This is a genomic window from Actinomadura sediminis, assembly GCF_042675525.1.
GTDB classification, from domain to species: Bacteria; Actinomycetota; Actinomycetes; order Streptosporangiales; family Streptosporangiaceae; genus Spirillospora; species Spirillospora sediminis.
In genome coordinates this window covers 1-56354 of the sequence record NZ_JBHTJA010000024.1, presented here as the reverse complement: position 1 = coordinate 56354, position 56354 = coordinate 1, and the positions used below count along the sequence as shown (strand labels likewise).

Annotated in this window: 52 protein-coding genes and 1 pseudogene (1 of these 53 running past the window's edge); 37 read left to right on the top strand and 16 right to left on the bottom strand. The window is 73.6% G+C overall.

The window, feature by feature from the left end:
- The 8 genes from ACFQ11_RS14990 to tsaD all read left to right on the top strand — a co-directional run.
- Nucleotides 1–1012 carry the 3' portion of an NAD(P)H-hydrate dehydratase gene (locus ACFQ11_RS14990; RefSeq protein ID WP_378298914.1) on the top strand. 464 nt of this gene lie to the left of the window's left edge, so 1012 of the gene's 1476 nt are visible here — the last part of the coding sequence; the start codon falls outside the window, past its left edge; the stop codon is at nt 1010–1012.
- Nucleotides 1013–1067: 55 nt separating this feature from the next.
- Nucleotides 1068–2192 (top strand): alanine racemase, encoded by a 1125-nt coding sequence (gene alr, locus ACFQ11_RS14985; protein ID WP_378298913.1) that lies wholly within the window; start codon nt 1068–1070, stop codon nt 2190–2192.
- Nucleotides 2193–2203: 11 nt separating this feature from the next.
- Nucleotides 2204–3289 (top strand): alpha/beta fold hydrolase, encoded by a 1086-nt coding sequence (locus ACFQ11_RS14980; protein ID WP_378298912.1) that lies wholly within the window; start codon nt 2204–2206, stop codon nt 3287–3289.
- A gap of 50 nt (nt 3290–3339) precedes the next feature.
- Nucleotides 3340–3768: a tRNA (adenosine(37)-N6)-threonylcarbamoyltransferase complex ATPase subunit type 1 TsaE gene (gene tsaE, locus ACFQ11_RS14975; protein WP_378298930.1), complete on the top strand. Its 429-nt coding sequence runs from the start codon at nt 3340–3342 to the stop codon at nt 3766–3768.
- A gap of 131 nt (nt 3769–3899) precedes the next feature.
- A complete protein-coding gene (locus ACFQ11_RS14970; protein WP_378298911.1) occupies nt 3900–5291 on the top strand; it encodes a hypothetical protein in 1392 nt (463 codons plus the stop codon).
- Nucleotides 5292–5332: 41 nt separating this feature from the next.
- Nucleotides 5333–6007, top strand: coding sequence for a tRNA (adenosine(37)-N6)-threonylcarbamoyltransferase complex dimerization subunit type 1 TsaB (gene tsaB / locus ACFQ11_RS14965; RefSeq protein ID WP_378298910.1), 675 nt, complete (start codon nt 5333–5335; stop codon nt 6005–6007).
- Nucleotides 6004–6519 carry a ribosomal protein S18-alanine N-acetyltransferase gene (rimI, locus tag ACFQ11_RS14960; RefSeq protein ID WP_378298909.1) on the top strand — a complete coding sequence of 172 codons (516 nt, stop codon included), beginning with the start codon at nt 6004–6006 and terminating at the stop codon, nt 6517–6519. The genes tsaB and rimI overlap by 4 nt, the downstream gene beginning before the upstream one ends.
- Nucleotides 6516–7553 carry a tRNA (adenosine(37)-N6)-threonylcarbamoyltransferase complex transferase subunit TsaD gene (gene tsaD / locus ACFQ11_RS14955; RefSeq protein WP_378298908.1) on the top strand — a complete coding sequence of 346 codons (1038 nt, stop codon included), beginning with the start codon at nt 6516–6518 and terminating at the stop codon, nt 7551–7553. The genes rimI and tsaD overlap by 4 nt, the downstream gene beginning before the upstream one ends.
- Nucleotides 7554–7569: 16 nt before the next feature.
- Here the strand turns inward: tsaD and ACFQ11_RS14950 are convergent, their stop codons facing one another.
- From ACFQ11_RS14950 to ACFQ11_RS14940, 3 genes are all read right to left on the bottom strand, one after another.
- On the bottom strand, nt 7570–8547 hold the full coding sequence (locus ACFQ11_RS14950) for an aminoglycoside phosphotransferase family protein (RefSeq protein WP_378298907.1): 978 nt from the start codon (nt 8545–8547) through the stop codon (nt 7570–7572).
- A gap of 269 nt (nt 8548–8816) precedes the next feature.
- A complete protein-coding gene (locus tag ACFQ11_RS14945; protein WP_378298906.1) occupies nt 8817–10433 on the bottom strand; it encodes a hypothetical protein in 1617 nt (538 codons plus the stop codon).
- A gap of 617 nt (nt 10434–11050) precedes the next feature.
- Nucleotides 11051–12298: a class I SAM-dependent methyltransferase gene (locus tag ACFQ11_RS14940; protein WP_378298905.1), complete on the bottom strand. Its 1248-nt coding sequence runs from the start codon at nt 12296–12298 to the stop codon at nt 11051–11053.
- A 256-nt stretch (nt 12299–12554) separates the two neighbouring features.
- Between ACFQ11_RS14940 and groES the strand changes: the two genes are divergently transcribed.
- The 4 genes from groES to ACFQ11_RS14920 all read left to right on the top strand — a co-directional run bounded on the left by groES (nt 12555) and on the right by ACFQ11_RS14920 (nt 16161).
- Nucleotides 12555–12863 (top strand): co-chaperone GroES, encoded by a 309-nt coding sequence (gene groES, locus ACFQ11_RS14935; RefSeq protein ID WP_191329558.1) that lies wholly within the window; start codon nt 12555–12557, stop codon nt 12861–12863.
- An 82-nt stretch (nt 12864–12945) separates the two neighbouring features.
- Entirely contained in the window at nt 12946–14571 is a 1626-nt protein-coding gene (gene groL / locus ACFQ11_RS14930) for a chaperonin GroEL (RefSeq protein ID WP_378298904.1), read from the top strand.
- 169 nt (nt 14572–14740) lie between these two features.
- Nucleotides 14741–15415: a sigma-70 family RNA polymerase sigma factor gene (locus ACFQ11_RS14925; protein WP_378298903.1), complete on the top strand. Its 675-nt coding sequence runs from the start codon at nt 14741–14743 to the stop codon at nt 15413–15415.
- The gene (locus tag ACFQ11_RS14920) at nt 15412–16161 is read left to right on the top strand and encodes a hypothetical protein (RefSeq protein ID WP_378298902.1); all 750 of its coding nucleotides are present in this window, start codon (nt 15412–15414) and stop codon (nt 16159–16161) included. Before ACFQ11_RS14925 ends, ACFQ11_RS14920 begins: the two co-directional genes overlap by 4 nt.
- Before the next feature lie 41 nt (nt 16162–16202).
- Here the strand turns inward: ACFQ11_RS14920 and ACFQ11_RS14915 are convergent, their stop codons facing one another.
- Nucleotides 16203–16589, bottom strand: a complete 387-nt coding sequence (locus ACFQ11_RS14915; protein ID WP_378298901.1) for a DUF5319 domain-containing protein — start codon at nt 16587–16589, stop codon at nt 16203–16205.
- A gap of 242 nt (nt 16590–16831) precedes the next feature.
- On the opposite strand from ACFQ11_RS14915, the gene guaB reads away from it, so the two are divergent.
- The 3 genes from guaB to glpD all read left to right on the top strand — a co-directional run bounded on the left by guaB (nt 16832) and on the right by glpD (nt 21544).
- On the top strand, nt 16832–18328 hold the full coding sequence (guaB, locus tag ACFQ11_RS14910; protein ID WP_378298900.1) for an IMP dehydrogenase: 1497 nt from the start codon (nt 16832–16834) through the stop codon (nt 18326–18328).
- A gap of 122 nt (nt 18329–18450) precedes the next feature.
- A complete protein-coding gene (locus tag ACFQ11_RS14905) occupies nt 18451–19563 on the top strand; it encodes a GuaB3 family IMP dehydrogenase-related protein (protein WP_378298929.1) in 1113 nt (370 codons plus the stop codon).
- Nucleotides 19564–19804: 241 nt separating this feature from the next.
- Nucleotides 19805–21544: a glycerol-3-phosphate dehydrogenase gene (gene glpD, locus ACFQ11_RS14900; protein ID WP_378298899.1), complete on the top strand. Its 1740-nt coding sequence runs from the start codon at nt 19805–19807 to the stop codon at nt 21542–21544.
- Nucleotides 21545–21552: 8 nt separating this feature from the next.
- Here glpD and ACFQ11_RS14895 read toward each other — a convergent pair whose 3' ends face one another.
- On the bottom strand, nt 21553–22308 hold the full coding sequence (locus ACFQ11_RS14895; RefSeq protein WP_378298898.1) for a TetR/AcrR family transcriptional regulator: 756 nt from the start codon (nt 22306–22308) through the stop codon (nt 21553–21555).
- A gap of 186 nt (nt 22309–22494) precedes the next feature.
- Between ACFQ11_RS14895 and ACFQ11_RS14890 the strand changes: the two genes are divergently transcribed.
- The 3 genes from ACFQ11_RS14890 (at nt 22495) to ACFQ11_RS14880 (ending at nt 26665) form a co-directional block, all read left to right on the top strand.
- Nucleotides 22495–24075 (top strand): succinic semialdehyde dehydrogenase, encoded by a 1581-nt coding sequence (locus ACFQ11_RS14890; protein ID WP_378298897.1) that lies wholly within the window; start codon nt 22495–22497, stop codon nt 24073–24075.
- An 8-nt stretch (nt 24076–24083) separates the two neighbouring features.
- Nucleotides 24084–25835 carry an FAD-dependent oxidoreductase gene (locus ACFQ11_RS14885; RefSeq protein ID WP_378298896.1) on the top strand — a complete coding sequence of 584 codons (1752 nt, stop codon included), beginning with the start codon at nt 24084–24086 and terminating at the stop codon, nt 25833–25835.
- 89 nt (nt 25836–25924) lie between these two features.
- Nucleotides 25925–26665, top strand: a complete 741-nt coding sequence (locus ACFQ11_RS14880; protein WP_378298895.1) for a DNA alkylation repair protein — start codon at nt 25925–25927, stop codon at nt 26663–26665.
- Here ACFQ11_RS14880 and ACFQ11_RS14875 read toward each other — a convergent pair.
- Nucleotides 26653–27639 carry a zinc metalloprotease gene (locus tag ACFQ11_RS14875; RefSeq protein ID WP_378298894.1) on the bottom strand — a complete coding sequence of 329 codons (987 nt, stop codon included), beginning with the start codon at nt 27637–27639 and terminating at the stop codon, nt 26653–26655. The two genes, ACFQ11_RS14880 and ACFQ11_RS14875, sit on opposite strands and share 13 nt — an antisense overlap.
- Before the next feature lie 273 nt (nt 27640–27912).
- Between ACFQ11_RS14875 and guaA the strand changes: the two genes are divergently transcribed.
- Nucleotides 27913–29481, top strand: a complete 1569-nt coding sequence (gene guaA / locus ACFQ11_RS14870) for a glutamine-hydrolyzing GMP synthase (protein ID WP_378298893.1) — start codon at nt 27913–27915, stop codon at nt 29479–29481.
- A 13-nt stretch (nt 29482–29494) separates the two neighbouring features.
- Here the strand turns inward: guaA and ACFQ11_RS14865 are convergent, their stop codons facing one another.
- The 3 genes from ACFQ11_RS14865 to ACFQ11_RS14855 form a co-directional block, all read right to left on the bottom strand.
- Nucleotides 29495–30532, bottom strand: a complete 1038-nt coding sequence (locus ACFQ11_RS14865; protein WP_378298892.1) for a hypothetical protein — start codon at nt 30530–30532, stop codon at nt 29495–29497.
- A gap of 153 nt (nt 30533–30685) precedes the next feature.
- Nucleotides 30686–31228, bottom strand: a complete 543-nt coding sequence (locus tag ACFQ11_RS14860; RefSeq protein ID WP_378298891.1) for a carboxymuconolactone decarboxylase family protein — start codon at nt 31226–31228, stop codon at nt 30686–30688.
- A 139-nt stretch (nt 31229–31367) separates the two neighbouring features.
- Nucleotides 31368–31922 (bottom strand): peroxiredoxin, encoded by a 555-nt coding sequence (locus tag ACFQ11_RS14855; RefSeq protein ID WP_378298890.1) that lies wholly within the window; start codon nt 31920–31922, stop codon nt 31368–31370.
- A gap of 848 nt (nt 31923–32770) precedes the next feature.
- Between ACFQ11_RS14855 and ACFQ11_RS14850 the strand changes: the two genes are divergently transcribed.
- The 8 genes from ACFQ11_RS14850 (at nt 32771) to ACFQ11_RS14815 (ending at nt 40866) form a co-directional block, all read left to right on the top strand.
- A complete protein-coding gene (locus ACFQ11_RS14850; RefSeq protein WP_378298889.1) occupies nt 32771–34057 on the top strand; it encodes a helix-turn-helix domain-containing protein in 1287 nt (428 codons plus the stop codon).
- 56 nt (nt 34058–34113) lie between these two features.
- Complete coding sequence (locus tag ACFQ11_RS14845; RefSeq protein WP_378298888.1) at nt 34114–34740, top strand: toll/interleukin-1 receptor domain-containing protein; 627 nt, start codon at nt 34114–34116, stop codon at nt 34738–34740.
- A complete protein-coding gene (locus tag ACFQ11_RS14840) occupies nt 34737–36956 on the top strand; it encodes a hypothetical protein (RefSeq protein WP_378298887.1) in 2220 nt (739 codons plus the stop codon). Before ACFQ11_RS14845 ends, ACFQ11_RS14840 begins: the two co-directional genes overlap by 4 nt.
- Nucleotides 36956–37669 carry a hypothetical protein gene (locus ACFQ11_RS14835; protein ID WP_378298886.1) on the top strand — a complete coding sequence of 238 codons (714 nt, stop codon included), beginning with the start codon at nt 36956–36958 and terminating at the stop codon, nt 37667–37669. The genes ACFQ11_RS14840 and ACFQ11_RS14835 overlap by 1 nt, the downstream gene beginning before the upstream one ends.
- A gap of 148 nt (nt 37670–37817) precedes the next feature.
- A complete protein-coding gene (locus ACFQ11_RS14830) occupies nt 37818–38330 on the top strand; it encodes a SigE family RNA polymerase sigma factor (RefSeq protein WP_378298885.1) in 513 nt (170 codons plus the stop codon).
- Nucleotides 38327–39385, top strand: coding sequence for a hypothetical protein (locus tag ACFQ11_RS14825; protein ID WP_378298884.1), 1059 nt, complete (start codon nt 38327–38329; stop codon nt 39383–39385). The genes ACFQ11_RS14830 and ACFQ11_RS14825 overlap by 4 nt, the downstream gene beginning before the upstream one ends.
- Before the next feature lie 127 nt (nt 39386–39512).
- Complete coding sequence (locus ACFQ11_RS14820) at nt 39513–39896, top strand: ArsR/SmtB family transcription factor (protein ID WP_378298883.1); 384 nt, start codon at nt 39513–39515, stop codon at nt 39894–39896.
- Nucleotides 39841–40866 (top strand): TIGR03086 family metal-binding protein, encoded by a 1026-nt coding sequence (locus ACFQ11_RS14815; protein ID WP_378298882.1) that lies wholly within the window; start codon nt 39841–39843, stop codon nt 40864–40866. The genes ACFQ11_RS14820 and ACFQ11_RS14815 overlap by 56 nt, the downstream gene beginning before the upstream one ends.
- 10 nt (nt 40867–40876) lie before the next feature.
- On the opposite strand, the gene ACFQ11_RS14810 is transcribed toward ACFQ11_RS14815, so the two are convergent.
- Nucleotides 40877–41794: an RNA polymerase sigma-70 factor gene (locus tag ACFQ11_RS14810; protein ID WP_378298881.1), complete on the bottom strand. Its 918-nt coding sequence runs from the start codon at nt 41792–41794 to the stop codon at nt 40877–40879.
- A 197-nt stretch (nt 41795–41991) separates the two neighbouring features.
- Here ACFQ11_RS14810 and ACFQ11_RS14805 point away from each other — a divergent pair, with 197 nt between their 5' ends.
- The 10 genes and pseudogenes from ACFQ11_RS14805 to ACFQ11_RS14760 all read left to right on the top strand — a co-directional run bounded on the left by ACFQ11_RS14805 (nt 41992) and on the right by ACFQ11_RS14760 (nt 50471).
- A complete protein-coding gene (locus tag ACFQ11_RS14805; protein WP_378298880.1) occupies nt 41992–42477 on the top strand; it encodes a carboxymuconolactone decarboxylase family protein in 486 nt (161 codons plus the stop codon).
- 113 nt (nt 42478–42590) lie between these two features.
- A pseudogene (locus ACFQ11_RS14800) lies at nt 42591–42902 on the top strand (protein kinase domain-containing protein); the annotation flags it as partial.
- A gap of 22 nt (nt 42903–42924) precedes the next feature.
- A complete protein-coding gene (locus tag ACFQ11_RS14795; protein WP_378298928.1) occupies nt 42925–44538 on the top strand; it encodes a WD40 repeat domain-containing serine/threonine protein kinase in 1614 nt (537 codons plus the stop codon).
- A gap of 377 nt (nt 44539–44915) precedes the next feature.
- Nucleotides 44916–45155: a hypothetical protein gene (locus tag ACFQ11_RS14790; protein WP_378298879.1), complete on the top strand. Its 240-nt coding sequence runs from the start codon at nt 44916–44918 to the stop codon at nt 45153–45155.
- Between the two features lie 80 nt (nt 45156–45235).
- A complete protein-coding gene (deoC, locus tag ACFQ11_RS14785) occupies nt 45236–46165 on the top strand; it encodes a deoxyribose-phosphate aldolase (RefSeq protein WP_378298878.1) in 930 nt (309 codons plus the stop codon).
- Between the two features lie 2 nt (nt 46166–46167).
- Entirely contained in the window at nt 46168–47598 is a 1431-nt protein-coding gene (locus ACFQ11_RS14780; RefSeq protein ID WP_378298877.1) for an aldehyde dehydrogenase family protein, read from the top strand.
- The gene (locus ACFQ11_RS14775) at nt 47591–48445 is read left to right on the top strand and encodes an aldehyde dehydrogenase family protein (RefSeq protein WP_378298876.1); all 855 of its coding nucleotides are present in this window, start codon (nt 47591–47593) and stop codon (nt 48443–48445) included. Before ACFQ11_RS14780 ends, ACFQ11_RS14775 begins: the two co-directional genes overlap by 8 nt.
- 74 nt (nt 48446–48519) lie before the next feature.
- Nucleotides 48520–49338, top strand: a complete 819-nt coding sequence (locus ACFQ11_RS14770) for a hypothetical protein (protein ID WP_378298875.1) — start codon at nt 48520–48522, stop codon at nt 49336–49338.
- A 3-nt stretch (nt 49339–49341) separates the two neighbouring features.
- Nucleotides 49342–49587, top strand: coding sequence for a DUF2630 family protein (locus ACFQ11_RS14765; protein ID WP_378298874.1), 246 nt, complete (start codon nt 49342–49344; stop codon nt 49585–49587).
- Nucleotides 49584–50471 (top strand): LLM class flavin-dependent oxidoreductase, encoded by an 888-nt coding sequence (locus tag ACFQ11_RS14760; protein WP_378298873.1) that lies wholly within the window; start codon nt 49584–49586, stop codon nt 50469–50471. Before ACFQ11_RS14765 ends, ACFQ11_RS14760 begins: the two co-directional genes overlap by 4 nt.
- 211 nt (nt 50472–50682) lie before the next feature.
- Here the strand turns inward: ACFQ11_RS14760 and argS are convergent, their stop codons facing one another.
- From argS to ACFQ11_RS14730, 6 genes are all read right to left on the bottom strand, one after another.
- A complete protein-coding gene (gene argS, locus ACFQ11_RS14755; protein ID WP_378298872.1) occupies nt 50683–52428 on the bottom strand; it encodes an arginine--tRNA ligase in 1746 nt (581 codons plus the stop codon).
- Nucleotides 52429–52508: 80 nt separating this feature from the next.
- Nucleotides 52509–53741, bottom strand: coding sequence for a phosphate acyltransferase PlsX (gene plsX / locus ACFQ11_RS14750; protein ID WP_378298871.1), 1233 nt, complete (start codon nt 53739–53741; stop codon nt 52509–52511).
- Nucleotides 53742–53902: 161 nt separating this feature from the next.
- On the bottom strand, nt 53903–54310 hold the full coding sequence (locus ACFQ11_RS14745) for a hypothetical protein (RefSeq protein ID WP_378298927.1): 408 nt from the start codon (nt 54308–54310) through the stop codon (nt 53903–53905).
- A gap of 90 nt (nt 54311–54400) precedes the next feature.
- Nucleotides 54401–54760, bottom strand: a complete 360-nt coding sequence (locus ACFQ11_RS14740) for a hypothetical protein (protein WP_378298870.1) — start codon at nt 54758–54760, stop codon at nt 54401–54403.
- On the bottom strand, nt 54757–55635 hold the full coding sequence (locus ACFQ11_RS14735) for an alpha/beta fold hydrolase (RefSeq protein WP_378298869.1): 879 nt from the start codon (nt 55633–55635) through the stop codon (nt 54757–54759). Before ACFQ11_RS14735 ends, ACFQ11_RS14740 begins: the two co-directional genes overlap by 4 nt.
- The coding region (locus ACFQ11_RS14730; RefSeq protein ID WP_378298868.1) for a DUF998 domain-containing protein at nt 55632–56354 on the bottom strand (723 nt) is incomplete at its 5' end. The genes ACFQ11_RS14735 and ACFQ11_RS14730, both read right to left, overlap by 4 nt.

The following is a 56354-nucleotide window of genomic DNA, read 5'->3' as shown; positions in this document are numbered from 1 at the left end:
CGGGGTGGACGCGAGCACGGGACGGGTCGAGGGCGCGGCCGTGCACGCGGACGTGACGGTCACGTTCGGCACCTACAAGCCGGGGCTGCTGATCGACCCCGGCGCGGAGCACTGCGGGGTCGTCGAGCTGGTCGACATCGGCCTCGGCGACGACCTGCCCGACCCGGACGTCGTCGCGGCGCGGCCCGCGGACGTCCAGCCGCCGGAGCCGGGCGCCGAGTCCGACAAGTACCGCCGCGGCGTCGTGGGCGTGCTGGCGGGCGGGGACGCGTTCACGGGCGCGGCGGTGCTGTGCGCGGGCGGCGCGGTGCGCGGCGGCGCGGGCATGGTGCGGTTCGCGTCGGTGGCGCATCCGGTGGAGCTGGTGCGGCGGCGGTGGCCGGAGGCGGTCACGACCGTGCTGGCGCCGGGGACGCCGGGCGACAAGGCCCTGGAGCAGATCGGACGGGTGCAGGCGTGGGTCGTCGGCCCGGGGCTCGGCACCGGGGCGGCCGCCGAGTCGCTGGTGACGGCCGTGCTGGCGACCGAGCTGCCGGTCCTCGTCGACGCGGACGGCCTGACGATCGTCGCGCGGCGCCGCGCGCTGCTGCGCCGTCCCGCCCCGACCGTGCTGACCCCGCACGCGGGCGAGCTGGCCCGGCTGCTCGGGGCGGGGCGGGACGCCGTGGAGGCGCGCCGGCTGGAACACGTGCGGCGCGCGGCGCACGAACTGGGCGCGACCGTCCTGCTGAAGGGGTCGACGACGCTCGTCGCCGAGCAGGACCGCCCGGTGCGGGTGAATCCGACGGGGACGCCTCGCCTCGCGACCGCCGGGACGGGCGACGTCCTGTCGGGGCTCATCGGGGCGCTGCTGGCGGGCGGGATGTCGGCGCTGGACGCGGCGGCGGGCGGCGCCTACCTGCACGGACTCGCCGGGCGCCTGGCGTCCGCGGGGCCGGACGGCCGGGAGGCGCCGATCACTCCGCAGGACGTCGTCGAGGCGCTCCCGGCGGCTTTCCGCACGCTCGCGTAGCGACTCACCGTGATCGTGCCCGGTCATGGCCGGGATGGCGGCACACTGGGTAACCATGAGGGTTCCTGCGGAGGCGCGCGTCGACCTGGACGCCATCGGCCACAACATCGGGGTGCTGCGCGAGCGTGCGGGCGGTGCCGAGGTCATGGCGATGGTGAAGGCCGAGGCGTACGGGCACGGGCTCGTGGAGGCGGCCGGCGCGGCGCTCGCCGGCGGCGCGGGGTGGCTGGGCGTCGCGAAGCTCGCCGAGGCGCTGCGGCTGCGGGAGGCGGGGGTGGCGGCGCGCACGCTGGCGTGCGTGCTGGTTCCCGGCGAGCCGTTCGCCGACGCGGTGGCCCGCGACGTCGATCTCACCGTGGGCTCGCCCGGGCTGGTGGCGGAGATCGCCGCGGCTGCCGGACGGGCGGGACGTCCCGCGCGCGTCCATCTGAAGGCCGACACGGGCATGACGCGCGGCGGGGCCGCCGGGGACGACTGGGCCGCGCTGGTGGACGCCGCGCTGAAGGCCGAGGCCGACGGGCTGGTGCGGGTCGTCGGGATCATGTCGCACCTGGCGTGCGCGGACGAGCCGGGCCACCCGTCGATCGCGCGGCAGGTCGCGGCGTTCACCGACATGGCGGCGTTCGCGGAGAAGGCGGGGGCGCGGCCGGAGGTGCGGCACCTGTCGAACTCGGCGGCGACGCTGACGCTGCCCGAGGCCCGGTTCGACCTCGTCCGTCCGGGGATCGCGACGTACGGGCTGACGCCGGTGCCGCGGGTCGGGGCGTTCGGGCTGCGGCCCGCGATGACGCTGGTCGCGGACGCCGCGCTGGTGAAGCGCGTCCCGGCGGGCAGCGGGGTGTCGTACGGGCACACCTACGTGACGGACCGGGAGACGAACGTCGCGGTCGTCCCGGTGGGGTACGGGGACGGCGTCCCCCGGCACGGGTCGAACCTGCTGGAGGTGCTCGCGGGCGGGCGGCGGCGGCGGATCGCCGGGCGCGTGTGCATGGACCAGTTCGTCATCGACCTCGGCGACGACGCGCTGGCGGCGGGGGACGAGGTCGTCCTGTTCGGCCCCGGCGAGCGGGGCGAGCCCACCGCGCAGGAGTGGGCGGACGCCCTGGGGACGATCTCGTATGAGATCGTCACCCGGATCGGATCACGCGTGCCGCGGGCGTACCGCGGCGGCGGGGCGTAGGGAAGGCGCGGATGGAGAGCAGGACCAGGCGCAGGGTCGGCATCGCGGGCGCGGTGGCGGGCGCGGCGGCCGGTGCGGGCGCGGCGGCGGTGGGGCTGCGGCATCTCGCCGTCGGCCGCAAGCGGCTGCGGCCGGACCCGGACGCGGGCGAGCAGTTCGGCGAGCTGCGCGGCCGGGAGCTGGTCGTGGCGGGCGACGACGGGCTCGCGCTGCACGTCGAGGTGGAGGGCCCGGACGACGCGGACCTTACGGTCGTGTTCTGCCACGGCTTCGCCCTCAACCAGGATTCGTGGCACTACCAGCGCCGTGACCTGCGCGGACGCGTCCGGATGGTGTTCTGGGACCAGCGCAGCCACGGACGGTCCGGGCGGAGCGTGCCGACCCGCGCGACGATCGACCGGACGGGCGCCGACCTGGAGGCGGTGCTGGCCGCGACGGTCGGGCCGGACGATCCGGTGGTGCTCGTCGGGCACTCGATGGGCGGCATGACGATCATGGCGCTGGCGGAGCGGCGGCCGGAGCTGTTCGCGCGGCAGGTCGCGGGCGTCGCGCTGGTCAACACCTCGTGCGGGAACATGGCGGAGCTGACGCTGGGCCTGCCGATGGTGGTGGCGAAGGCCGTCCGGCCGCTGGCGCCGGGCGCGCTGCGTGGCCTCGGGCGGCGGGCGGCGCTGGTGGAACGCGCCCGCGGGCTGGGCGCCGACCTGGCGTTCGTCGTGACCCGCAAGGTGGCGTTCGCGGACCGGCGCGTCAGCCCGAGCGTGGTCGCGTTCCTCGACGACATGATCCGGGACACGCCGATCGACGTGATCGCGGAGTTCTACCCGTCGTTGATCGGCCACGACAAGTCGGCGGCGCTGGACGTCCTGGCGAAGGTTCCGGCGCTGGTGCTGGTGGGCGGCCGCGACAAGCTGACCCCGGCCGCGCACGGCCGGAGCATCGCCGCGGCGCTGCCGGACGCGGAGCTGGTCGAGGTGGAGCAGGCCGGGCACGTGCTGCCGCTGGAGTACCCGGGCGTGGTGACCGGGGGGCTGCGGCGGCTGCTCGGACGGGTCCGTCCGGAGAGCGGAGACACGGAGGAGGAGCGCACGGCGTGAGCGGACGGGATGTGAGCGGGCGGACGGTGACCGTCCCGACTTCGGCGGACATGCACCGGCTGGGCGTCCGGCTGGGCGGCCTGCTGGGGCCCGGGGACCTGCTGGTCCTGTCGGGCGACCTCGGCGCGGGCAAGACGACGCTGACGCAGGGGATCGGGGAGGGCCTGAAGGTCCGCGGGCCGATCACCTCGCCGACGTTCGTGATCGCGCGGGTCCATCCGTCGCTCGTCGACGGGCCCCCGCTGGTGCACGTGGACGCCTACCGGCTGGGCGGTTTCGCGGAGCTGGACGATCTCGACCTGGACGCGTCCGTCGCGGAATCGGTGACGGTCGTGGAATGGGGAGAAGGGCTCGCGGAGGGGCTCGCCGAGGAGCGCCTGGAAATGATCATTTCGCGCGGCGACGGCACCGATGAGACGCGCGAAGTAAGGATCGTCGGGGTCGGTCATCGCTGGTCCGACCTGGAGCGGGACCTCTGAACCGGCAAACCTGAAAAGTCTTCACTTTTTGCCCGGATTAGCTGGTTCACTTTACGGCCACATGTCGTACTCTTTGCCGGAACAACCTCACTACGCGACAAATCGATTTCCTCATGCGGGAGTGGGATCCGGTGAGTGGTAGCCAGCGCAGCGGTGATGACCGCGACAGCTACCGCGGTCCGGGCGGTGGCCCGAGCGACGGGTACCGCGCGGACGGCGGCGGGTACGGCATGGGCGGTTCCGGCGAACGGGCCGCCCGTCCCGGCACGCGCGGATACCCCGAGGACCCCCTCACCTCTCCGGCCGGACCCCCGACCGCCGGGTACCCCACGGCCGAGGGCGGCGGTGCCGAGACCGGCCGCTACCCGGCCGGCGGCCACGCCACGGGCGGCTACCCGACCGGCGGCTACTCCACGGGCGGGTACTCGACGGGCGGCTACGCCACCGGCGGGTACTCGACGGGCGGGTACTCCCGGCAGAGCGGCTCCGGCCAGTACTCGTCCGGCGAGCAGTACTCGTCCGCGCAGTACCCGTACGGCGGGCGGGAGCCGGGCGGCGGCCCGCAGGGCGGCGGCCACGGCCAGGACCCCGGGCGCACGCCGCCCGGCGGAAGCGGCGCGTACGGCCCGGAATCGGGCCGGTACTCCACCGGCGGCCACCGGCGGGCGGGCGGCTCCGGCGGCCACGAGACGGGCTCCGGCGGCCACGAGACCGGCTCCGGACGGCACGCCGGGTCCCGGCGTCCGGACGGCGGCGAGTACGCGCGCGGCCCGCGGGAGTCGTCGGGGCGCGGCGGATACCGCTCGGGGACCGGCAGCCATCGCATCGTGCGCGAGGAGCGCGGCGGCCGCCGCTGGGGGATCGTCCTCGCCGGGGCCTGCGCGGGCATCGCGGCGTGCGTGCTCGCCGTGTTCGTCATCCTGTCCGGGGGCGGGACGGACGGCACGGACGGCACCGGGCGGATCGTCGGCAGCGGCGCGTCCGAGAGCGCGTCGGCCGGGACGCCCGAGTTCGCGGGCGTGCCGGACTCGTGCACGATCATCGGGTCCGACCTCATCGCGAAGCTCGCGCCGGACGCCGAACGCAACGAGGCCGACAACTACCAGGGCAACGACCGGCAGACGCAGTGCGTGTGGGGCGTCTACACCGGCGACCAGAAGCGGCAGCTCACCGTGGAGCTGCGCGCGATCGAGGCCGCGGGCGGGCAGACCGCGACGGCGGCGGCCCAGCGGACGTACGCGGCCGAGCGCGAGGCCGACGAGGCGGGCGAGGCGCTGCTCGAGGGACAGAAGCTCACCGACAAGCGGCGGCTGGACGACGTCGGCGACGAGGGCTACGTCGTCTACAGCGTCGACGGCCAGCACGGGACGAGCGAGGCGATCGCGAACGTCCGGTTCGTCAACGTGCTCGTCACGATCCACTACGGGGGATCGGCGGGCGACGACCCGCTGAGCTACGACGCGGCGGGCGACGGCGCGGTCGAGGTGGTCGAGGCGGTCCTGGCGAAACTCCGGGAGTCCTGACGAGTCCCGGGGGCGCGCGGCCTGCACTACCCTTGTAATCCGTGCTGGTCTTGGCTTTCGACACCGCGACCGCCGCGGTCACCGTGGCGCTGTACGAGTGGGTTCCGGGCGAGGGCGCCGCGTGCCGCGCCGCGTCCGAGCCATCGAGCGGGGCCGCCGACCGGCGCAAGCACACCGAGCTGCTCACCCCGTCGATCGCGCGGGTGATGGCGGACGCGGGCGCGGCGCCGGACGACCTGAGCGCGATCGCCGTCGGGGTCGGCCCCGGCCCCTACACGGGCCTGCGGGTCGGGCTCGTCACGGCGCGCGCCATGGGCGAGGCCCTCAAGGTCCCCGTGCACGGCGTCTGCACACTGGACGTGCTCGCCTGGGAGACCGGACGCGACGAGCCGTTCGTCGTCGCCACGGATGCGCGCCGCAAGGAGCTGTACTGGGCGCGCTACAACTCGGCTCGCGCGCGCGCCACGGAACCCACGGTCGGGCCCCCGGCGGAGGTGGAGGCCGAAGGGCTTCCGGTCGTCGGCGAGGGGGCCGCGCTGTACTTCGGGGACGCCGCGCACGGGCCGATGCTGCCGAGCGCGACGGCGCTCGCGGAGCTGGCCGTCGCCCGGCTGTCCGGCCGCAAGGGCCCGGACCTGCTGCCGCCCGAGCCGCTCTACCTGCGCAGGCCCGACGCGAAGGAGCCGGGCCCGCGCAAGAAGGTGACGCCGGTATGACCGCCCCGGACGGGGCCGCGGAGAAGATCGCCCTGCGGGACATGACGGTCGCCGACCTGCCGGCCGTCCACCGGCTGGAGCAGGTCCTGTTCCCCGACGACGCGTGGACCGAGCGAATGCTGCGCGAGGAGCTGGCGGGGCAGCCGCGCACCCGCCGGTACGTGGTCGCCGAGACGTCCGGCGGCGAGGTCGTCGGCTACGCGGGCCTGGCGAGCGCGGGCGGGCAGGCGGACGTCCAGACGATCGGCGTCGCGCCCGGCCGGCGCGGCGCGGGGATCGGCGCGCTGCTGCTCACCGAGCTGATCGACGAGGCGGTGCGGCGCGGCAGCGAGGGCCTGTTCCTGGAGGTGCGGGTCGACAACGCTCCGGCCCGCCGGCTCTATGAGCGGTTCGGATTCGAGCAGATCGGCATCCGCGAGCGCTACTACCAGCCCGCGGACGTGGACGCGGCGGTGATGTTCCGCAGGCTGCGGGAGCGTCCGCCCGTGGGCTTCACCAGGGAGGACACGTGATCGGGGACTCCGAGCCGCTGGTGCTCGGCATCGAGACGTCGTGCGACGAGACCGGCGTCGGCATCGTCCGGGGGCGCACGCTGCTGGCGGACGCGATCGCGTCCAGCGTCGAGCAGCACGCCCGGTTCGGCGGCGTCGTGCCGGAGGTCGCGTCGCGCGCGCACCTGGAGGCGATGGGCCCGACGGTCGAGCGGGCGCTCGCCGACGCGGGCGTCACGTTCGCCGACGTCGACGCGTTCGCCGTCACCGCCGGGCCGGGGCTGCCGGGCGCGCTGATGGTCGGGGTCGCGGCGGCGAAGGCGTACGCGCTGTCGCTCGGCAAGCCGCTGTACGGGGTGAACCACCTGGCCGCGCACGTGTGCGTCGACCAGCTCGAACACGGTCCGCTGCCCAAGCCGTGCGTGGCGCTGCTGGTGTCGGGCGGGCACTCGTCGATCCTGCTGGTGCCGGACGTCGCGTCGGACGTCCGGTCGCTCGGCAGCACCGTGGACGACGCGGCCGGCGAGGCGTTCGACAAGGTCGCGCGGGTCCTCGACCTGGGCTTCCCGGGCGGGCCGGTGATCGACAAGATGGCCCGGGAGGGCGACCCGGCGGCGATCGCGTTCCCGCGCGGCAAGTACAACGACGGCACCTACGACTTCTCGTTCTCCGGGCTGAAGACGGCCGTGGCGCGCTGGGTGGAGGCGCGGCAGCGGAGCGGCGAGCCGGTGCCGGTCGCGGACGTTGCGGCGTCGTTCCAGGAGGCCGTGGTGGACGTGCTCGTCCACAAGGCGCTCAAGGTCTGCAAGGACAACGACGCCCGCGACCTGCTGATCGGCGGCGGCGTCGCGGCGAACTCGCGGCTGCGGGCGCTCGCCGCGGAGCGGTGCGAGAAGGCGGGCGTGCGGCTGCGGGTGCCGCGCCCGAAGCTGTGCACCGACAACGGCGCGATGGTCGCGGCGCTCGGCTCGGAGCTGGTGTCGGCCGGTCTCGCGCCGTCCGAGCTGGCGCTCCCGGCCGACTCCAGCCTCCCGATCGAGTCCGTGACGCTGTGACGGGCGGGGCCGCGGGTCAGCCGCGCAGTTCGGCGAGCAGCGCGGCCAGGTAGTCCTCCAGGAGCGGGACGGTCGCCTCGTCGATCGTCCGGTCGCCGTCCTCGGGCAGCAGCTCCAGCACGCACCGGACGTCCCAGTACGGGTCGTGCGCGTGCCCGCCGGACACCATGTCGAACGTCGACCGGAACCGGTCGGCGACGGACCGGCCGTACCGGACGGCGAGGCCGCGCCGCATGTGCGCGACGTCGACCGCGACGGGCCCGGACGACGCGTCGGACCAGTCGACGACGCCGGTGAGCCGCCCGTAGGACCACAGCGTGTTGTCGGCGTGGTAGTCGCGGTGGATGAACCGGGCGGGCGCCTCGGGGGCGGGCCCGGCCGCCGCCTCGAACGCGCGCTCCCACAGTTCGGGGCGCAGCGCGTGCTCGGGCGGGACCCGCACGTCGAGCCGGTTGCGCGGGATGTACGGCGGCATCGTCCCGGCGCCGTTCAGCCCGTGCACCAGCCGGAGCGCGGCGGCGAGCTGGATCAGGTACTCGGGCAGGTCGTCGGGGGACGGGCGCGGCGGGTGGCCGGGCAGCCGGGTGATCAGCAGGGCGGGGACGTCGCAGTGCGCGCCGGCCGGGTCGGCGGCGACGAGCGAGGGGGTGGCGACTTCGGCGCCGGCGAGCAGGGCGAGCGCGGCGATCTCGCGCTCGGGGGAGAACTCGGTCTCGCCGAACGTCCGCCGTGCCGGGCCGCCCGCGTCCGCACGGGAGTCGCCGCCCGGCGCGTCCCGGACCGTCCAGCGGCGCAGCACCAGCCGGTGCGCGCTGCCGGAGCGGCTCTCCACCAGCAGCGCGTGGTTGGCGTGCGCGGTGCCGCCGGGGAGGGGGCGCACCATCCGGACCTCGGCGCCCTTCCCGAGGCACTGCTCGACCCAGCGCAGGGTCGCGTCGCCGGGCGGGGCGCCGAGCGGTTGGCTGAGAGCCTGAGTATGGGTCACGTGATCCATGAAAACGGATTCCGAACGGTATTGGGAGTGATTTTGCGAAGACGGAACGTAACAAACAGCACGTCATCGCCGTCCCCTCGGGCTGACCTTTCGGGCATCAAGCCGATTTGGCGGACGAACTTCGCAGATTCCGGTCGGTATCCACCCGTTTCCGAACAGTGTTCGGCGTTGCGTGGCGGGCGGGCGGGCCGGCCCGGGACGCGAAACGGGTGGGACCGCCCGGACGGCCCCACCCGCGATCTCCGATCGAACGCCCCGCCGGCTCCGGGTCAGTCCTTGCCGTCCCGGCGCGGCCGCAGCAGCGCCTCGGCCAGCGCCAGCATCGTCTCCTCCAGCGTCGACAACCGCTTCAGCACGTCCTCGTGCACCGCGCCGACCTGCTTCGACACGTCGTCGTGCACGCTCTCGACCTTCCGGCCCACCTCGTCCTCGACGTGCGAGAACCGCTTGGTGAACTCGGCCTGCACCGCCTCGGCGCGGCGGCCCACCTCGTGGTGCACGCCCTCCATCCGCCGGACGAAGTCGTCCTGGACGCCGCCGACCTGCCGGGCCACGTCCTCCTGCAGGTTGCCGACCTGCTTGGCGACGTCCTCGTGGATGCCGCCGACCTGCCGGGTGACGTCGTCGTGCACGCCGCTGACCTGGCGTGACACCTCGTGGTGCACCGACTCCACCTGCTTCGTCACGTCGATGTGCACCGACTCCACGCGGCGCGACACGATGTCGACCTGCGTGGTGAACTCCTCGAGCGCCCCGTCGACCTTCTTCGAGACCTCCTCGTGGATGCCCTCGATCCGCTTGCGGACGTCGTCGTGCACGTCCTCGAACCGGCGGCCGAACTCCTCCATCCGGCGGGCGACGTCGCTGTAGGCGGTCTCGGCGATCTCCGTCATCGTCGCCTTCACCTCGTCGCGGTCGGGACGGGCCCGCAGCTCCTCGACGAGCGGGTCCACGGCGTCGGCGAGGTGCTTCTCCAGCGCGTCGAACCGGTCGCCGTGGTCGGGCGCCGGGCGCTGCACCAGCTCGGTCAGCATCCGGTGCACGTCGGTGATCTCCAGCGCGTCGGGGAGCCGGGCGATGCGCTCGCCCACGCCGTCGATCCGCCCCTCCAGGTTCTCGAACCGGCCGTCGACGCCCTCCAGCTTGCCCGACAGGCCCTCGAGCCGCCCGTCCACGCCGTCCAGCCGGCCGTCCAGCCCGTCCAGCCGCCCGCCGACGCCCTCGACCCGCCCGCTGACCGCCTCCAGGCCCTGCTCCATCCGCTCGGCCATCTCGCCGAGCGACTGGTCGACGCGCGCTGTGACGCCGTTGATCGAGTGCTCCAGGCGCTCGGAGCGGTGCCCCAGCTCCGCGAGCGACTTGTCGAGCCGGTTGAACCGGACGGACGCGGCCTCCATGCTGCCCTGCAGCTTGTCGAGCCGCTTGGTCATCTCGTCCATCCGCTGCGACGCCTGCTGCGTGACGTCGGTGATGTGCTGCGCGGAGTCGAGGATCGCCTGGAGGCGGTTCAGGCCCTCGTCGACGTGCTCGGCGACGACGCCGACGTCGGCCCACAGCGCGGGGAGCTCGGCGACCGGCTTGACCTTCTCGCCGACGGACTCGATGTGCAGGGCGAGGCCCTCGGCCCATTCGGGGGGCTTGCCCGCGAGGTCGTCGACCTGCCCGCGGACGCTCTCGATCTGCCCGGTCAGCCCGGTGAGCTCCCGCTCCCGGACCTCCCGCAGCAGCCACTCCATCCCTTCCAGCCGCTGGCGTATCTCATCCAGGACCTGACCCTGTGAGCGCTGTTCGTAGACGTGGTCCTGCGCCGCACGGGCGAGCAACTCCCGCATCCGATCCGAGACCGGTTGACCCCCTGTCTGCAGGAAGTTGTGATTCGTTTCCACCGGAGCTCCTTCGTGTGCCGATGCGATGAAAAGGCGCACGGCAATGAATCGTGAAGTCGCCACTCTAGTGCGTGTAGAGCGCCGCTATAACGGGTAGTAGAGAACGTTGCGAGTTCCGTGGAATGCACGCGTTACCCGACTGGTGAACAAAGTCGGAGTTCAAGATCATTGACGGTAATTCCCGGTTCGTTGCCGATCACGGCGATTGCGGGGGTACGCCCCGTCATGACCGGCGGTGCGGGCGGGCCCGCGACGGGGCGCCGTGTCCGTACATCTCGCCCAACATCGGCAGTTCCCGAGTCACCCGCGGACGCCCGCGGCCGGGCCCGCGCGCCCCGCGCACCGGCCGTCGCCGCCGCCGCGGAGCCCATTCGAAACCTTCGCCTCTCCCGTTCCTGAACAACCCTTGGTGTTTCCCCGGCCGTTGATCTGTCCGCGCCGATTCGGCGGCCCCGCCGGCGCCTTGCCGCGCGTCCCGCGGTCCCCTGGGGAAGGCAATGCCGGAAAGCGCCGATGATTTGCGCCGCCATGGTGCGTTCCCGGGGCGCGCTTGGACCGCCCGGCGCCCCTGGAAGATCTTTGGAATCGATTCCCGGCCGCCGCCCTGTCCGGGCGGGTCAGCGCCCTTCCGGCCCGGTTGACGGCCCGGTGGACGGCCCGGCCAGCGGACGGACGAGCAGCGCCACCGGGTTCCGCCCGACCCGCGTCACCACGACCGTCAGCTCGGCCGCGCCCCGCCGCCGGCGCCCGCCGAACCCCAGGTCGCGTCGCAGCTTGTCCACGTCCACGGCCGACCCGCGCTTCTTGACCGTCAGCACCCCGACGTCCCGCCGCCGCAGCTCCGCGCGCAGCCGCTTCACCGAGAACGGCAGCACGTCCTCGATCTCGTACCCGGACGCGAACGGCGTCGCGTGCGCCTCGTCCGACGTCACGTACGCGATGCGCGGATCGGCGAGCCCGCCCCCGACCCGGTCCGCGACCTCCGCCACCAGGTGCGCCCGGACGACCGCGCCGTCCGGCTCGTACAGGTAGCGGCCCCACGCGCGGACGTCCGGGTCGCCGAGCCCCCGCGGCGCCAGCGAGCCCGCCACCGCGCCGTCCCCGGCCAGCAGCGTCGCGCGCCGCGGGACGTCGCCCGCGAGCCCGCCGAGCCACAGCGCGGCCTCCTTCACGTCGCCGCCCACCGAGATCCACTCGGCCTCGGCGCCGTCCGGGACGGCCTCGTGCGGGACCCCCGGCGCGACCTTCACGCACGCGCCGCCCGTCCGTCCGGCCAGGTCGAGGACGGCGTCCAGCGGCGGCTCGTACGCGCGCGGGTCGAACACCCGGCCGCGCGCCGTCCGGCGGCCGGGGTCGGCGAACACGGCGGCGAACCCCGCCGGGTCCTGCTCGACCGCGTCGCCCACCCGGACGGACGCGCGATCGGCGACGCCGAGCGTGTCCACGTTCGCCTGCGCGACCTCCGCCGTCAGGGCGTCGAGCTCCACCCCGTCCCCGATCAGGCCGGCGCGCGCACGGGCGACCAGATCGGCCCCGATGCCGCAGCCCAGTTCCAGCACGCGCCCGCCCGCCAGCCGGTCCGCGAACCGTCCGGCCCGGTACGCCGCCACGCTCGCCCTCGTCGACTGTTCGAGCCCGGCCTCGGTGAAGTACATCCGCTCGGCGTCCGCACCGAACTTGACCTTCGCTCGTTCGCGCAGGCGGGCCTGCGTCAACGCCGCGGCCACCAGCTCGGGATCGTGCGCCTCCCGCAGCCGCGCCGCCGTCGCGAGCAGCCCGTCCCCGCCGACGTCCGCGCCGGTCGCCGCCGCGAGAACGTCCTGGCCGGAGGGGGTCCGCAGACGGCGGAACGAGACGGAGTCCATAGGGTGAAGTTAGCGCTCCGTGAACGCCGCGGAACCGTTGCGGGACGGTCGCCGCGGACGTACGCGTTCGTGTTGACGAGCCACCGGGCACGGCATAGTTTCATGTCTGGCACTCTCCACGCTAGAGTGCCAACACAGCGACAAGGTCGGTCTGGCACCCGCGACGGCAGGCCGGTCCAGGGTCGCCTCTCTCTGTCACAGTTGCCGGTCGGCCGACCATGGCCGGCCGAGGACCTATCGAAGGGGAGGTCAGATCGTGACGACCGCCACCAAGGTCACTCTCAAGCCGCTCGAGGACCGCATCGTCGTCCAGCCGCTCGAGGCCGAGACCACCACCGCGTCGGGCCTGGTGATTCCCGACACCGCCAAGGAGAAGCCCCAGGAGGGCACCGTCGTGGCCGTCGGCCCGGGCCGCGTCGACGACAAGGGCGAGCGCGTCCCCGTCGACGTCAAGGTCGGCGAGGTCGTGCTGTACAGCAAGTACGGCGGCACCGAGGTCAAGTACAACAACGAGGAGTACCTCGTGCTCTCGGCCCGCGACGTGCTCGCGGTCATCGAGAAGTAATCAGCGAGACGTGATGCGCCCGCCCCGGTCCGCGCCGACTTCGGCGGGGCCGGGGCGGACCGCGTGAAAGAGGAGAATCCGCATGGCGAAGATCCTGGAGTTCAACGAGGACGCTCGCCGGGCTCTTGAGCGCGGCGTCAACGCACTCGCTGACGCCGTCAAGGTGACGATCGGCCCGCGCGGCCGCAACGTCGTCATCGACAAGAAGTTCGGCGCGCCGACGATCACCAACGACGGCGTCACCATCGCCCGCGAGGTGGAGCTGGAGGACCCCTACGAGAACCTGGGGGCCCAGCTCGCCAAGGAAGTGGCGACCAAGACCAACGACATCGCGGGCGACGGCACCACCACGGCGACCGTCCTCGCGCAGGCGCTGGTCCGGGAGGGCACCCGCAACGTCGCCGCCGGCGCGTCGCCGCTCGCCCTCAAGCGCGGCATGGACGCCGCCGCCCAGTTCGTCTCCGACCAGCTCCTGAAGGCGTCCCGCGAGGTCGCCACCAAGGAGGAGATCGCGCACGTCGCGACCATCTCCGCGCAGGACCCGCAGATCGGCGAGCTGATCGCCGAGGCGTTCGACAAGGTCGGCAAGGACGGCGTCATCACCGTCGAGGAGGCCCACACCATGGGCCTCGAGCTGGAGTTCACCGAAGGGCTCCAGTTCGACAAGGGCTACCTGTCCCCGCACATGGTCACCGACCCCGAGCGCATGGAGGCCGTCCTCGAGGACGCCTACGTGCTCATCGTGGACGGCAAGATCTCCAACGTGCAGGAGTTCCTGCCGCTGGCGGAGAAGGTCGCCCAGACCAAGAAGCCGCTGCTGGTCGTGGCCGAGGACGTCGAGGGCGAGGCCCTCGCGCTGCTCGTCGCCAACAAGATCCGCGGCACCTTCACGTCCGTCGCCGTCAAGGCGCCGGGCTTCGGCGACCGCCGCAAGGCGATGCTGGGCGACATGGCCACCCTGACCGGCGGCCAGGTCGTGTCCGAGGCCCTCGGCCTCAAGCTCGACTCGATCGACATCGACGACCTGGGCCGGGCGCGCCGCATCACCGTCACCAAGGACAACACCACCATCGTCGACGGTGAGGGGTCCGCGGACGACATCAACGCGCGCGTCAACCAGATCAAGGTCGAGATCGAGAACAGCGACTCCGACTGGGACCGCGAGAAGCTGCAGGAGCGGCTGGCCAAGCTGGCCGGCGGCGTCTGCGTGCTGCGCGTCGGCGCCGCCACCGAGGTGGAGCTGAAGGAGAAGAAGCACCGTCTCGAGGACGCCATCTCCTCCAGCCGCGCCGGCATCGAGGAGGGCATGGTCTCCGGCGGCGGCAGCGCGCTCGTGCACGTCGCCAAGGAGGGCTTCGACGCCCTCGGCCTGTCCGGCGACGAGGCCGTCGGCGCCGAGGCGCTGCGCCGCGCGCTCGACGAGCCGCTGCGGTGGATCGCCGAGAACGCGGGCCAGGAGGGCTACGTCGTCGTCTCCAAGGTGCGCGACCTCCAGTCGGGTCACGGCTACAACGCCGCCACCGGCGAGTACGGCGACCTCGTCGCCCAGGGCGTCATCGACCCGGTGAAGGTCACCCGTTCGGCCGTCACCAACGCCGCCTCCATCGCGGGCATGCTGCTCACGACCGAGGCGCTCGTGGTCGACAAGCCGGAGGAGGAAGAGGAGTCCGCCGGCGGGCACGGCCACGGTCACGGCCACGGCCACTGATCGACGGCACCGGCGAAAGCGCATGTCGGAAGGCGTGTAGCACACCGTCGAAGGGCCCCCGTCCGTACGGACGGGGGCCCTTTCGCGCACCCCCCGGCGCAGAACTGTGACCATTCCGTTGTACGAGACTGTGGCGACACGCCCGGCGGCGCTGGGCATCATGCTTGACGTGACCGAGGGAAGCCACGCCCGGACCATGGCCGCGAGCGCAGCCGAGCTCTCCGGGGGACCGCCGCCCCCGCCCCGCGACACCGGCCGCGGAAGGCGGCGGACGGCGAAGCCCGACGACGGTGATCTCAAAGAACTGACCGCACGCGCGGTGCAGGGCGACCCCGGCGCGATCGAAGTGCTGATCGCCGAGGTCCGGCCCATGATCGTCCGGTACTGCCGGGCGCGGCTCGGCCGCGTCTCCGGGCAGTACCACATCGCCGACGACGTGGCGCAGGAGGTGTGCATCGCCGTCCTGTCGGCACTGCCCCGCTACCGGGACATGGGCCGCCCCTTCGCGTCGTTCGTCTTCGGCATCGCCGCGCACAAGATCGCGGACGCGCTGCGCAGCGCCGTCCGCGCGGCCGTCCCCACCGAGGATCTGCCGGACGGCCCGGACGACCGGCCCGGGCCCGAGGAGACGGTGGTGCGGCACATCGAGGCGCAGCGCGCCCGCGACCTGCTGACTCGGCTGCCCGAGCAGCAGCGCGAGCTGGTGCTGCTGCGCGTCGTGGCGGGTCTGTCGGCCGAGGAGACCGGTAATGTACTGGGCATGTCCGCGGGGGCGGTACGGGTCGCGCAGCACCGGGCGCTGGCCCGGCTTCGGGCGATGGCCAGAGAGGAGTCGATCGCTTGACGGAGCGGAGCCCCGGCGCCCCGGATCCGGCCGAGCCCGCACGCCCCCACGACTTCCCCGCGGCGGGGGGCGGGCCATCGGCCCCCGCCGACCTGAACGCGGTGCGCCGTACCGACGCCATCATCGACGCCATCGCGGCCCGGCGCGTTGCCGGCTCCGCTGACCGCGCCGCCCCGCCCGATGACGCCGACCCGGCCGTCCGGCTGCTGTCCGCGCTGGTCAGCGACGTCGACGACCCGGCCCCGCCCGTCCCGGCGGGCCCCGGCCCGCGCCGTCGCGGGCCCCGCACCATCGTCGCGCTCGCCGACGCGGGCGCCGTCCTCGCCAGCACCGGCGTCGCCGCGGCCGGCAGCGGGGTGACCGACCGGTCGTCCGCGGCCGCGCCCACGACGCCCGGCCCCGCGGGAACGGCCGAACCGCCGCGCGACGCCGAGGACGACTCGGTGGCCGCCACCCACGTGCGGCCCGCGCCGTCCGCCCCGCCGGCGCCGCGCCCGTCCGAGCGCGTCCGTCCCACCACGGCGGCGCCCGCGGCGACCCCGGACCCCGAGCGGCGGGTCCCCGATCCGGTCGAGCGCGAGTTCAAGGAGCGGCTGGAGCGGTTCCTCGAGTCCCGCCAGGAACAGGACGCGCGGCCGTCCTCGCCGGTGTCCCGCGAGGACGACGGCGACGGCGCCGAACCGCCCACGCTGCGCGAACTGCGCGACCAGGCCCGCGACCGCTGGAACCGCCTCACCCGCGACTAGGCGGGACGGCACCGGTAGCCGTCCCCGATCGTCCGGCGGCGTCAGTCGTCGCGGCCTTCTTCGCTGTCGATGACGCCGTCGACGTAGCCGCGGGCGTACTCCCACGAGACGTAGTCGACCGGGTCGGGGGACATGGCCGGTTCGTGGACGCGGGGGAGGCCCTCGTCGAGGAGGTGGCGCAGGTTGCCGTGCAGGAGGTCCCAGTCGATGTAGTGGGCCTTGCCGCAGTCGCCGCAGTCGACGGTGAGCCCGCGGACGCCCAGGGGTTCGAGGAGGGCGCGGAAGACCTCGAGGTCGGCCAGGTCGGCCAGGACGTCCTCGCGCTCGGTCACGCTGAGCGGTGCGGCGTCCTCGCCCGGGTCGCCGAGCGACGCCGCCGGGTCGTCCGGGTCTCCGGCGAACGGGTCGAGCGGAGCGTCGTCGTGCACACTCCCACGCTACTGCCAGTGGCCCGGTGAGGTGCACCCCCCGGGTGCGCGGTGCGTCGAAACGATCGGCGGGCGGGCGGTACGCGGGGAATGTCGGGGCGGGACGCGGTTGTTGGTCGGTGTCATCAACCCCACTCGGGGACCGTCCCGAACCGCCCCTCGCGGCGCGGGCGCACGCCCTACCATGGGTACAGGGTCGCCGTGACCTGGCCGGACACCGCCACCAGCTACGAAAGGTCGTCATGAACCCCGCCGCCGAGCCCGACAAATTCCTCCCGCAGGGCCTCACGTTCGACGACGTCCTGCTGCTCCCCGGGTACTCCGACCTGCAGCCGGGCGAGGCCGACACGACGACGCGGCTGACCCGCGACGTCTCGCTGCGGATCCCGCTGCTGTCGGCGGCGATGGACACGGTGACCGAGGCCCGGACGGCGGTCGCGATGGCGCGGCAGGGCGGCATCGGGGTCCTGCACCGGAACATGTCGATCGAGGAGCAGGCCGAGCAGGCCGACCGGGTGAAGCGGTCCGAGGCCGGGATGATCACCAAGCCGGTGACGTGCCTGCCCGACGCCACGCTGGCCGACGTGGAGGCGCTGTGCGCCCGCTACCGGATCTCCGGGGTGCCGGTGACGGACGTGCGGGGCGTGCTGGTCGGCATCGTCACCAACCGGGACATGCGGTTCGAGTCCGACCCGTCGCGTCCGGTGCGCGAGGTCATGACGCCGATGCCGCTGGTCACCGCGCCGGTGAACGTGTCGCGGGACGAGGCGTTCGCGCTGCTGGCGGGCAACAAGGTCGAGAAGCTGCCGCTGGTCGACGGGGACAACCGGCTCAAGGGCCTGATCACCACCAAGGACTTCACCAAGAGCGAGCAGTACCCGAACTCGACCAAGGACGCGGACGGACGGCTGCTGGTGGCGGCGGCCGTGGGGGTGGGCGAGGACGCGGTGCGGCGGGCGCGGGCGCTCGTCGAGGCGGGCACGGACGTGATCATCGTCGACACCGCGCACGGGCACTCCAAGGGCGTCGCGGACACGATCGCGGCGATCAAGGACGGGTCGCGGGTGCAGATCATCGGCGGGAACGTCGCGACCTACGCGGGCGCGAAGCTGCTGGTGGAAGCCGGGGTGGACGCCGTCAAGGTGGGCGTCGGGCCGGGCTCGATCTGCACGACGCGGATCATCGCGGGCGTCGGCGTCCCGCAGCTCACGGCGATCTTCGAGGCGGCGCGGGCGGCGAAGGAGGCGGGCGTCCCGGTGATCGGGGACGGCGGCATCCAGTACTCCGGCGACATCGCGAAGGCGATCGTCGCGGGCGCCGACACGGTGATGCTCGGCAGCCTGCTGGCGGGCATCGAGGAGTCGCCGGGCGAGCTGATCTTCGTGCACGGCAAGCAGTACAAGTCGTACCGGGGCATGGGCTCGCTGGGCGCCATGCGCAACCGGGAGCGGGGCGCCTCGTTCTCGAAGGACCGGTACGCGCAGGCCGACGTGAACAGCGAGGAGAAGCTGATCCCGGAGGGCGTCGAGGGGCAGGTGCCGTACCGGGGGCCGCTCGCGAACGTCGCGCACCAGCTCATCGGCGGGCTGCACCAGTCGATGTGGTACGCCGGGACCCGGACGATCCCCGAGCTGCAGGAACGCGGGCAGCTCATGCGGATCAGCCCGGCGGGACTGCGCGAGAGCCACCCGCACGACATCCAGATGACGGTCGAGGCGCCGAACTACCAGGGACGCTGACCCCACGGGGGCGTCCTGGCGCCGTCCTGGGCTGACGTAAGCTCTTGCGGGGCTTGTTTCCGCAGCGCGCGGGAACGCCGTGGACGTCCCGTGACCAGAGGAAGGGCGCAGTGGCCGCAGACGTGGAGATCGGCGCCGGCAAGAGCGGCCGGCGGGCGTACGCCTTCGACGACATCGGCATCGTGCCGTCCCGCCGGACGCGCGACCCGGAGGAGGTCAGCGTCGCCTGGCAGATCGACGCCTACCGGTTCGAGATGCCGCTGGTCGTGGCACCGATGGACAGCGTGGTCAGCCCGGCGACCGCGATCGCGGTGGGACGGCTCGGCGGGCTCGCCGTGCTCGACCTCGAGGGGCTGTGGACGCGGTACGAGAACCCGGAGCCGCTGCTCGCCGAGATCGCGTCGCTGGACGACGCCCGCGCCACCCGGCGGCTCCAGGACATCTACAACGAGCCGATCAAGGCGGAGCTGATCGGCCGCCGGATCGAGCAGGTCCGGGAGGCGGGGGTGACGGTCGCGGCGCGGCTGTCACCGCAGCGCACCGCGCAGTTCCACAAGACGGTGATCGACGCGGGCGTCGACCTGTTCGTCATCCGCGGCACCACGGTGTCGGCGGAGCACGTGTCGGGACGCGCGGAGCCGCTGAACCTCAAGCAGTTCATCTACGACCTGGACGTCCCGGTCATCGTGGGCGGCTGCTCCACGTACACGGCGGCGCTGCACCTGATGCGGACGGGCGCCGCGGGCGTCCTCGTGGGGTTCGGCGGCGGCTCGGGGCACACGACCCGGACGGTGCTGGGCGTCGCGGTCCCGATGGCGACGGCCGTCGCGGACGTGGCGGCGGCGCGGCGCGACTACCTGGACGAGTCGGGCGGCCGGTACGTGCACGTGATCGCGGACGGCGGCATGGTGAACAGCGGCGACATCGCGAAGGCGTTCGCGTGCGGGTCGGACGCGGTGATGGTGGGGTCGCCGTTCGCGCGGGCCACCGAGGCGCCGGGGCGCGGCTACCACTGGGGCAGCGAGGCGCACCACCCGGACATCCCGCGCGGCACCCGGCTCGAGGTCGGGACGATCGGCACGATGGAGCAGATCCTGCACGGCCCGTCGCACGTCGCGGACGGTTCGATGAACCTCATCGGGGCGCTGCGGCGCGCGATGGCGACGTCCGGGTACACGGAGCTGAAGGAGTTCCAGCGGGTGCAGGTCGTCGTGGCCCCGCGCCTGGTCGACTGACGCGTCGCCGCGGCGGGCTCCGCCGGGGGAGGCGACGGGCCGGCTCGCATGTCCGCGGAGGCTCGACGGAGCCTTTCCGAGTGTGTTCCGAAGCGCCGGATCCTTGCGGGTCCGGGGCTTCCGCGCGTCCGCGGAACTGAGACCAGGCACACCCGGGGAATCGGCGGATTCCGGGGTAGTTCCGTCCCTACTGTGGGGTAGGTACCTGGCGTAACCGAACCGTGTGTGGGGGGAATCTGCGATGACGGGATCACCGGTGACCGGCCTGGGCAGCTCGCGGCTGGGTCCCGCCGAGCGGGCCGCCGCACTCGACCGCATGGCGCGCGAGGAGTTCGACGTGGTCGTGGTCGGCGGCGGCATCGTGGGGGCCGGCGCGGCGCTGGACGCGGCGACGCGGGGCCTGTCGGTCGCGGTGGTCGAGGCGCGGGACTTCGCGTCGGGGACGTCGTCGCGTTCGTCGAAGCTGATCCACGGGGGGCTGCGGTACCTGGAGCAGTACAACTTCGATCTCGTCCGCGAGGCGCTGACCGAACGCAGCCTGCTCCTCCAGCAGATCGCGCCGCACCTGGTGCGGCCCGTCCCGTTCCTCCTGCCGACGACCCACCACGTGTGGGAACGGGCGTACTTCGGCACGGGCGTGGCGCTGTACGACGCGCTCGCGTTCCAGATGGGCAGCACGCGCGGGGTCCCGCACCACCGGCACCTCACCCGGAAGGGCGCGCAGCGGCTGGCGCCGTCCCTGCGCAAGGACTCGTTCACCGGCGCGATCCAGTTGTGGGACGCGCAGGTGGACGACGCCCGGTTCGTCATGATGGCGCTGCGGACGGCCGCGGAGTTCGGCGCGCAGATCGCGTCGCGCGTCCAGTGCGTCGGGTTCCTGCGGGAGGGGGAGCGCGTCACCGGGCTGCGGGTCCGCGACCTGGAGGCGAACACGACCGCGGAGGTCCGCGCCAAGCAGGTGGTGAACGCCACGGGCGTGTGGACGGACGACATCCAGGAGCTGGTGGGCGGCCGCGGGCAGATCCACGTGAAGGCGTCCAAGGGCATCCACCTGGTCGTGCCGAAGGACCGCATCCACTCGTCCACGGGCATCCTGCTCCGCACGGAGAAGTCGGTCCTGTTCGTGATCCCGTGGGGCCGGCACTGGATCATCGGGACGACCGACACCGCGTGGGACCTCGACAAGGCGCACCCGGCGGCGTCCCAGGCCGACATCGACTACGTGCTCGAACACGTCAACGCCGTCCTGACGACGCCGCTCACGCACGACGACGTGGAGGGCGTGTACGCGGGCCTGCGCCCGCTGCTCACGGGCGAGACGGACGAGACGTCGAAGCTGTCGCGCGAGCACGTCGTGGCGCACCCGGTGCCGGGCCTGGTCCTGGTCGCGGGCGGCAAGTACACGACCTACCGGGTGATGGCGAAGGACGCGATCGACGCGGTGGCGCACGGGCTGGACGGCAAGGTCGCCGAGTCGTGCACGGACCGGATCCCGCTCGTCGGCGGGGACGGCTTCCAGGCGATGTGGAACGCGCGGCACCGGCTGGCGAACCGGTCGGGCCTGCACGTGGCGCGCATCGAGCATCTGCTGCGCCGGTACGGCACGCTGGTGGACGACCTGCTGCGGCTCATCGCGGAGAAGCCCGACCTCGGCAAGCCGCTGACCGGCGCGGACGACTACCTGCGCGCGGAGGTCGTCTACGCCGCGTCGCACGAGGGCGCCCGGCACATCAACGACGTCCTGGCCCGCCGCACCCGGATCTCCATCGAGACGTGGGACCGCGGCGTCGGCGTCGCGCAGGAGGCCGCCGACCTGCTGGCGCCCGTGCTCGGCTGGTCGAAGAAGCAGCGCGACCGGGAGATCGAGTACTACCGCAAGCGGGTGGAGGCGGAGCGCGCCTCGCAGACCCAGGTCGACGACCAGGAGGCCGACGCGCACCGCCGCGGCGCCCCCGACATCGTCCCCACCGCCACCCCGTAGCGCGTCCCTCACGAGATTCCGGACGCGGGGGAGCGGCCGTCGAACGGCGCGTGCCCGGGCGGCGCGTCCGGCAGGGCGCCGGGCGCCTCCGCCGCGGTGTGCGCGAGGGCGAGGGCGCGGGCGGTGTCGTAGAGGCGGGCGGGGACGCGGGCCGGGTCGAGGAGGTGCTGGAAGGCGAGGCCGACGTCGAGCGCGACGGCGAGCGCGGCGCGGTCGTCCGGGGCGATGCCGTCGCGCTCGGGCAGGTCGCGGGCGAGCAGGGCGCGGCGCTCGGCGTACCAGTCGGCGATCCGCCAGCCCGCCGCGTAGTCGCGCATGCCGTACAGCCAGAACTCGACGAGCAGGAGGGCGATGCGGCGGGCGCCGTCCGGCGGTTCGGGGGACGGGCGGGCGCGCCCGGCGCGGCGGCCCGCGTCGGGTTCGGGCAGGGCGGGGGCGGGCTCGGCGGGGTGCAGGCCGTCGCGGAAGCCGGTGCCGAGGCGGTCGCCGGTGAAGCGTTCCAGGAGGGCGAGCAGCAGGTCGGTCTTCCCGGTGAAGTTCGAGTAGACGGCGCCCTTGGTGAGCCCGGCGGCCGCAGCGACGTCGTCGAGGGAGGCGCCGTGGATGCCGTGTTCGGCCCATAGGCGTTCGGCGGCGGCGAGGAGGGCCTCGCGGGTCTGCTCGCGGCGCTCGCGCCGGGCGGCGGGGCCGCCGCCGGCCCGGTGGTGCCGCAGTGCGCCGTTCGCGGCGTGCGGGGGCGGGCCGTCGCCGTGGGCGTCGGTCATGGGGGGTCCCTTCGCGTGGGGGGTCGCGTCGGCTGCTGCCTTTTCGGAATACACCGGTCGAGCATGGTCAGTCCGGGAGTTGCGGAAGTCCGCGCCGGTTGGAACGGTCCGTTCGGGTGGGCGGCGGGTGAAATCGTCGTTACTTGCGGGTAGCAAAAATGGCCGGGCGGTCATACCCTCTTCTGCATGGCATCTCCGACGGTCCGTGCCGACGGTGCGGCAGCGCACGAGCTCCCCCCGAACCTCCTCGACCGGCTTGCCGCGCGCGTGGCGTCGGACGGCGCCGAGTCGGCGACGATCCCCGCCCCGTTCACCGGCAAGCCGCTGGCGACCGTCCCGCTGTCCACGGCGGACGACGTCCGCCGCGCGCACGAGCGGGCCCGCGCGGCGCAGCGGGCGTGGGCGGCGCTGCCCGTCCGCGAGCGGGTCAAGCCGTTCCTGCGGCTCGCGGACGCGCTCGTGGCGCGGCGCGAGGAGATCCTCGACGTCATCCAGCTCGAGACCGGCAAGGCCCGGCGGCACGCGCTCGAGGAGTTCCTCGACGTGGCGCTGTGCTCGCTCTACTACGCGCGGCGCGCCGGGAAGCTGCTGAAGCCGCAGCGCCGGCAGGGCATGATGCCGGGGCTGACCCGCGTGCAGGAGCTGCGGCACCCGAAGGGCGTCGTCGCGCTGATCGCCCCGTGGAACTACCCGTTCGCGCTCGGCGCCAGCGACATCGTGCCCGCGATCATGGCCGGGAACGCGGTCGTCCACAAGCCCGACACCCAGACGTGCCTGTCCAGCCTGTGGGTGCTCGACCTGCTGGTCGAGCTGGGGCTGCCGGAGGACGTGTGGCAGATCGTCGTCGGCGACCCGGCGCAGATCGGCGACCCGCTGATCGGCGAGGCCGACTACGTGTCGTTCACCGGCTCGACCCGCGGCGGCAAGGCCATCGCGGAGAAGGTCGCGCCGCGCCTGGTCGGGTACTCACTGGAACTCGGCGGCAAGAACCCGATGATCGTGATGGCGGACGCCGACGTCGAGCGGACCGCGCGGGGGGCCCTGCGGGCCTGCTTCACCAACGCGGGCCAGCTCTGCATCTCCATCGAGCGGATGTACGTGCACGAGGACGTCTACGACCGGTTCGTCCCCCGGCTCGCCGAGCTGGTCGCGAACATGAAGCTCGGCACCGGGCTCGACTTCGAGGCCGAGATGGGCTCGCTCACCTACGAGCGGCAGCTCAAGGCCGTCACCGAGCACGTCGACCAGGCCGTCGAGGCGGGCGCGACCGTCCTCGCGGGCGGGAAGGCCCGGCCGGACGTCGGCCCCCTGTTCTACGAGCCGACGCTGCTCACCGGCGTCACCACCGACATGGACCTGTGCGCCAACGAGACGTTCGGCCCGGTCGTGTCGATCTACAAGTACCGGCACGAGGACGAGGTCGTCCAGCGCGCCAACGACACCCAGTACGGCCTCAACGCCTCGATCTGGACGAAGAACGTCGCGGCGGGCCGCCGCCTCGCCGCCCGCATCCAGGCCGGGACCGTCAACATCAACGACGGGTACGGCGCCGCCTACGCGTCCTACGACTCGCCGATGGGCGGCATGAAGCAGTCCGGGGTCGGCCGCCGCCACGGCGCCGAGGGCCTGCTCAAGTTCACCGAGGTCCAGACGATCGCCAGCCAGCACTACCTGGACCTCGAGCCGCCCGGCAACGTCGGCTACGACACCTTCGCCGGGGTCATGGCCAACGGGATCAAGCTGATGAAGAAGCTCCGGATCAAGTAGGGGTGCCAGTGAAGCGCGACTACGACGTTCTCGTCGTCGGGTCGGGGTTCGGCGGCAGCGTGACCGCGCTGCGGCTGACCGAGAAGGGCTACAAGGTCGGGGTGATCGAGGCGGGCCGCCGCTTCGACACGAACCCGTCCGGGGCGCCCGGCTCCCGCTACCCCGGGCTGCCGAAGACCAACTGGCGCGTCGCCCGCTACCTGTGGGCGCCCGCGCTCGGCCTCACCGGCATCCAGCGGCTGCACCTCATCCGCGGGACGAAGCAGAGCCGCGTCCTCGTCATGGCGGGGGCGGGCGTCGGCGGCGGGTCCCTCAACTACGCCAACACCCTGTACGTGCCGCCGGAGCCGTTCTTCAAGGACCGGCAGTGGGCGCACATCACCGACTGGCAGGACGAGCTCGCCCCCCACTACGACCAGGCCAAGCGGATGCTCGGCGTCGTGCAGAACACGACGACGACGGCGGCCGACGAGGTCATCCGGCGGGTCGCCGACCGGATGGGCAAGGGGCACACGTTCGTCAAGACGCCCGTCGGCGTGTTCTTCGGGCGCGGCGCCGGGGTCGAGAGCGCCGACCCCTACTTCGGCGGCGCCGGGCCGCGCCGCCGCGGCTGCCTCGAGTGCGGCGAGTGCATGGTCGGCTGCCGGCACGGCGCCAAGAACATGCTCACCGAGAACTACCTGTACCTCGCCGAGAAGGCCGGGGCCCGGGTGATGCCGCTCAGCCGCGTCACGGACGTCGCGCCGCTGGACGGCGGCGGCTACGCGGTCGAGATCGTCCGGACCGGCTCGTTCGGCCGCGACCGCAAGACCCTCACCGCCGAGCAGGTCGTGTTCGCCGCCGGGACCTACGGCACCCAGAAGCTCCTGCACAAGCTCAAGTCGACCGGGCGGCTGCCGCGCGTCTCCGACCGGCTCGGCGCCCTCACCCGCACCAACTCCGAGGCGATCCTCGGCGGCGGGCGGCCGAACGGCAAGCCGGGGCCCGACTACTCCAAGGGCGTCGCGATCACCTCGTCGTTCCACCCCACCCCGGACACGCACATCGAACCCGTCCGGTACGGGCGCGGCTCCAACCTCCTCGCCGGGCTGCAGACGCTGCTGGTGGACGGCGACCGCCCCGGCGAACCGCACGTCCCGCGCTTCCGCAAGTTCCTCCGCGAGGTGGCCCGCAGGCCCCGCGACCTGCTCCAGCTCTTCGACGTCCGGCACTGGTCCGAGCGGACCGTCATCGCGCTCGTCATGCAGACCCGCGACAACTCGATCACGCTGTCGCCGAAGAAGGGCCCGTTCGGCTGGGACGTGCGCGCGACGGCCGGGCACGGCGAGCCGAACCCCACGTGGATCCCCGAGGGGCACGAGGCGACCCGGCTGATCGGCGAGGAGGTCGGGGGCCTCGCGGGCGGCACCTGGGGCGACCTGTTCGACGTCCCGATGACCGCGCACTTCCTCGGCGGCTGCGCCATCGGCGACTCCCCGCGGACCGGCGTCATCGACCCCTACCACCGCGTTTACGGGCACCCCGGCCTGCACGTCGTCGACGGCTCGGCCGTCTCGGCGAACCTCGGCGTCAACCCGTCCCTGACGATCACCGCGCAGGCCGAACGCGCGATGTCGCTGTGGCCGAACCGGGGCGAGCCCGACCCGCGGCCCGAACTCGGCGACGCCTACCGCCGCGTCGACGCCGTCGCGCCGAAGAACCCGGTCGTCCCGGCGGAGGCGCCCGCGGCGCTGCGGCTGCCGATCGTGGACGTGAGCTGACCGCGCTCCGGACGTCCGGCCGCGCCGGGCGTCCGATGGCGCCGGACGTCCGGCGCCCGGCGTCCGGTGCCCGGCGTAGCCTGACCCGCATGGACGTCGAGGGGGAGGCCGCGAGGATCCTCGCGGAGCTGCGCGACCGTGCCGACCCGGCCCGCGCGGAGAGCGAGCGGCGGTACCTGAAGAGCGGGTTCGTCCACATCGGCGTGACCGTCCCGGTGCTCCGCGAGATCGCGGTGTCCGCCGTGCGGACGCCGCCGGCGCGCGACGACCTGCTCGCCCTCGCCGCGGCTCTCTGGACGGCCGAGGACGCGGGGCGGCCGGTGCACGAGGCGCGCATGGCGGCCATCGAGGTGCTGGTCCGGCGCGTCGCGGTCCTCGACGCCCGCGACGTCGCGGTCGCCGGGCGGATGATCCGCGACTCGGCGAGCTGGGTGTACGTCGACAACCTCGCCGAACGGGTCGCGGGCGCGCTCGTCCTGCGGAGCCCCGGCCACGCGCCCGTCCTGGACGCCTGGGCGGCCGACCCGTGCATGTGGATCCGGCGGTCCGCGCTGCTCGCGCTGCTGCCCGGCGTCCGGACGGGCGCGCCCGACCTCGACCGCATCGACCGGTTCGGGAGCGCGCTGGCCGACGAGACCGAGTTCTTCATCCGCAAGGCCCTCGGCTGGGTGCTGCGCGAGCAGTCGAAGAAGGACCCCGCGTGGGTCGCGCGATGGGTCGAGGCCCACATCGGCGACGTCTCGGGCGTGACGCTCCGCGAGGCCGTCCGGTACCTGCCGGACGGCGACGCCGCGCGGCTCGCGGAGGCCCGCAGGGCTCAGCGGCGGTAGGCCGCCCAGACCTTGTGCATGCGGTCGCCCTGCCCCTTCGTGAACGCGGACATGCAGGTGTCGTAGCTGTAGTTCATGAAGTTGTGGACCGGGTCGTCGCCGGGCTGCGGGCACGTGTCCTTGCCCTCCGGGCACCCGTTGGACGGGTCGCGCTCCGCCGGGGTGTCCGACACCCGGTCGCCCTCACCGCCGCAGCCGTCCTGGAACGTGTGGTACAGGCCGAGCCAGTGCCCCACCTCGTGCGTCGCGCTGAACCCGCGGTTGAACTTGTCGATGTGACCGCCCGGCATGCTGCCGTAGTGGATCGTGACGCCGTCCATCTTCGGCTCGTCGCGGTACTTCCACGGGAACGTCGACCAGCCGAGCAGGTCGCCCTCGACGTACGCGCTGTACAGGTTCAGCGTGCCCTTGCCGCCCTTGCGCAGCCGCGGCTTGTACGACCGCTCGTACTGCTCCGGGTACCGGAACCAGTCGGCGTTGTCGGAGCGGGTGACGTCGCGCAGCCTGAACGACACGTCGGTGTCGTCGCCGCCGTACCGTCCCCCGTAGGCGTCGTTCATCACCTTGATCTGGCGCTTGACCGTGGCGTCCGACACGTTGCCGCGCGATCCGTCGTGCAGGACGTGGAAGTACACGGGCACGGTGATCTGCTTCGCCGCCCGGCGCTCCGCCGCGTTCGCCTCCGGCGGCTCCTTCGGGCCGAGCGACAGCCCGAGCCCCTCCAGGATCCGGTCGAGGTCCGACTCGACGGCCGCGGACTCCGCCGGAGTGAGCTCCGCGTGGTCCTTGTGCCCGTGCCCGTGCTCGCCGTGCCCGTTCGGGCCGGGCCGCAGCCGCGCCGCTGCCGGAGCGCAGTCGTCCCGGACGGCCTCGCGCTGCCCGGTCGCGAGCCCCGCCGGAGCGGCGGCGGGGACGGCGGCGGGGACGGCGGGGACCAGGGCGGCGAGCAGGGCGGCGGTGGTCAGCAGCTTCACGGCACTCCTACAGAAGCGGGCGCGGACGGGCGGCACGCGGACACGACGACACGTGGACACGTCGACATGTGGACACGGCGACATGCGAACACAGGGCGTCATCAACAGGTATCAGAGCGAAGTCATGGCGCGCGTGTGATCCAGGTAAATGGATGCCGACCGTTATCCTCCGCATCCGGTCCGTCAGCGCCGACGCCGCGGGCGCGGGCATCAGCGCAGGCCGGGGCCCGTAGACTGGGAAGTCCTTCCGGCCGTGGGAAAGGCGTTTTGTTGGTGGCCGCAGACCAGTCCTTCGACACCGTTCTCGTCGTCGACTTCGGCGCGCAGTACGCGCAGCTCATCGCGCGACGCGTCCGCGAATGTCACGTGTACAGCGAGATCGTGCCGTCCACGATGCCCGCCGCGGAGATGCTCGCGAAGCGGCCCAAGGCGATCATCCTGTCCGGCGGGCCCGCCTCGGTGTACGAGGACGGCGCCCCCGCCGCGCCCGAGGGCCTGTTCGACCTCGGCGTCCCCACCTTCGGCATCTGCTACGGCCACCAGGTGATGGCCCGCGCCCTCGGCGGCACCGTCGAGAACTCGCACGTCGCCGAGTACGGCGGCGCGACCGTCGCCGTCTCCTCTCCCGGGATGCTGTTCGCGGGCCTGCCCGCCGAGCAGGCCGTCTGGATGTCGCACCGCGACTTCGTCAGCCGCGCCCCCGACGGCTTCACCGTCACCGCCAGCACCGACGTCACCCCGGTCGCCGGCATGGAGGACCCGTCCCGCGGGTTCTTCGGCGTCCAGTTCCATCCCGAGGTGCTGCACACCGAGCACGGCATGGAGATCCTGCGCCGCTTCCTCTACGAGGGCGCGGGCTGCCGTCCCGGCTGGACGATGGTCAACATCGCCGAGGACTCGATCGAGGCCGTCCGCGCCCGGGTCGGCGGCAAGCGCGCGATCTGCGCGCTGTCGGGCGGCGTCGACTCCGCGGTCGCGGGCGCGCTCGTCCAGCGCGCCATCGGCGACCGGCTCACCTGCGTGTTCGTCGACCACGGGCTGCTGCGCAAGGGCGAGGCCGAGCAGGTCGAGAAGGACTTCGTCGCCGCGACCGGCGTCAACCTGCACGTCGTCGACGCCCAGGACCGCTTCCTCGCGGTCCTCGACGGCGTCTCCGACCCCGAGCAGAAGCGTAAGATCATCGGCCGCGAGTTCATCCGCGTGTTCGAGGAGGCCGCCCGCGAGATCGTCGGTGAGGACGCCCCGGAACCCGTCGAGTTCCTCGTGCAGGGCACCCTCTACCCGGACGTCGTCGAGTCCGGCGGCGGCACCGGCGCGGCGAACATCAAGTCGCACCACAACGTCGGCGGCCTCCCCGAAGACCTCCAGTTCAAGCTGGTCGAGCCGCTCCGCACCCTGTTCAAGGACGAGGTCCGGGCGCTCGGCGAGCAGCTCGGGCTGCCCCCCGAGATGGTGTGGCGGCAGCCGTTCCCCGGCCCCGGCCTCGCCATCCGCATCGTCGGCGCCGTCACCCGCGAGCGCCTGGAGATCCTGCGCGACGCCGACGCGATCGCCCGCGAGGAACTCACCCGCGCCGGGCTCGACCGCGACATCTGGCAGTTCCCGGTCGTCCTGCTGGCCGACGTCCGCTCGGTCGGCGTCCAGGGCGACGGCCGCACCTACGGGCACCCGATCGTCCTGCGGCCGGTGACCAGCGAGGACGCCATGACGGCCGACTGGGCGCGGCTGCCCTACGACCTCCTCCAGCGGATCTCCACCCGGATCACCAACGAGGTCCGCGAGATCAACCGCGTCACCGTCGACATCACCTCCAAGCCCCCGGGCACCATCGAGTGGGAGTGACCCCCGGGCGGGGTCAGCCCCGCCGGGGGCGGGCCGCGCGCGCCCAGGCGTCCAGCAGCCGCGCCGCCGAGCCGCCGACCGGGCCGACCGCGTCGGCGAGCACGTCGCGGCCGGGCAGGCGGGCGGCGGTCACGGCCTGGACGGCGTCGGCCGCGTCGCCGATCGTGGCGGAGCACACCGACAGCAGGTAGTCCGGGACGGACAGGGCCGGGTCGGTGCAGCCCACCACGGGCGTGCCGACGGCCGTGATCAGCGGGAAGATCGTGCCGGGGATGCCGATCGCCGCCTCCGCGCGGGCGGACGCCCGCAGCGTGGGCACGTCGCTGATCTCGTACTCCTCCCACAGCGAGCGGTCCTCGCGGGGGTGCAGGCCGACCAGGACCCGCTTGCCCGCCGCGCGCAGCCGCTCGGCCGCCGCCAGCAGCAGCTCGGTGCCGGGCGCCGCGCCGCCCGTCCCGTCCGGCCGGGTGACGCTCGTGACGACCAGCACCAGACCGGGCTCCGGGCGGCGCACGGGCAGGTCGTCCGTCTGCGGCGAGCCCACGACCCGGATGTGGCGCCGGGTGCCGAGATGGCCGCCGAACGACCGGGCCTCGGCCGGGGAGGACGACGTGACGAGGCGCAGCCCGCGCCGGACCCGGTCGGCGCCGGGCGCCTCCTGCGGCCCCAGGTAGGCGAGCGAGCTCGCCGCCCGCGGCAGCCGCCCGAACCTCGCCGCGCACTCCAGCGGCCACTCGCCCGCGCCCGTCACCACCAGCAGGTCGGCGCGCGGCGCGTCCCGCGGCGTGGCCACCGGGACGGTCTCGTCCGCGTCGATCCCCGACAGGTCGGGGACGAGCTGGGTGAGCCGCACGCCGCGCCGCGCGGCCTCGGCGAGCAGCGGCCGGACGTGGTAGACGCCCCACGGTTCGTTCGTCGCGATGAGCACGCGCGGACGGTGCCGGGGGAGCGGGGAGGCGTCGGCGGGGGCGGCGAGGGCGAGCGCCCCGGCGGTGCCGAGCGCGCCGGTCAGCAGCGTGCGGCGGCCGAGGATTCCTTGATCGTTCGTCACGTCCGTGACCGTAGACGCCCAGGCCGGACGGCAAGTGAACGGCTCGGGAACACCCGCGGGAAAGCGTGCGGCCCGGGTGCGGGAGCACCCGGGCCGCACGGTAGGCGCGTCGCGTCGGACGGCGTCGTCAGCCGGTGGCGTCAGACGGCGTCGTCAGACGGTGGCGGGGGCGAGGGCGGCCTCGGCCTCCAGCGTCGCGGCGGCCGCGTTCACGACCGCGGCGATCCGCAGGGCCTCCTGCACCAGCTCGCGGGACAGGCCCGCCTCGCGGACGACCTTCTCGTGCGACTCCAGGCACCGGCCGCAGCCGTTGATCGCGGAGACGGCCAGCGACCACAGCTCGAAGTCGACCTTCTCCACGCCCGGCTTGGCGATCACCGACATGCGGAGCTTCGCGGGCAGGGTCGCGTACGTCTCGTCGCCGATCAGGTGGGTGGCGCGGTAGTACACGTTGTTCATCGCCATGATCGACGCCGCGGCCTTGGCGGCCTCGAACGCCTCCGCCGACAGGTAGTCGCCGGCCTCCTCGGCCAGCTCGCGGATGACGACGGCGCTGCGGGTGGCGAGCGCGCACGCCAGGACCGTCCCCCAGAGCTGCTGCTCGGAGAGCTGCGAGGTCGAGGTGAGGGAGCCCAGGTTGAGCTTGGTGTCCTTGGCGTAGCCCGGCAGGGCGCTCTTCAGCGCGTCAACGCTCATGATCAGGTAGTCCTTTCATGCGAACGGCCGGCCGCGCGTGCTGATGCGCTACGCGACCGGCCGCCGGTCCGGACGGCCCGTGCGGGCCGTCCGGCGGGGTGACTGGGTGCGTCCGGGACCGGCCGGACACGGGGCTGGATCAGGCGCCGGCCATCAGCTTGTTGGCGTCCAGGGTCTCCTCGCCCTTGTTCCAGTTGCAGGGGCAGAGCTCGTCGCTCTGCAGGGCGTCGAGGACCCGCAGGACCTCCTTGACGTTCCGGCCGACGGAACCGGCGGTCACCATGGAGAACTGGATCTCGTTGTTCGGGTCGACGATGAACGTCGCGCGCTGCGCCACGCCGTCCGCGGTGAGGATGCCGAGGGCCTCGCACAGCTCGCGGTTGAGGTCGGCCATCATCGGGAACGGGATGTCCCGCAGGTCCGGGTGGTCCTTGCGCCACGCGAAGTGGACGAACTCGTTGTCGACGGACGCGCCGAGCACCTGGGCGTCACGGTCGGCGAACTCCTCGTTCAGCCGGCCGAACTCGGCGATCTCGGTCGGACAGACGAACGTGAAGTCCTTCGGCCAGAAGAACACGACGCGCCACTTGCCCTCGTACGTCTTGTGGTTGATCGTCTCGAAGGCGTTGTCCGCGTCCAGCGAGACACAGGCGGTCAGCTCGTACTCGGGGAACTGGTCACCGACAGTAAGCACGCATGCTCCTTTTTCGCGAGAAAGGGGAGCGCCTTCGTCGAGGCGCCGGAATGCCTCCCGGGACGGCTCCTCGGGGGCTGATGTCACTCAGCGTGCCGCAGGGGCGTCGAGAAGAGAAATCGATCTATCGCAACGCACTGATAAGAGAGTCCTATCAGTCGTCATCAGATGCGGGGTGACCAGCGGAAACCTGCGGCCGGAGAGAGGTGGATCACGCCGAGGCTTGATCTAGATCACAGAGAACCGCCCGGTTTGCCGTTAACTCTCCGTTTATCTCATGGCAAGTGCCTCAAAGTACACCCCGGCGACTCCGCCGCCCGCCCCGGGGAGTCCTGGACGGACGCCGGTGTCGGGGGCGGCGCGGTCGCGGGGGAGTCGAGCGTCCAGGTCGCACCGTTATGTGGAGCTCGTCCATAAAAGTGCATATTCCATGATCCATAAAGGTGTCTCGGATGGTCGCACGCAAGGAGGAAACGGGAAACTCGTGTTATCCGGTCGTCGCCCGTGAAAACAACACGCGAGGCTTTACCCGCCGTTGGTAGTGTGGCGCTCGCGTGGAGGTGTTCCTGGTTCATGCCCGTTCCGCCGAAGATTCATGATCGCCATGCGAGGCGTGAACGACGGCTTCCGCGGGCCGCCCGCGGTGCGCCGATCATGCAGGCCATGGACGCCTCGGCCCGGGCCGACGTCACGAATCCCCGGCTTCTCGCTCCCGTTTCCGAAGCATTGTCCTGCCGCCGCCACCGCGCGCTCCCCGCCGTCCGATCGTGCTGCCGCGGCACGCCCGGAAAGCCCGAACGGACGCTCCCGCCAGCCCGCCGGACCGACAACGGGAAACGGAGACCGAAATGCCGGAGACGATGGCAACATTCGGTGCGGAGCTGCGGCGACGGCGCCTGGCGGCGGGATTGTCGCTGGCCGAGCTGGGCGCCCTGGTGCACTACAGCAAGGGCCACCTGAGCAAGGTCGAGCACGGGACGAAGGGCCCGTCGCCCGAGCTGGCGCGCATGAGCGACGCGGTGCTCGACGCGAAGGGCGCCCTCATCGCGCTCGCCGCCCGGCCGCCCCGCGGCGGCCGGCTCCCCGAACGGGCAGCGGACGACGAGGTGTGGCTGATGACCCTTTCCCCCGGCGGGGAGGGCCGGTTCCATCCGATGAACCGGCGCGAGGCGCTCGCGATGACCTCGACGTCCGTGCTGGGCTTCGGCCTGAGCCCCCGCGGCATGACGGAGACCGCCGCGGAACCGGCCGCCCTGGAGGGTTTCCGGACGCTGCTCACCCAGTTCCGGAACCTCGGCCAGACCGCCGGCCCGGGCGCCGTCCTGCCCGCGGTCATCACCCAGACGCACGTCCTGCGGGACCTGGCGGCGCGCGCGCCCGCCCGGACCCGGGACGAGCTGCTCGTGCTCGCCGCGCGGTTCGCCGAGTTCGCGGGCTGGATGGCGCAGGAGTCCGGCGACGACGAGGCGGCCCTGTGGTGGACGGCGAAGGCGGTCGAGACGGCGGCGGCCGGCGGCGACCGCGACCTCGCCGCCTACGCGCTCGTCCGGCGGGCGCTGGTGGCCCTCTACCGGGACGACGCGGCGCGGACCGTGGAGCTGGCGCGCCGGGCGTGGACCGCCCGCGGCGTCCCGGCGCGGATCCGCGGCCTCGCGGCGCAGCGCGAGGCCCAGGGGCACGCGCTGGCCGGTGACGGCGACGCCTGCATGCGCGGCCTCGACCGCGCCCGCCGGTTCCTCGCCGCCGACTCCGGCGGGCAGGCGGCCGGGCTCGGGTCCCGGAACCTGCCCGACCCCGTCTCGATGGTCACCGGCTGGTGCCTGTACGAGCTGGGACGGCCGCGGGACGCCGCCGAGATCCTGGACGCCGAGGTGGCGCGCATCCCGCCGGAGGCCCTGCGGTCCCGGGCCCGGTTCGGTGCCCGGCGGGCGCTGGCGCACGCGGCGGCGGGCGAGGTCGAGCACGCCTGCGCGCTGACGGCCCGGCTGCTGCCGATCGCCGACGTGGTCGGCTCGGCGACGATCGCGGCCGACCTGCGGCGGCTGGCCCGGACGCTCGACCGCCGCCGCGACCACCCGCCGGTGCGCGACCTGTACCCGGCGCTCACCGCGTCGCTGCGTCCCCCCGCGACCTGATCGCCCGCACCCCGTCCCGCACACACCGCACGACCGCCCCACGGAACGGAGACGTCATGCCCGAGATCTTCATCAACTACCGCACCGGCGACGGGGAGAACGTCGCCGCCTTCCTCGACCGCGAACTGTCCGACCGGTTCGGCTGGGACACGATCTTCCGGGCGAGCAAGTCGATCCCGTCCGGCGACGACTACCGGAGGGCCCTGCTGGACGGCGTCCGCCGCAGCGACGTGCTGCTCGCGCTCATCGGCGTCCGCTGGCTGGAGGTCCGGGAGGACGGCCGCCGCCGGATCGACGACCCGGACGACTGGGTGCGCCGGGAGATCGTCGAGGCGTTCGGCAACGACGTGCGGGTGATCCCGATCCTGCTGAACAACGCGCACCTGCCGACGTCCGACCTGCTGCCCCCGGAGCTGGAGGCCCTCGCCTACTGCCAGCACACGCGCCTCGACGCCCGCAACCTCGACGCCGACCTCGGCCGGCTCGCGCGCGACCTCACCAAGCTCGTCCCCGGGCTGAAGGAGGCCGCGGCGCCCGAGCCGGAGGCCGAGCCCCGGGTCGTCAACAACGCGAACGACAACGCCCGCGTCGGGTTCCAGGCGGGACGGGTGGACTCCGCGTCCTTCGGTGCCGACTTCTTCGGCGACGGCGACGGCCGCTCCGCGACGGGAGACCGGCGGTGAGTCCGGCCGCGCGCCGCACCCGCGCGCGCGAGGCGTTCGAACGCGTGGAGAAGATGGTCAACAATGCAGGGCGCGACGGCTCGCAGGAGCCCCGCGTGGAGAACACCGCCAAGGACAACGCGCGCGTCGGGTTCCAGGCGGGCGTCGTCCACGAGGCGAACATCTACGTGTCCCGCGAGGACGACGAGCCCGACCGCAGGCTGGAGGTCGCCGAGAACTGCCTCGCGGGCGACATGCCCCGCCGCGCCGAGGAACTGCTCGGCGCGCTGGTCGCGTCCGGACGGCTCGCCGACCCGCGCTGGCGGCACCTTGCCTGCCGCGCCGCGTACCACTGGGCGCTCGCCGTGCTGAGCGACCGCCCGTTCGAGCTCCTGGACGGCGAGCGGATCCGCGACGTCGAGGCGGCCCGCACGTCCGCGCGCGGCGGACCGGACGACGAATGGCGCCGCGCCCTCGACGTCGTGTACCGGCTCCTCGGCCGGCTGCTCGCCGAGGACCGGACGGGCGAGCACGACTTGAGCGGGCACGGTCCGGGCGTCCTCGATGACGTCTTCGCCGACTTCGACCGGCTTCCCGGGCCGCGCCGGGAGGAGATCCACCGGCACCTGGACCTGCTGCTGAGCGGCATCGCGCGGGACCGCGTCGACGCGCGCCTCGCCGCCCTGGTCCGCGACCACCGCGACGGGAACGGCCGGGAGGCGCGGGTGTGGAAGTTCTTCGAGCCCGTCCCGGCCGAACCCCGCCCCATGGACGCCCGTCCGTTCGAGCCCGGGCTGTTCCGGTCGACGCTGGCGGTCTGCGGGACGATCATGGCGGGCGCCGGGCTGACGCTGGGGTTCGCGATGGCGGTCGTCCAGGACGTGCGGTCCGCGATCGTCGCGGGCGTGCTGCTGCTCGCGGCGGCCGCGGCCGGGTGCGCGTTCGCGCCGCTGCAGGCGCCGCGCCGCCACTCGCCGTTCCCGGCCCGCGAACCGGTGACCGCGGCGACGCCGTTCAGCATGCACGTCGCCCGCCGCGTCGACGTGGAGTTCGCCAAGCGGGCCCCGGACGGGGCCGTCGAGCGGTCCGCGTGGACGCTCGCGACGCGGCAGCGGCGGTCCGTGCTCGCCACCGAGATCACCAACCTGTACGCGGAGCCGAAGGTCGAGCCCGGGGCGATCGACTGGCTGATCGCCTGGCACGCCCGGCAGGCCGCACGCGAGTGGTCGCAGAGCAGCGGACGGGCGCGGCTGCGGCAGCGTTTCCCCGCCCGGCTGCTCACCATCGCGGAGATCATCGCGGTCGTGTACGCGGGGCTCACCCTGCTGACCGCCGCGTCCCTCCACCAGCCGGACATCGCGCTCGTCATGCTGGCGTGGGCCGCGGGCGGCACCGTCCTCGCCGCCTTCGGACGAGTGGACGTCCTCTTCGTGGGGCGGCTGCACGCGGGGCGCGCGGAGAAGGACGCCGAGCTGCGGCTGCACGATGAGCGCAGGGCGTACGCCGACCGCGTCGCGCTGCTCCGGGACCGGCCGACCGACACCGAGATGGCCCGCTGGCTGGACTTCGACAAGATCTTCCTCAAGTCCCTGGCGATGAACCAGTACGGGCTCGCGAGCCGCGACGTCCTCCAGCACGCGTTCATCACCGAGGCCGTGCCCACCGCCCGCCGCGCCCGCGTCCACCGCGGGCCGCCGCGTTTCTCCGCCTACATCGTGTGGGTGTTCCTGCTGACCGAGGCCGGGGTTCGGCAGATGGCCGTCCACCTCGACTTCCCGACGGGCATCGCCAAGGACCAGCACCGCACCGCGTTCCGCTACGACGCGCTCACCGCCGCCGAGGTCGTCGAGCGCGGCATCCGCTTCGACGACGGCAGGCGCAGGCCGATACTGCCGGGGCCGGACGAGCGCGGCGCGCCCGACCTGTCGTCGTTCGTCCTCCACCAGCTCTTCCGGCTCACCCTCGGCAGCGGCCACCAGGTCGACATCCGGGTGGAGCACCTGGACGCGGACCCCCGGGCGGGCGACGCCGACCTGAACGGCGCGCTCGGTCTGCTGGAGGCGGTGGCCGCCGACGGACGCGATTGGATCAAGCAGGCCAAGGACCGCCGCCGCAGGCTGCGCGACACCCCCGGCGGCGAACGTCCGCGGCCCGGCCCCAACGGGGCGCCCGCGCCAGGCCCGCGGCCCGCCCCGGACGACGACCCGCTCGGACCCGGACGGGGGGCGAGCCGCTGATGCGATGCCGCTGGTGCGACAACGACACCATCGTGCGCCGCCCCGCCTGCACCCACTGCGGCGAGGAGATGCCCGAGCCGAGGAACCTTCCCGACCCGGCCGACGCGGCGCCGGCCGAGGCCGAGCCGTCCACCATCGCCGAGGCGTGGAAGAGCGTGGGCGTCGCGCTGGTCATGTTCCTCGCGCTCGTCGTGGGCGGACGGTTCGCGGTCACGAACTGGCCCAAGACGTACGAGGCGCCGGAGACCGAGACGGCGGCGGCCACGGGCGTCCCGCTGAGCAGCGACGAGAGCCCGGGCGTCCCCGTGGACGGTCTCCTCGCCGAGATCCAGGGCACCCGGTCGAAGCTGCCGGGCACGCTCGGCGACTGCGCCACGGTCGCGTCCGACCTGCCGGTGCTGCGGGAGGTGACCGAGGAGCGCAGAGCCCAGGCGCGGACGGCCGCGGACGCCGACTTCGGCGCCGCACCGGACGCGGACGCCCTGCGGGGCGCGCTCGTGGAGATGACGCGGCTGTCGCTGGTCGCGGACGAGGAGTACATCCGCTGGGCGGACGACGCCGTGTCCACCGGCACGTGCTCCCACGCCTCGGCGGACGGCGCCGTCACGTCGGCGAACACCGCCGCGGAGGAAGCCAAGCAGGCGTTCGTCGAACTGTGGAACGCCACCGCCCAGACCCAAGGCGGCCCGACGTACACGTGGACCGACTTCTGAGCCGGGCGTCCGGCCGGGGCCCCGCACGGGGGCGGGCCCCGGCCGGACACCCCCACGAAAGCCGCCGGCGGCCACGCCAAGTCTCCTGACTCGCCGTCAATGTCCGAACCCGTGCAACCCTTCGGGGCGCCGGGCGCATCAGTCAGGTGTGGAGAAGTCGAGAAGCGCCCGCGACGACGAGTTCACGGCGTACGTCACGGCCCGGACCCCGTGGCTCCGCCGGGTCGCGTACCTGCTGTGCCAGGACTGGCACCGCGCCGACGACCTGGTGCAGACGGCGGTCACCCGGCTCTACGTGAACTGGCGCCGCGCGTCGAGGGCGGACAACCTCGACGGCTACGCCCGGACCGTCCTGGTCCGCGGCTACCTCGCCGAGCAGCGCGGCGGCTGGTGGAAGCGCGTCCGCGTCACCCCGGAGACGCCGGACGGGACGGTCGCCGCGGCGGACCACGCGTCCGATCTGGACCTGCGGAGCGCGCTGGCCGCGCTGCCCCCGCGCCAGCGGGCCGCCGTGGTGCTGCGCTTCTACTGCGACCTGTCGGTCGAACAGACCGCGTCCGTCCTCGGCTGCACCGCCGGCACCGTCAAGAGCCAGACGTCCCGCGGCCTCGACGCCCTGCGCCGGACGCTGGAGCAGCCGATCGCGAAGGGGGAGCGATGATCAGGGAGCGGCTCGCGGAGATCGCGGAGAGCCCCGGCCCGGACACCACGGTGGACGCTTCGGCGGCGATCGCGAAGGGACGCCGCGTCCGGCGCGGGCGGCGCTGGACGGCCGTCCTCGCGGCCACCGGCCTCGCCGCGGCCGCCGCCGTCCCGGTGGGGCAGGCCGCCCGCCCGGACGACACCGACCGCCCCCGTGTCGTCGAGCCGGTGAAGTACCCGAACATCCTGCAGGAGATGGCACGGTTCGGCTGGCTCCCGGAGGGATACATGCGGACCCGGGTCACCGGTGCGCCCGTGGGCGGCGTGTTCGAGGTGACGGCCGGGCGCGGTCCGGGCGGCGGGGGCATCACCCTGACACTGCTGCGCCCCGGCGTGGAGCCGGGCGCCCCCATGCTGCCGGGCGCCCGCAGGGGAACGCTCACGAAGGCCGAGCCGGTCAACGGTCGTCGCGCCGACTGGCTGATCAAGCCCGGCGATTCCGGCTCGGAGCAGATTCCCGCCGAGTTCCGCTTCGAGTACCGCGACGACGCATGGGCGAGGCTGCAGGTCAACGATCGGCGCATCGCTGACGTCCCGACCGTCCGCCGGATCGCGGAGGGGGTACGGTTCGGCGGCACCGGGCCCGTGAAGTTCCCGGTGCGCGTCGAGGGCCTGCCGGACGGATTGAGGATCTGGCGAGTGTGGGTCGCGGACGGGGGGACGGACACCACGTTCATGCTCGATGCCGGAGACGGCGGGCTGACGATCAGCGCGGGCACGTCCACCGAGGTCAGCCGCCGGCAGGCCGAACGGGACGCCAACACGACCGTCGACGGGCACGCCGCGTTCGACTCCGGCCTCCCGCACGACGGCCCGCAGGGCGACCCCGGCACTGCCGCGAGGAGCCGGATCCTCAACGTCTACGACGCCGGAGGAATCGACGTCAAGCTGGACGCGCGAGGCGCGGACCTGCTGAAGCGCCTCGACGCCACCGGGGGGCTCCCCGGCCTCTTTCGCCGCGTCACGTTCCTGGGGCCCGACGAGTCGAAGTGGACGGCGACGCCCCTCGGGTGACGGCGTCCCATCGTCTTGCGCGGAGGCGGCCCGCTCCCGCCGATCCCGGTGAGCTTTCAACCCGGTGGTTGACGGGCGCGGGGCGCACGGCCTACGTTCTTTAAACCAACGAGTTGAAAGCCGCAGGATGACCGTGGACACGCTGCCCCGGGTCTTCGCCGCGCTCGCGGACCCGACCCGGCTCGACATGGTGGCCCGCCTCTCGGCGGGCGACGCGACCGTCGCCGAGCTGGCGGAGCCGTACCGGATGTCGGTGCAGGCCGTCTACAAGCACCTGCGGGTGCTCGAGGACGCCGGGCTGGTCAGCCGGCCGCGGGGGCCGCAGCCCCGGGCGGTGCGCCTGGAGGTCCGGGCCCTCGACCTGATGGACACCTGGATCGAGCGTCACCGGCGCCGTGTCGAGGAGCGCTACCGGCGACTCGACGCCGTCCTGGCGGAGATGGAGGGGGACGACCATGGAGACGGTCATCGAGGCCGTGCCGGACCTGCCGATGATCCGGACGTCCCGTGACTTCGCGGCGACGCCCGAACGGCTGCTGCGCGCCCACACCGATCCCGTCCTGTTCGCCCGGTGGGTGGGGCCCGACTCGACGAGCACCCGGATCGAGCAGTGGGACGCGCGCACCGGCGGGAGCTGGCGGTACGCCTCGGAGTACGACGGCGTCGAGTACCGGTTCTACGGGAGCTTCCACGAGATCCGGCCCGACCGCATCGTGCAGACGTTCACGTACGAGGGCGATCCCGACCGGGTCGCGCTGGAGACGCTGTGGTTCGAGGCCCTGACGGACGGACGCGGCTGCGCACGCAGTCGCTCGTCGACGGCTTCGAGACCCGCGACGCGCTGCTGCGGAGCGGCATGGACGTCGGGGTCGACGAGGGATACGCCAAGCTGGAGAGGATGCTCGACGATGGCACTGCCTGAACTCCCGGCCGAACGGCACCGGCAGGTCGCGGGCCTGTTCACCGAACGCGTCCGCGGGACCCGCGCGTGGGACGCGCCCGCGCCGGTCGAGGGCTGGACCGCGCGCGACGTCGTGCGTCACCTGACCGAGTGGTTCCCCGGCTTCCTGGCGTCCGGCGCGGGCATCGAACTGCGGCGGGGACCGTCGGCCGACGACGACCCGGTCGCCGCGTGGCGGGTCCACCGCGACGCGGTGCAGGAGGTGCTGGACGACCCGGAGACCGAGCACCGGAAGCTCACCAACCCGCACATCGGCAGCCTGCCGCTGGCGACCGCGATCGACCGGTTCTACACCGCCGACGTGTTCATGCACACCTGGGATCTCGCGAGGGCCACGGGCCAGGACGAGCGGCTCGACCCGGCCTTCTGCGCCGAGCTCCTCGGCGGCATGGAACCGATCGAGGACGTCCTCCGGTCGTCCGGCCAGTACGGTCCCCGCGTCGAGGTGCCCGCCGACGCGGACGTGCAGACCCGGCTGCTCGGCTTCATCGGCCGCGACCCGTCCCGGCCGGTCCGCTGAGCCGCGCGGGTCAGCGCGCCACGGGGGTCTCCCGGCCGATGCGGGACAGCTTCTCGGGGTTGCGGACGATGTAGAGGCCGCTGATCAGGCCGTCGTCGACCCGCACCGCGAGGACGTTGTCGATCTCGCCGTCGATGCGGATGATCAGCGCGGGGCCTCCGTTGATCTGCACCGGCTCCACGGTGACCTTGCCGTGGACCCTGGGCAGCCCGGCGGCGAGGAGGCGGGCCACCTTGGAGGCCCCCACGACCGGCCGCACCACGGCCCGCCGGACGCCGCCGCCGTCGCCGAGCAGGACGACGTCCGGGGCGAGCATGTCGACGAAGTTCTGCAGGTCGCCGGTCTCGAGGGCGCGCTGGAACGCCTCGATCGCCGCGCGGCTCTCGGCGGGGGAGACGTCGGTGCGCGGGCGGCGGGCGGCGACGTGCGCGCGGGCCCGGTGGGCGATCTGGCGGACGGCGGCCGGGTTCTTGCCGACGGCCTCGGCGATCTCGTCGTAGCCGAGGTCGAACACCTCGCGCAGCACGAACACCGCGCGCTCGGTCGGGCCGAGGGTTTCCAGCACCAGCAGCATCGCCATCGAGACGCTGTCGGCGAGCTCGACGTCCTCGGCCACGTCCGGCGAGGTCAGCAGGGGTTCGGGCAGCCAGGTGCCGATGTAGGACTCCTTGCGGCGGCGGAGGGTGCGCAGCCGGACGAGCGCCTGGCGGGTGGTGATCCGGACCAGGTACGCGCGGGGCTCCCGCACGGTGCCGAGGTCGACGTCCGCCCAGCGCAGCCACGTCTCCTGCAGGACGTCCTCGGCGTCGGCGGCGGAGCCGAGCATCTCGTAGGCGACGGTGAACAGCAGGTTGCGGTGGGCGACGAACGCCTCGGTGGCCGCGTCCGTGCGGTGGGGGAGCGGTTCGTCGGCGTGCGTGTCGCTCATGGTCGGCTCCTGCCCGTTTCGGCGTTCGTCGTGCACCCACAAGGTGCCGGTCGCCGCCGGTTCGTGACACCCCCGGGCGGTGGCGTACGTCACATCGCGGCCTTGTCACGGGGAGCGGGCCGCCGGCATCTCGTGGTCGTCGGGACGCCGCGCGGACGCACCGCGCGGCGCGCACGTCCACGAGTGAGGAGCATGTCATGGAGGCCCGTTTCAACCTGTTCGACAGCCCCACCGCCGCGAAGTTCGCCAAGCGGATGCACGCCGCGGGCACGGTCCTCGAGGAGTCGTCGCTGCCGAAGGCCCTGCGGGAACTGGTGATGCTGCGCGTCAGCCAGATCAACGGCTGCGCGATGTGCATCGACATCCACACCAAGGAGGCGACGGCCGCCGGAGAGGACGCCGTCCGGCTGCACCTGGTCGCGGCGTGGCGGGAGGCGACGGTGTTCACCGAGGCGGAGCGGGCGGCGCTGGCGCTGGCCGAGGAGGGCGCCCGGCTCGCCGACGCCCACGACGGGGTGTCGGACGAGACGTGGGCGCGGGTGCGGGAGCACTTCGACGACGACCAGACGGGCACGCTGGTCGTCCTGATCGCGATGATCAACGCCGCGAACCGGATGAACGTGATGGTCCGGACTCCGGCGGGTTCCTACGCGCCCGGCATGATCGAGGCCGCGCTCGACTGACCGTGCCCCGAGACCGGCCCGGACGGCCCGGGCCGGTCCGCGCACGTCCGGCACCTCTGGCCCCGACCGCCGATTCCTGGTGGGATGTGGCGGGAGCGGCGGGGCTGGAGGCGATGGTGCGGCGGACGACGGAGCTGGCCGGCCGGTACCGCCTGGAGGAACCGCTGGGCCGGGGCGGGATGGGCGAGGTGTGGCGCGGGTTCGACCTGCGGCTGCGCCGCCCGGTCGCGGTGAAGCTCCTGCACCCGGCGAGCGTGGCCGAGCCGACCGCGGTGGCCCGGTTCCGGCGGGAGGCCGAGGTCGCCGCGACGGTGGACCATCCGGGCATCACCACCGTCCACGACATCGGCGAGCACGACGACGGGCCCGAGCGCCGGCTGTTCCTGGTGATGGAGCTGATGGTCGGCCGCGACCTGCGCCGGGTGCTCGCCGACTCGCCCGCCCGGCCTGCCGGCCGGGCGGGCGGCCGAGCTGGGCGCGCAGGTCGCCGACGCGCTCGGCGCCGCCCATCGGGTCGGCGTGGTGCACCGCGACGTCAAACCGGCCAACCTCTTCCTGCTGGACGACGGACGGGTGAAGGTGTGCGACTTCGGGATCGCCCGCCTCTCCGACGCCACCAAGATCACCGCGACCGGCGCGTCGGCCGGGACGCCGCTGTACATGGCCCCCGAGCAGATCCGGGGCGAACCGGTGGACCACCGCACCGACCTGTACGCCTTCGGATGCGTCCTGTACGAGCTGCTCACCGGCGCCACGTGGGTCGAGGCGGGCTCGAACGTCGGCGCCGTCCTCTACCAGCACCTCGAGAAGCCCCCGGCGCCACCGAGGACGCTGCGGCCGGACGTCCCCGGTCACCTGGACGCGCTGGTGCTGGAACTGCTGGCCAAGCTCCCCGGCGACCGGCCGCCGGACGCCGCGTCCGTCGCCGGGCGGCTGCGCGGTCCCGAGCCCCGGACGCGGGCCGTTCGTCCGGCGGACACCGCGACCACGCCCCACGGGGACACGGCGCGAATGCCCGCGGCGGACCGGGCGCCCCTCGACCCCCGAGCGACGGTCCCCACGTCCGCGCCCGTACCGGTCGGGCGGCGCACCGTTCTCCTCGCCGGTCTCGGGGCCGCGGTCCTCGTCGGCGTGACCACGGCGCTCCTGCTGGAGGAGGGCCCGCCCGAGACCTTCCCGACCTTCAACGACTACGACGACCACATCGCCTCGGTGGCGTTCAGGCCGGACGGCCGGTACCTCGCGACCGCGAGCGGCAGCAGGGTCAGGCTGTGGGAGACGGCGACCGGCCGCGAATCCGACGTTTCCTTCAACGGCCCGGTCGGAGCGCGCGTGGAGGCGGTGGCCTTCAGCCCGGACGGCCGGCTTCTCGCCGCCGCGGCGGGCGACCGCGTCCAGGTGTGGAACGCGTCCACCGGCCGCCGCGTCGCCGATCTCGAGGGCCATATCGGCACCGTCTCGGAGGTGGCGTTCGCCCCGGACGGCAGGACCATCGCGACCTCCGGCAGCGACCAGTCCGCCCGCCTGTGGGACGTCGCCGCGGCCCGCGCGACCGCCGTCCTCACCGGCCATCGCGGCTCGGTCTCGGGGGTGGCGTTCGCCCCGGACGGCCGGACGCTGGCGACCGGCAGCCGGGACGGCACCGTCCGGCTGTGGGACGTCGCCACGCGCCGTACCACCGCCACCCTCGACGACGACGTCGACGCCGTCCTCGCGGTGGCGTTCAGCCCGGACGGCAGGACCCTGGCCGCCGGCGACAACGCCGGTCCCGTCCGGTTGTGGGACGTGGCCCGCCGCCGCGTCGCCGGCACCCTCGACGGCCACGAGGGCGCGGTCTGGTCGGTCGCGTTCAGCCGGGACGGCCGGAGGCTCGCCACCGGCGGCGGCGACGGCTGGGTCCGCGTATGGGACGTGCCCGCCCGCCGCGAGACCGCCCGGAACGGGCGCGGCGGCGCCATCTTCAAGACGGTGGCGTTCAGCCCGGACGGCAAGACCCTCGCCATGGGCAACTCCGACGGCGACGACCCGACCAGCTCGCTCACCCTCTGGAAACTCTCGTGACCGCCCCGCGCCTCGGCCGCCACGCCCGCCACCTCGCGCGCGGGCGTGGACCAGTCGTCTAGTCCGTTCGGGGCATGGGACTATTCTCGCCCACTCGCGGTAAGTAGTCGTATGGATGCGGATAGTTTTCCCTGATGTCAACGACTCGGGAGCACGACGTCACCGCGGAACTGTTCCGGTGGTCTCCCATGCTCGCTGTACCTGGCCACGCTGCGCAGCCGGCAGCGCTGCCCGACCATCCTGCTGGTCATCTCGCCCGACCCGAAGGTCGCCGCGTGGTGCGGCAGGCACGTGGCGATGCGCGCACCCAGCGGGACTATAACAATGTGATCGCGGTCCTTCCCAGGGCTGCACGGGAGGCTCTGGAAATGAAGATGATGAGCGAATCCAGGTACTACTCCGAGTTCCTCCGCGATGCCAACTCCAAGGGGAAGGTCGAGGGGAAGGCCGAGGGGAAGGCCGAGGCGGTGCTGCGGGTTCTGGAGACACGCGGGGTCGCCGTGGACGAGCGGCAGCGGGCTCGGATCGAGGGCTGCGGAGATCCCGAGCAGCTGGACGAGTGGCTCGTGCGGGCCGTTCTGGCGACGACCGCGGACGAGGTCTTCGACCGGGAGTGAGCTCCGGCCCCGCCTGGGGCGGGTGGAAGTCGTGACGTGCGTGTTTTGTGCCGGTGACTTACTTCGGCGATGCTGAGGGAGTGTCAACGGAGACTCTTACCGGCGCCGCCGAGCTGCGCGCCTTCCTGCACGGGCTTCCCGGCGTCGACCGGGTCGGGGCCGAGGAACGGGCCGCGCGGCTCGCGGGCCGGTCGATCAAGACGTCGGCGAAGGCCGCGGCGATCGACCTCGCGATCTCGATGGTGGACCTCACCACGCTGGAGGGCGCGGACACGCCCGGGAAGGTGCGGGCGCTGTGCGCGAAGGCCGCCCGCCCGGACCCGGACGATCCGGACGTGCCGAAGGTCGCGGCGGTGTGCGTCTACTCCGACCTCGTGGACGTCGCGGTGCGGGCGCTGGACGGCACGGGCATCGGCGTCGCGAGCGTCGCGACGTCGTTCCCGTCCGGGCGGGCGCCGCTGGAGGCGAAGCTCGCCGACACGCGGGCGGCGGTCGCGGCCGGGGCCGCCGAGATCGACATGGTGATCGACCGGGGCGCGTTCCTCGCGGGCGACTACGCGAAGGTGTCCGACGAGATCGCCGCCGTGAAGGAGGCGTGCGGGTCCGCGCACCTGAAGGTGATCCTGGAGACGGGCGAGCTGGCGACGCTCGACAACGTGCGGCGCGCGTCCTGGCTGGCGATGCGCGCCGGGGGCGACTTCATCAAGACCTCGACGGGCAAGGTGTCCCCGGCGGCGACGCTGCCGGTCACGCTCGTGATGCTGGAGGCCGTCCGCGACTTCCGCGCCGCGACCGGACGGCAGGTCGGGGTGAAGCCCGCGGGCGGGATCCGCACCACCAAGGACGCGATCAAGTACCTGGTGCTGGTGAACGAGACGGCCGGGCCCGACTGGCTGACGCCCGAGTGGTTCCGGCTGGGCGCGTCCAGCGTGCTGAACGATCTGCTGATGCAGCGCCGCAAGCTCGCCACCGGGGTGTACTCCGGTCCCGACTACTTCACCCTGGACTAGACATGGTTTTCGAGTACGCGCCTGCGCCCGAGTCGGCGTCGGTCGTCGGCATCCGCGAGTCGTACGGGCTCTTCGTGGACGGCGCGTTCACGCGCGGCGGCGGCGAGCCCTTCAAGACGATCAACCCGGCGGACGAGACCGTGCTCGCCGAGGTCGCGTGCGCCGACGAGGGCGACGTCGACCGGGCCGTGCGGGCCGCGCGGAAGGCGTTCGACAAGGTGTGGGGCCCGATGCCGGGCGCCGAACGCGCCAAGTACCTGTACCGGATCGCCCGGATCGTCCAGGAACGGTCGCGGGAGCTGGCGGTGCTGGAGTCGATCGACAACGGCAAGCCGATCCGGGAGTCCCGGGACGTCGACGTGCCGCTGGTCGCGGCGCACTTCTTCTACTACGCGGGCTGGGCCGACAAGCTGCGGCACGCGGGGTTCGGGACGGACCCGCGGCCGCTGGGCGTCGCGGCGCAGGTCATCCCGTGGAACTTCCCGCTGCTGATGCTCGCGTGGAAGATCGCCCCCGCGCTGGCCTGCGGGAACACCGTGGTGCTGAAGCCCGCGGAGACGACGCCGCTGACCGCGCTGCTGTTCGCCGACATCTGCCGGCAGGCCGAGCTGCCCCCGGGCGTCGTCAACATCGTGACGGGCGCGGGCGCCACCGGCCGCGCGCTCGTCGCCCACGACGGCGTCGACAAGGTCGCGTTCACCGGGTCCACCGAGGTCGGCAAGGAGATCGCGCGGACGGTCGCCGGGACGCGCAAGAAGCCGACGCTCGAACTCGGCGGCAAGGCCGCGAACATCGTGTACGCCGACGCGGCGCTCGACCAGGCCGTCGAGGGCATCGTCAACGGGATCTTCTTCAACCAGGGGCACGTGTGCTGCGCGGGGTCGCGGCTGCTCGTGCAGGAGTCGATCGCCGATGAGCTGCTCGACCGGCTCAAGGCGCGGATGGCGACGCTCCGCGTCGGGGACCCGCTCGACAAGAACACCGACGTCGGGGCCGTGAACTCGGCCGCCCAGCTCGCGCGGATCCGCGAGCTGTCGGCGTCCGGCGAGCAGGAGGGCGCGACCCGCTGGTCGCCGCCGTGCGACCTGCCCGACCGCGGCTTCTGGTTCGCGCCGACCGTGTTCACCGGCGTCGCGCAGTCGCACCGCATCGCGCGGGAGGAGATCTTCGGGCCCGTCCTGTCGGTGCTGACGTTCCGCACGCCGGACGAGGCCGTCACGAAGGCGAACAACACGCCGTACGGGCTGTCGGCCGGGATCTGGACGGAGAAGGGCTCGCAGATCCTCTGGACGGCGCAGCGCCTGCGGGCGGGCGTGGTGTGGGCGAACACCTTCAACAAGTTCGACCCGGCCTCCCCGTTCGGCGGCTACAAGGAATCGGGGTTCGGCCGCGAGGGCGGACGCCACGGACTGGAGGCGTATCTCGATGTCTGAGCGGCTCAGCGTGCGCAAGACCTACAAGCTCTACATCAACGGCGCCTTCCCCCGATCGGAGTCCGGCAGGTCGTACGTGGTCACCGACGCCAAGGGGCGGTTCGTCGCGAACGCCTCGCACGCCTCCCGCAAGGACGTCCGCGACGCCGTCGCCGCCGCCCGCAAGGCGTTCGGCGGCTGGTCCGGCCGCACCCCCTACAACCGCGGCCAGATCCTGTACCGGATCGCGGAGATGCTGGAGGGCCGCCGCGCCCAGTTCGCGGACGAGCTCCGCACCGCCGGGCTGGCGAAGGCCGCGGCGTCCGCCGAGGTGGACGCGGCCGTCGACCGGTGGGTCTGGTACGCGGGGTGGGCCGACAAGCTCGCCGCCGTCGCCGGGTCCGCGAACCCGGTGGCGGGGCCGTTCTTCAACTTCTCGACGCCCGAACCGACCGGCGTCGTCGGCGTGCTCGCCCCCGACTCGCCGCTGCTCGGGCTCGTCTCGACGGTCGCGCCCGCGATCGTGTCCGGGAACACGGCGGTCGTCGTCGCGTCCGAACCGGCGCCGCTTCCGGCGATCACGTTCGCCGAGGTGCTCGCGACGTCCGACCTGCCCGGCGGCGTCGTCAACGTCCTCACCGGGCGCCGCGACGAGCTCGCGCCGTGGCTCGCGTCCCACATGGACGTCAACGCGATCGACCTCGCGGGCGTCCCGGCGGACGCGGCCGCGGACCTGGAGGAGAAGGCCGCCGGGAACCTCAAGCGGGTGGTCCGTCCGGACGAATCCGACTGGGGTGCGGAGCCGGGAACCGCCCGGATGACGGCGTTTCTGGAGACCAAGACGGTCTGGCACCCGGTTGGGGTGTGAAAGCCGAATGACGCAGAGTGTGTAGAGCGTCACGAACGGTGGAATAGATCTCCCGATCACAGGGGGGAGATCGCATGCCTGCCAAGACAAGGGCGACCAAGTCGACCAGAACCGCCACCTCGAAATCCACGGGCGCGAAGGCGTCCACGTCGAAGGCCTCCACCGCGAAGGCCTCCACCGCGAAGAAGCCCGCGTCGCGGACGAGCGCGGCGACGAGCCGCTCGTCGTCCGCCGCCGCGACGCGGGTGACCAAGGCCGCGTCGGAGGCGAAGGCGGCCGCCACCCAGATGAAGTCGGTCGCCACGAAGGCGTCGTCGTCGGCGAAGGCCATGACGGCGATGACCAAGGCGATGACGACCGCGACCAAGGCGATGACCGACGCCGCCAAGGCGATGGACGCGGCGGCGAAGGAGATCACCAAGGAGGGCGCCAAGGCGTCGTCCGCGGCCAAGAAGACGGGGACCACGGCCCGCAAGAGCACGACCGCCAAGTCGGGGACGGCCCGCAAGTCGACGTCGGCGGCGTCGTCGCGCTCCCGGTCGACCACGACGGCCCGGGTGAGCCCGTCCCGGTCGAGCACCACCAAGTCGGGCACGTCCAGGTCGAGCACCGCGAAGGCGGGCACCAAGCCGGGCACCGCGAAGGCGGGCACCAAGGCGGGCACCGCGAAGAAGAGCGCCCCGCGCGCCTCGACGGCCCGCCGGAGCGCGCCGTCCCGCGCGACCGCCGCCAAGGGGTCCGGATCAGCGAGCAGCCCGGCCGCGCGCGCCGTCGCCGCCGCCCGGTCCGCCGTCGCCACCGCGCCGCCCGCCGCGCCGTTCGCCGAGCCGCGGTCGGGACCCGGCGGGTTCCTCAGCGGCCTCACCGGCAACGGGCTCGGCCGCGGGCGCTGACCGATGAAGGATGAGGACATCCTCGCCCGCATCGGCGATTTCGTCGGCGAGGAGCAGGCCCTGCGCGAACGCATGCAGCGCGGCGAGCTGAGCCGCGCGGAGGAGCAGCGGCGGCTGCAGGACCTCGAGGTCGCGCTCGACCAGTGCTGGGACCTGCTCCGCCGCCGCCGCGCACGGCTCGACGCGGGCGAGAACCCCGACGACGCCGGCGTGCGGCCGCCGGACGAGGTCGAAGGCTACCTGCAGTGACGCGGCGCCCGCTGCGGTTCGGGGTGTCGCTCGTCCCGGACTGCGCCGACCCGCTGATCCGCACCGCGCAGGACGCCGACCGGTTCGGCCTCGACCTGCTCGGGGTCCGCGACGAGCCGTACCGGCGCGGCACCGCCGACGCGCTCACCGTGCTGGCGTCCGCGCTGGCCGTCACCTCGCGGATCCGGGTCATGCCCGCCGTGGCGTGCCTGCCGCTGCGCCCGCCCGCCGCCCTCGCCAAGGCGATCGCGACCATGGACCGGTTCAGCGGCGGCCGCGCCGAACTCGGCCTCGGCGCCGGCGCGTCCGCGGCCGGCGCCGAGGCGTTCGGCGGCCCGTTCCGCTCCGGTTCGTCCGCCCCCGGCGCGCTGGAGGAGGCCGTCCAGGTGGTGCGCCTGCAGTGGAGCGACCAGGGCGGCCTCGTCTTCGGCGGCGCGCACTACCGGTTCGCGGCGCCGCAGGCGGGCCCGGCCCCCGAGCGGCAGATCCCGGTCTGGCTCGGCACGGACGGGCCCCGCGGCCTCGACCTGACCGGCCGCGTCGCCGACGGCTGGCTCGCCCGGTCCGGGCGCGTCCCGCCGAAACGCCTCGCCGACGCGCGCCGCCGCATCGACGACGCCGCCGCCCGCGCCGGGCGCGACCCGTCCGACGTGCGGCGCGGGTACGTCCTCGAAGGGAGGATCGCGCGCGAGTCGCGCGGCTTCCTGCACGGCCCGCCGCGCCAGTGGATCCACGAGCTCACCGAACTGGCCGTGGGCCACGGCGTCGACACGTTCCTGTTCGCGGGGGCCCCGGAACACCTCGCGCTGTTCGCGCTCGAGATCGTCCCGTCCGTCCGGGAACAGGCCGCGCGGGAACGGACGGCCGCCCCGGCCGGCGGCTGACCGCGCCCGGCCTCGGGACGACCGCCCCGCACCGGGCGGCCCGCGCCCGGCTTCGGTTCGTGCGCGGGCTTTGGAATGACCGTGTCGGGGCCGCGTGACCGCGTCCGGGCGTGCGGCCGCGTCCGGGCATGGGGCGCCCGCGTTCGCCGCCATCGGCTGCGCCGGTTCAGTCCGGGCGGCCTTCCGGCCGCCCGGGACTTCGAGAGTGCTCCTACATGCGTTCCGGGGTGGGGACGCCGAGGAGGTGCAGGCCGGTCTCGAGCGTGCGGAGCGTCGCGGCGCACAGGGCCAGGCGGGACGCCTTCGTGGCGTCGTCGGGAGCCTTCAGCACCGGGCAGTTCTCGTAGAACGTGGTGTAGGCGTCGGCGACCGAGTACACGTACGTCGCGAGCTTGTGCGGCTCGGCGGTCGCGCCCGCCTGCTCCAGCGCGGCGCCGAAGCCGAGCAGCGTCAGCGCGAGCGCCCGCTCGGCCGGGTCGCCGAGGACGATCGGGCCGGTCGCGTCCTCCGGCGCGACGCCGCCCCTGCGGAAGATCGACCGGATCCGGGCGGCGGCGTACTGCAGGTACGGGCCGGTCTTCCCGTTGAACGAGATCATCCGGTCGAAGTCGAAGATGTACTCGCTGTCGCGCGCGACCGACAGGTCGGCGTACTTGACGGCGCCCATCCCGACGGCCTCGACGATCCGCGCGCGGGCCGCGTCGTCGAACTCCTCGACGTGCTCGATCTGGTCGAACGCGGCCCCGGCCCGCTCGACGGCCTCGTCGAGCAGCTCGGCGAGCTTGACGGTGCCGCCCGCACGCGTCTTCAGGATCTTGCCGTCGGTGCCGAGGACGTTGCCGATCTGCGCGTGCTCCGCCTCGACCTCGTCGCCGAGCCAGCCGGCCATCCGGGCGACGGCGAACATCATCTGGAAGTGCAGCGCCTGCGGGGCGCCCACCACGTAGATCATCCGGTCGACGTGCTCGGTGTCGACCCGGTACCGGACGGTCGCGAGGTCGGTGGTGGAGTAGTTGTAGCCGCCGTCGCTCTTGCGGATGATCACCGGGAGGGGCTCGCCCTCGCGGCCGGTGAACCCGGGCGGGAACGCGCACAGCGCGCCGTCGCTGACGACCGCGATGCCCTTGTCCTCCAGTTCGGCGACGGTCGGGGCGAGGAGGTCGTTGTAGAAGCTCTCGCCCTTGATGTCGTCGTCGGTGAGGGTGACGCCGAGCCGCGTGTAGACGGCGTTGAAGTACCGCTTGGACACGTCCACGAGGACCTGCCAGAGCCGCAGGGTCTCCGGGTCGCCGGCCTGGAGCGCGACCACCCGGTTGCGGGACCGCTCGGCGAACGCGGGATCGGCGTCGAACTTCTGCCGCGCGGCCTGGTAGAAGGCGGTGAGGTCGCTGACGGACGAGTCGCCGCGCGCGGCGGCGTCCTCACCGAGGTCGAGCAGGTGCTCGATCAGCATCCCGAACGGGGTGCCCCAGTCGCCGACGTGGTTGTCGCGGACGACGTCGTGCCCGAGGAACTCCAGGATCCGGGCGATGGCGTCGCCGACGATCGTGGTCCGCAGGTGCCCGACGTGCATCTCCTTCGCCACGTTCGGCGAGGAGTACTCGACGACGACCTTCTGCGGCCGCTCGGCCTCGGGGACGGCGAGCCGCGGGTCCTCCAGGGCGCGCTGGGCCTCGGCGGCGATCCACCCGTCGGCGAGCGTCAGGTTGACGAACCCGGGCCCGCTGACCTCGACCTTCGACACGACGTCGGCGACGTCGAGGTTCGCGACGATCTCGTTCGCCACGTCTCGCGGCTTGCGGCCCAGCTTCTTGGCCATCGGCAGCGCCACGTTGGCCTGAAGGTCGGCGAACTGCGACGGCCGGATGACCGGGTCGTCGTCCGCGTGGGACGGTCCGAAGGCGGCGGCGAGCGCGGCCTGGACGCGGGCGGCGAGTACGAGTTGCGGATCGGGCATGCACCAAGGTTATCGGCGCGGCGCCACGGCCTCGTCATGGTATTCCGCCGAACCCGGCGGTGGTTCCCCGCAGGCCGCGGCTACGGTTTGCCGCCGGGCAGTTCGAGCCCGTCCGGCGCGGTCTCCTCGGTGGGGCGCGGCTCGGGCGCGATGTCGGCCGGTTCCGGGGGCGTCCCGTCCGTCCGCTCGGGGTGCCGGTCGTCGCCGGTGCCGTGCGTCCAGCGGCCGAACCGGTGGGTGCGGGTGAGCGACACCTGCTCGCGGATCCGCTCCACGATGCGGCCCGCGGCGAGCCGGTGCGCCAGCTCGCACGCCGACGTGATCGCGCGGGCCCGGGACGCGCCGTGCGCGATCACGACCGTCCCGTTCAGGCCCAGCAGGACGCCGCCGCCGTAGGTGTCGGGGTCGAGCCGGTCGCGCAGGCCCTGCAGGCGGCGGCGCTGCAGCAGCGCCCCCATCCGGGCGGCGGCGCTGGACGTCATCGCGCCGCGGATCTCCGCGAACGCCGTCCGGATCGTGCCCTCCATCGTCTTCAGCGCGACGTTGCCGGTGAACCCGTCGGTGACGATGACGTCGACGTCGCCGCGCAGCAGGTCGTGGCCCTCCACGTTCCCGGCGAACTCGATGCCGTGGTTGCCGCTCGCGAGCAGCTCGTGCGCGCGCTTGGCGAGCTTGTTGCCCTTCCCCGGCTCCTCCCCGATGGTGAGGAGCCCCACCCGGGGACGTTCGGTGCCGAGCAGCACCTGCGCGTACGCGGTGCCGAGCGCCGCGAACTGCACGAGGCCCTCGGGTTTCACGTCGGCGGTCGCGCCGGCGTCCAGCAGGATCGTGGGGTTGGGCCGGGTGGGCAGCGTCACCGCGATCGCGGGCCGCATCACCCCCTGCTGCCCCTTCAGCCGCAGCCGGGACGTCGCCACCACCCCGGCGGTGCCGCCCGCCGACACCAGCGCCGACGCCCGGCCCTGCTTGATCAGGTGGCAGGCGATCGCGATGGACGAGCGGGGCTTGCGCCAGCTCGCGAGCGCGCCCTCGCCCATGTCGAGGGCCTCGTCGGCGTGCACGATGGGGATCTCCCCGATGACCCCGTGCCGGTCGAGCTCGCGGCGGATCCGCGGCGCCCGGCCGACCAGGACGAGCCGGACGTCGTGCTCGCGCACCGCGTCGACGGCGCCCGCGATGATCTCCTCGGGGGCGTGGTCGCCGCCCATGGTGTCGACGGCGATCGGCAGCGGGCGGACCGTCCGGACCGTCCCCGCGCGGCGGGCCGGTGCCGGGCGCGACGGCTCCCCCCTGCCGGACGTGCTGCCGGACATGGTCGCTCCAGACGGGTGAGAGAACACCGGCGCGGAATGCGGTGCTCTGCGATGATGCAGCTCATCGCATGGTAGGACGTTAATTCACCCATCTCGCCGACCGGCGCCCGGAGTGGCGTTCTTCACTCGCGTCCCGGCGGTTCGGCGCGCACGGTTTCCGGTCAGCCCGAATCGCCCTTCCGGCAGTCGTCGCCGATGCAGGAGACGTTCTCCACGAGCGGCCGCCCGTCCACGAGGATCGTGTAGTAGGAGTCCTGCGTCTCCATCTGCCCGCTGCCGACGACCTTGACCGGTTTCTTGTCGGCGGTGGTCCCCGTGCAGGAGACGCGCAGCCGCTGCTCCGTCCAGCCCGGCACGCCTTCGCAGGTCAGCGGCCCCGCCAAGGTCACGCCGCGCCGCTCCAGTTCGGCGGCGGCCATGGCCGGCATCGCCTCCCGCATCTGCGCCTGAGTCTGGTAGGGCAGTTCCTTGCCGCCGGTCAGCAGCACGATCGCGGCGGCGGCGACCCCGCCCAGCACCAGGAGGGCGGCGACGGCCGCCCCCGCGATCGCGGCCTTCTTCCGAGTCATCTCCACGGAGCCGATATCGCCCTGCGTACGGTGCCGTATGCGGTGAGTGGTCGGTTTTTCCTCGCCGTATGCGGATCTTTTGGGCCGCCGCTAGCCGCAATCGTGGCCGAGGCAGTCCGTGCGGAAGATCTCACGGCCGCCGACGGACACGACGTAAAGCTCGCGCGGGTCCGGGGTGTCGGCGTCGTGTGCGACGCCCCGCACGGTGACGGGCTCGCCCGTCCGCGTCCGCGTCGTACAGTGCACGCGGACGAGCGCGTCCGAACCCGTCTCCGGAAGTTCGCAGTCGGGACGGCGCTCCAGCTCGACGCCGCGCGCCCGCAGTTCCTCGGCCGTCCCGTCGCTCACGGCGTTCCGGTAGGCGCCCTCGGAGATCCGCTGCATCGCCTCGCACCCGGAGAGCGCGACGATCAGCAGCAGCGCCGCGACGGCGCGTCCCGCGCGCCTCACGCGGGCTCCTCGTGCGCGGCCCGGGGGGCGAACGTCGCGTCGATCGCGTCGGCGACGGCGTCCGGACGGTCCAGGTGGATCATGTGGCGTGCCTCCGGGAGCTTTACCTGCCGCCCCTGTGGGGACATCGCGGCCAGAACGGCGTGCCCGTCCGACCATGCGCGCCTGCACGCGGCGAGCCGGACGTCGCCCAAGGCCGTCAACACGATCAAGGGGATGGGCGGGAACGCTCGGCGCGCGCGCAGAGCGGTGAGGTCCGCGGCCATCTCCCGGTAGGCGAGGTTCTCCGCGAGGACGGTGCCGAGGACCGTCCCGCGCCCGTACACCGACCGGACGGCCGCGTCCGGGGCCGGGTCGCCCGCGCGGCTGGTGCGGCGCAGCAACGCGCGCCGTCCCCACGGGCCGAGCACCCCGGCCGCGCCGGACAGCTCCAGCAGCCGCCCGGCGCCCATGAAGGCGGGCGTCAGGACGGCCGACGGCCGCACCCTCGCGCGTGCGCCGTGCTCGTGGCTCGGGTCGACCAGCACCAGCCCCCGGATCAGGCCGGGACGGACGCGCGCCAGCGCCTCCGCGTGGAACGCCGCCATCGAGTGCGCGACGATCGTGACCGGCCCGTCCGCCGCGCGGTCCGCGAGCGCTGCCGTCAGCGCGACGTCCCGGCGCAGCGACGGCGCGGCCGCCGCGGCGGGGCTCGCGCCGAGGCCGGGGCGGTCGAACACCGTCACCCGGTACGTCTCCCGGAGCAGCGCCACCACGGCGTCCCAGTCGAACCAGGCGCCGCCGAGCCCCGAGTCGAGGAGCAGCGGCGGCCCGTCCACCGGCCCGGAGCGCACGACGTGGACCCGCTCCCGCCCCACGTTCACGATCTCGCTCATCGCGGGCCCTCCGGACGGGCGCCCCGTGCCGCCGCGCGGTCCGCGTGCAGGGCCCACGCGATCGTCAGCAGGCCGAGGCACAGGATCCCGATCTGGAAGCGCTGCACGATCCCGAGCCACTGCCCCTGGTACATGGCGGCGAGCGTGACCAGGGCGAACACCGACTCGATCAGCGCGAGCAGCCAGCCCCAGCGGGCCAGCGGCGGCCACCATCCGTACCGCCGCGCGGCCAGCGACAGCAGCAGCAGCGCGAGGACCCCGCAGACGATCACGGCGCTGCTGGTGACCGAGTGGAACGCGTGCGAGAACGAGATGTTCGACGACCGTTCGCGCAGGGCGCAGGACGTCTGCAGGCTCGGCGCGCAGTCGAGCGGGAACACGGCGTCGCCGATCGCGCCCAGCCCGAACAGCCCGAGGAACGACCACCCGGCCGTCGCCAGCGGGCGCCGCCGCAGCCGCCGCAGCGCGCCCGCGACGATGGCGAGCGTCATGACGCCGGTGAGCAGGTCGCCGCCGCCGTAGACGTACCGGAACGGCTGGTCGGCCGCCGACAGTTCGCTGACGTACCCGTTGACGGCGTCGAGCTGCGGGCTGAACAGGTGCTCCAGCAGGAACGACGCGTAGCAGACCGCGGCCGCGCAGGCCAGGACGACCATGTACCGGGGCGCCGCGCCGGGCCCGCCGCCCGGGCCGCGCCCGTCCCGCCCGCCGGCCGGGCC

What these genes read in the sequence shown, in the direction of transcription:
- rimI (WP_378298909.1), top strand. Translation starts at nt 6,004, where the DNA reads ATGACCGCCCCGGACGGGGCCGCGGAGAAGATCGCCCTGCGGGACATG.
- ACFQ11_RS14950 (WP_378298907.1), bottom strand. Translation starts at nt 8,547, where the DNA reads ATGGATCACGTGACCCATACTCAGGCTCTCAGCCAACCGCTCGGCGCC.
- ACFQ11_RS14775 (WP_378298876.1), top strand. Translation starts at nt 47,591, where the DNA reads ATGTCTGAGCGGCTCAGCGTGCGCAAGACCTACAAGCTCTACATCAAC.
- groL (WP_378298904.1), top strand. Translation starts at nt 12,946, where the DNA reads ATGGCGAAGATCCTGGAGTTCAACGAGGACGCTCGCCGGGCTCTTGAG.
- guaB (WP_378298900.1), top strand. Translation starts at nt 16,832, where the DNA reads ATGAACCCCGCCGCCGAGCCCGACAAATTCCTCCCGCAGGGCCTCACG.
- ACFQ11_RS14825 (WP_378298884.1), top strand. Translation starts at nt 38,327, where the DNA reads ATGATCAGGGAGCGGCTCGCGGAGATCGCGGAGAGCCCCGGCCCGGAC.
- ACFQ11_RS14835 (WP_378298886.1), top strand. Translation starts at nt 36,956, where the DNA reads ATGCGATGCCGCTGGTGCGACAACGACACCATCGTGCGCCGCCCCGCC.
- ACFQ11_RS14805 (WP_378298880.1), top strand. Translation starts at nt 41,992, where the DNA reads ATGGAGGCCCGTTTCAACCTGTTCGACAGCCCCACCGCCGCGAAGTTC.
- ACFQ11_RS14765 (WP_378298874.1), top strand. Translation starts at nt 49,342, where the DNA reads ATGAAGGATGAGGACATCCTCGCCCGCATCGGCGATTTCGTCGGCGAG.
- glpD (WP_378298899.1), top strand. Translation starts at nt 19,805, where the DNA reads ATGACGGGATCACCGGTGACCGGCCTGGGCAGCTCGCGGCTGGGTCCC.
- ACFQ11_RS14860 (WP_378298891.1), bottom strand. Translation starts at nt 31,228, where the DNA reads ATGAGCGTTGACGCGCTGAAGAGCGCCCTGCCGGGCTACGCCAAGGAC.
- ACFQ11_RS14845 (WP_378298888.1), top strand. Translation starts at nt 34,114, where the DNA reads ATGCCCGAGATCTTCATCAACTACCGCACCGGCGACGGGGAGAACGTC.
- ACFQ11_RS14770 (WP_378298875.1), top strand. Translation starts at nt 48,520, where the DNA reads ATGCCTGCCAAGACAAGGGCGACCAAGTCGACCAGAACCGCCACCTCG.
- ACFQ11_RS14815 (WP_378298882.1), top strand. Translation starts at nt 39,841, where the DNA reads ATGGAGACGGTCATCGAGGCCGTGCCGGACCTGCCGATGATCCGGACG.
- alr (WP_378298913.1), top strand. Translation starts at nt 1,068, where the DNA reads ATGAGGGTTCCTGCGGAGGCGCGCGTCGACCTGGACGCCATCGGCCAC.
- ACFQ11_RS14890 (WP_378298897.1), top strand. Translation starts at nt 22,495, where the DNA reads ATGGCATCTCCGACGGTCCGTGCCGACGGTGCGGCAGCGCACGAGCTC.
- ACFQ11_RS14820 (WP_378298883.1), top strand. Translation starts at nt 39,513, where the DNA reads ATGACCGTGGACACGCTGCCCCGGGTCTTCGCCGCGCTCGCGGACCCG.
- ACFQ11_RS14745 (WP_378298927.1), bottom strand. Translation starts at nt 54,310, where the DNA reads ATGACTCGGAAGAAGGCCGCGATCGCGGGGGCGGCCGTCGCCGCCCTC.
- plsX (WP_378298871.1), bottom strand. Translation starts at nt 53,741, where the DNA reads ATGTCCGGCAGCACGTCCGGCAGGGGGGAGCCGTCGCGCCCGGCACCG.
- argS (WP_378298872.1), bottom strand. Translation starts at nt 52,428, where the DNA reads ATGCCCGATCCGCAACTCGTACTCGCCGCCCGCGTCCAGGCCGCGCTC.
- ACFQ11_RS14780 (WP_378298877.1), top strand. Translation starts at nt 46,168, where the DNA reads ATGGTTTTCGAGTACGCGCCTGCGCCCGAGTCGGCGTCGGTCGTCGGC.
- ACFQ11_RS14940 (WP_378298905.1), bottom strand. Translation starts at nt 12,298, where the DNA reads ATGGACTCCGTCTCGTTCCGCCGTCTGCGGACCCCCTCCGGCCAGGAC.
- ACFQ11_RS14880 (WP_378298895.1), top strand. Translation starts at nt 25,925, where the DNA reads ATGGACGTCGAGGGGGAGGCCGCGAGGATCCTCGCGGAGCTGCGCGAC.
- ACFQ11_RS14850 (WP_378298889.1), top strand. Translation starts at nt 32,771, where the DNA reads ATGCCGGAGACGATGGCAACATTCGGTGCGGAGCTGCGGCGACGGCGC.
- tsaE (WP_378298930.1), top strand. Translation starts at nt 3,340, where the DNA reads ATGCACCGGCTGGGCGTCCGGCTGGGCGGCCTGCTGGGGCCCGGGGAC.
- ACFQ11_RS14810 (WP_378298881.1), bottom strand. Translation starts at nt 41,794, where the DNA reads ATGAGCGACACGCACGCCGACGAACCGCTCCCCCACCGCACGGACGCG.
- ACFQ11_RS14735 (WP_378298869.1), bottom strand. Translation starts at nt 55,635, where the DNA reads ATGAGCGAGATCGTGAACGTGGGGCGGGAGCGGGTCCACGTCGTGCGC.
- ACFQ11_RS14980 (WP_378298912.1), top strand. Translation starts at nt 2,204, where the DNA reads ATGGAGAGCAGGACCAGGCGCAGGGTCGGCATCGCGGGCGCGGTGGCG.
- ACFQ11_RS14790 (WP_378298879.1), top strand. Translation starts at nt 44,916, where the DNA reads ATGAGCGAATCCAGGTACTACTCCGAGTTCCTCCGCGATGCCAACTCC.
- ACFQ11_RS14895 (WP_378298898.1), bottom strand. Translation starts at nt 22,308, where the DNA reads ATGACCGACGCCCACGGCGACGGCCCGCCCCCGCACGCCGCGAACGGC.